Below are 45,388 nucleotides of genomic sequence, written 5' to 3' on the forward strand. Positions count from 1 at the left end.
TCAGGAAGACCATACGATGAAAACTTCATTTCTAAATTAGGCTAAAAAGACTTGTTTTTTAACTCAGTTCTTTGTTAGGCACAGTTTTTATTTGGTTGTTCTTAAATGCTTTATATAATTATTTAAAAGGCCTCTTATTTGCTCAGCGGCAACAGGATTTGCAGAATGAACTTTAAAGTCTAAATTCCGTAAATCAAGACCAGATTCATAAACCAACCATTTCGCAGCCGCCAATCCATCAGGTGCTACTTTTCCGTCTTCTCCAAGACCAAGGTCATTGTCAAAACTTATATAATTGGGTAGACCATTTGTTTTGATGTAATCTATAAAGGCAGAATAGGTTCTTACAATATCGAACTCCGATTCCGTGGATTTATCATAAATCATTTCTATAGTTCTGACATCATCTAAAAAGAGTTTTTTCATTTTGTTATTCCTCTTAATATTTCCAATCTATTATCTGGCGCGTTAGGTGATAAAAAATCAGGAATAGTATTCTTATTCCTTTTTGGTCGAGTTAGAAATTAAACAGGCCATTCAGTTAGCCTTTCTTCTTTCATGTGAATATATTTTCCAGATTCTGGTTCGTCAATGTATTCCTCTTGTAATATCAATGCTATTGGTTCTTCAGCGCCCTTTGTTTTTTTAGAAAACTCTAGAGCGTCGTTATATTCCGCAAACACATAAAAATAGTCATCTCCGTTTTCTAAATCTTCAGCTCCATCTTCAGGATGACACCAAACTCTATATTCCAGAACTTCGTCCCAAACATATCCACCTCCAGCTTTGACAAGAGCAGGATAATTTCCAATTTCATTTATGTCTTTTACTTTTGGGTACATTGTTCCTCAAATTGTGCCTAACGGTTTGTATATGGAAAGTAGCGAATTGATATTCACTAATTTTTCATAAAGCTAAATATAAATAAAAAAGCACAAACCTTTCGGATTGTGCTTAGATAGCTATTTTTTATATACGTTGTTATAGCCTTTTATTTCTTTTTCCAAACTCTACTTTTAAAAGCTTCATCAACAGGTGTGTTAAAAATGTGGTTGAAATAATTACTCATAGTTTTAATTCCTACACCTGCGATTACACCTAAAATATTTTTTTCGGTATAACCTGCATTTATAAAGTTGTCAATATCGACATCTGTTGGTAGTCCTCGTTTTGAAGTTATAGCTCTAGAAAATGTACTTAATGCTTTAAGTTTTTCATTGGGTATTTCTGTATTGTTTCTTATTGCATTAGTAACTTCAATAGGTACGTTAGTCATTTTGTCCCCAACAAAACTATGGGCAGCCATACAGTACTCACAATCGTTTTCAAATGCTATTGATAAAAAAACAACCTCTTGTTCTTGTGGATTAAATCCTGAATTAGCTCTAAAAGAGCTGTATGCCGAAACGTATCCATCTAACAAGGCAGTATTATTGGCCATACCTGTATACATGTTAGGAATTAATCCTAATTTCTTTTGTGTTGTTTCTAAAATTTGACTTGAAATGGCATCTGCATTTTCTGTGGTCTTAGGTTCTAAATTCATTGTTCTTGTAATACTCATAATTATTATTTATTTAGATTAATTAATACTAAGCAATCGCTTAGTTATTTTGCAAAAAAAAAGTTATAAATTTTCGAATGTATTTTCTATAAAATCATCTAATTCTCCTTGGTTAAACATTTTTGAAGCAACAGATAACCCTTGTAACGAGACCATTAAATAATTTGCTTGTTTATTAATTATTTCTGCTGTTTTTAAATTGTCCAATTCTAATTTTTCTATGAATAATGTTTTAACATTTGTAGCAAAATTCACAATTTCTGACATTATTTCTTGGTCAGCTTTTTCTCCTAATTCGTTTACGGTATTTGTAATTAAACATCCTTTATTAAGTCTACTATCTTTAGAGAAGTTTATAAAATCATAGAAATATTGTTTAATTGATTTTACTCCATCAGAAGAATTTTTAAGTTTATCTATTAGTTCTAACTTAGCTTTTCGTTTGTAGCAATCAATACTTCTTAAGAAGACACCTTTTTTATTTCCAAAACTAGAATAGATTGAAAACTGATTGATTCCCATTTCTTTTTCAAGCATTCTGACAGAAGTACTTTCATATCCATTACGCCAAAACAATTCCATTGCTTTTTCTATAACTTCCTCTTCTATATATTCTTTTTTTCTAGCCATAAATTACTATCGTTAAGCAAAACTAATCAATCGCTTAGAAATAAAAAAAATAAAATGTAATATTTATTATAAATATTGGTTTGTAATTGGCTATAACGCCAAATATATGAATCGGAGCAAGGCAAGTACACCTGAACCAATCGATTTATCTGCGCATTTTTATTTCTTGTTTAATTTATAAAAATTTAGCGCCATAGCAAAAAGGAAATGACCTTTCGATCTGGCACTATACTTTGCTCTGATTTCATATATAATGTTGTACATTTTTATTTTATTTTATCAAATATTAATTTTGCATCTATATTATCATTAAGTCCTATTTCATATATTAAAACACCATTTTTTTTCATAAACCTAAGTCCTGTTTTATGATAAAAAGTAAACCAATTAAATGGATTACGTGCCAGATAGTAATCAGACTTAAGATCATAAACTAACTCGACATCGAATGGTCTGGGTATTTTTTTGTTAAAGAGTTTTATGTCAAACAATTTCTTTTGAATTACAAATTGTTCTTTATCAATACTTAGCTGAATTTTACCAAATAGTAACCACATAACATCAAATAAGGTTCCTATTATAAATACTACCAACATAATAATTCCTAGAAGCTCAATTTTTTTGTTATTGGTTATTAAAATGTAGATAAATATTATGAGAAAAATGGAATTATATATAACATATAATGTAAACCTGTTTACATTATAATAAGCAATTTGAGTTCTCATATTTTTATTATAATAAACACTGAATTTGAGTATTCCTTTGATTTAATTATGTACAACGTATAGTATAACAAGCGTAGCCTGCCGATAGGCGGCAATGATTTGTTATACAGTGTTAGGTGTTTTTTTTAATCCAAAAGTTATAATTGCATATAACACTTTTAAGTTCTGAATTAAACAAGAAGTCCCTCGGTTTTAATTTGTCAATTTTTTCATGGAAGTCTTTCTGATCCTTCATTAATTCCTTTAATCGATTCTTAATTTTATTTTTTTTGACCTTGATCACTGCATTATCCTTAGTAATATATAGTTTTGACTTTTTTAAATCTGAAGAAATATTAAAACTTGAAGTTGTTATTAGTTTTTCATCAAGATTGTTATCGATGTCATTAGAGTATGTGCTATTATAACTGTTCGAAGAACCCCTTTTATATTCATAGAGAGAGACTATACCCTCACAAAGGACTTTCATTAGATATTTACTTCCTTTATATTCAATTTTATCATATCGATCTGTTCCCACATTTATATTTTGGATTTCAGATGTTTTAATCTTTAGTATTTTTTTATCGGTTTTATTTAACTTATAACTAACAAAACCAGAGTAACCTTCATCATATATAATATAACAATTAATTGTATCTTTTTCCGTCATGATTTTCCCTTTTGCAAAAACAGAAGTATTAATATTTTGACAAATAGCTGTTGTACTATATATTAAAAGGAAAAAAGACAATACGTTTTTCATTAATTTTTCAAATTTATTATTAATCTATATTATTTTCTATTCAAGATAATCAAATGGTAATTACACCTAACGTCCCTTGTATGGTGCGTCTGCATCCCGAAGGGTGCATATGCATTATACAAATTGTTATAGGTTTTTTTCAATTTGTTTAATTAATTCAGGTAAAATATTTGATATAATAGCTTCTTTCATTTGCTGATCTTCATATTCACTCAGAGTATCATTATTTTTTACTCTGCAAATTTCTATGTTTTTTCCATTTATTTCAATGTGTCCAACAATTTGTTCTCCAACTAATCTAGTTACAACATTGATTGTAGAGTTTGTCATTTTACCAATTGGATAGGCTCTTATCTGATTTCGATTTTCTAAATCTCCCAAATTATATACTTTTCCCATCTCTTCAGTTCTAAAACCTTCTGCTTTGGTATGTATAATCGAATACACACTCCTTTTTATCTGTTTATTTAATTCAATTAAGCTCTCTTTTAATTGATCAAGATTTTTACTTTGAACTTCTCTAGCGTGTAACTCAAGATACTCTTCAATTTTTGAATTATTAGGTTTTTTTTCTTTTTCCATAAAATCGAGTATTTCGATAATTTCATCACTTGAAGACCATCGTTTAGATAAGTCTTGTTGAAAAGCTTTGTCAAAAATGATGTTCCAGGCGATAGAGTGTTCTAAATTTGATAAAAATTCAACAGATTTATCCTTTTGGTGAGGATATTCTCCATTTTGATTCACTAGGTTTCTTGGATATTCGTTGGTTATCAAATATAAAATTATTCCAGAAGCAAGTGTCAAATCACTTCTAATATCTCTTTTACTATTGCTTCCAGCCGAAAATTCTGGCAATCTTAAAAATCTATTTCCAAGTTCATGACCAGTTTTTGTCAATTTATCTAAGTCTTTAAGATTAACGGAAATCCCAAAATCAACTAAATAAAGCTTGTTACTTGAAATTATAATATTTTCTGGTTTGATATCTCTATGAACCACTTCCTGGTTATGAATTTCCTTAAGAATTGTAAATAATTGCCTTGAAATATTTATGACTTGTTTCTCGTCTAGTTTATTGTTCGCAACATATTTATCTAAGCTTTTTCCATTAATATACTCAGCACAATAATATAACTCATTGTCACTTTTAAAATCATTTACATTCGTATCAATGATTTTTGGTATTCCATCAACCTCCAAAGACTTAAAAAGAGTAGTTTCTCTAAAAAATCTAGCTCTTCTTTCGGAGCTATTGTTGGAATCTTTTAATATTTTCAGGAAATAGCTAGATTTTGTTTCTATACTCTCAACAAGAAAGCAATCACCTTGTCCACCTCCTATATTTTTTCCTTTTGTTTTATATTTTTTTGTCCAACTCAATATATTGTTTTTGAATTACCTATAACGTTTAATATATGTGTCGTAGCAGGGCAAAATGTTACCCTATTTTCGACAAAAACTGCGCATTGGTTGCTAACTTTTACTTTCTGCAAGCATTGCGCCTTATTAAAAATACGACAACCATTCGATTCATCACTTTGCTGCTATGATCACATATATGGTGTTACCCAATGTTTTCTTTATTCAGAGTTCCGTAAAAAGATTTGGGTTGCGCCCAGCTATATAACCTCCTTATTGTCAATTTCCAATTATTCTCAAACAAGTCCGTCCAATACTTTTCTTTTGGGTAAATTATCTTGTCATTTTTTCCGTAATGATCGTCATATTCAAATTTTTGCCATTCATTTGAGATAGAATTTAATCCGAAGTGTTTTTCAAAATCCTTTAGACCTTGAGTTCCCATAACGTGATCTGGTATTGGATAAATTTTATTACTCTTATTTATTACTAGAATAAATATTGATTCGTCATCCAAAGCCAATCTTGGACTAATTGCAATTGATTTTATTTCATCTAGTTTAATTTTAAATGATTTGCAGTATTTAGCAAGTCCAATTTCTTTTGCGGAGAATTCGTGAAATTCTAGTTCAGATGCAGTTATGTGAATTCCGGATATCATTTGTCAATATTGGGTAACATGCGAATATAGTTACTAAAGGTAACTATATATCGATTATATCTTTAGTTATAACCGTTTACAAACGTATAATAAACGTTTAATTCTACGGCTACGATTATTTTTTATTAAAGAAACAGATAATTCCATAATTAAAAAAGAATCACATAAAGTGTTTTTTATTATGAACGCAGCACATACATATTCTTTAGTTAAGATCACCTTTTAAAATAGCATACACTAATTCCTTCGACATAGGTTGTCCTGTGGCTTTACTTCTAACCGTTTCGAAAGAACATCTAAAATCACAACCGTTTTTGAATTCACTGCACCCGTAAGCTGTTTTACCTTTCAGTATATATCCATTATTACATTTAGGACAAGGCATTTGATCCGTTGCTGTATCTGAGGTTGGAGTAGGAGCGGCTTTCTTTGGTTCTAAAAGTATTTTAAAATTAGTATCAAAACGCAATAATCCTTCTGCAGAACCAGCATCGGTTTTGAAACCTTTTAGATTAACCGTACATCCCTTTTTAAGTAATCGGATATATTGTTTTTCGGATATTTTCTTACTTAGATAGGTAAAAGGCAACTGAAAATCACAGCCTTCTTTAAATGCGCTACAACCATAGGCAGACTTTCCTTTTAGGATCTTTCCTTTGTTACATTTTGGGCATGATTCTGTAGTGATTCCGGAAGCTTTTTTTATTACTGTTTTTTGTTTTTGCGTGGTAGTGTGAGATATATTGGCTCTTACTTTTTCGGTTCTCACTTCATAAACCAAATGATCTACCATTTGTTTCATGTTCTTTATAAACGCTCCTGCATTAAATGTACCTTTCTCAATCTCCTTGAGTTGTTTTTCCCATCTTCCGGTTAATTCGGCAGAAATCAGTAGCTTATTTTGTATGGTATCGATTAATTGAACACCAGTGCTTGTAGGCAAGATTTGTTTTTTGTTACGTTCTATATACTTGCGTTTAAATAGTGTTTCTATGATATTTGCTCTGGTAGAAGGTCTTCCGATACCATTTTCCTTCATCAGTTCTCGCATCTCATCATCATCAACCTGTTTACCAGCTGTTTCCATGGCTCTAAGTAAGGTAGCTTCTGTAAATTGTTTAGGAGGTTTGGTTTCCTTTTCTAGAAAAGAAGGTTCGTGTGGTCCTTTTTCTCCTTTTACAAAAGCAGGAAGAATTCCGGTTTCTCTTTTACTGGGTGCATTTGGATTTTCGAAAACAACACGCCATCCTTTTTCTAAAATCACCTTACCTGTAGTTTTAAACGTAACGGTATCGGCCTTTCCAATCACTGTCGTATTCGCTACCTTACAATCATCATAGAAAACGGCTATAAAACGTTTTGTAATAATATCATACACCTGTTTTTGGTTGTATTGCAGGTTCATTTGTTCTCCAGTTGGGATAATCGCGTGGTGATCTGTAACTTTTTTATCATTAAAAACTTTGGCAGATTTTTTAATCTTTTTACCTAACAACGGTTTTGTTAGCGTATTATAATCTGTTAGTTTTTCTAGAATTCCTGGAACTTTAGGATATACATCATTTGGCAGAAAAGTGGTATCCACTCTAGGATAGGTAACGACCTTTTGTTCATATAATTTCTGAACAACTTTTAAGGTTTCATCTGCAGAAAACCCAAATTTTGTATTACAATATACTTGCAATCCGGTAAGGTCAAATAATTTGGGAGCATATTCTTTTCCATCTTTTTTAGTAATAGAAATAATCTCAAAATCACTTTCTTTTACCTTATTAGCTAACAGTTCACCATCTTCTTTTTTTAAGAAACGTCCTTCTTCATAACTAAATAATGTATCTCTATATAATGTCTGCAGTTCCCAGTAGGGTTGTGGTTTAAAGTTTAGGATCTCCTTATATCGATTCACTACCATTGCCAAACTAGGAGTTTGCACTCTTCCTATGGATAATACTTGCTTATATCCACCATGTTTCACCGTATATAATCGGGTAGCATTCATTCCTAATAACCAATCACCAATGGCTCGGGAGAAACCTGCATAATATAAATTATCATATTGCTCAGAAGGTTTTAGATTATTAAACCCTTCTTTTATTGCTTCAGTTGTTAATGAAGAAATCCATAAACGTTGTATTTCTCCGGTATATCCAGCCTGATGAATTACCCATCGTTGTATCAATTCTCCTTCTTGTCCTGCATCCCCGCAATTGATGATCAAGCTAGCTTTGTCAAATAACGATTTTACAATGTTAAATTGTTTTTGAATCCCTTGATTATCTACCACCTTGGTTTTAAACTTCTCCGGAAGCATAGGTAGATTATTCAGATCCCAACTTTTCCAATATGGTTTGTAGTCATTAGGTTCATACAAAGTACATAGGTGTCCAAAAGTATAGGTAACGGCATATCCATTTCCTTCATAATAACCATCACGCTTTGTATTGGCTCCCAGAACGGTAGCAATTTCTCGCGCAACACTTGGTTTTTCGGCTATACAGACCTTCATGAATAATACTCTTTATTATGGAGTCGAAAATTAAGGAATTTAAAATAAAAATGATAGTTATACTTATGGAGTATATCACGTTTTAGTTTGCCAAGATCACGATCTTGATAGGAAAACTACTAGATATCAGCCAATTTTGTATAAAACCTTTAGCGATATGGATACATTAGGATTTAATAGAAGAAAATTTTTACAAATTGGTAGCACCGTTGCAGTAGCAAGTGCCGTAACACCTATAACATACGGAGCTTCTTTATTTAAAGATGATATTTTAGAACTTTCTACGGATAATGAGAATCTAAGGTTATTCTCTAATGAAAACCCTTATGGACCTTCTCCAAAAGTATTAGATGCTATTACTAAATATACTAACCGAGTTAACAGATACGCATCTTTTCATACATATGATACTAATAATCTGAAAAAGATGATTGCAGAGCGTAACAATATTAAAGAAGATCAGGTGATTTTAGGACATGGTTCGTTTGAGATACTGTGTATGCTCACCAGAACCTTTGGGAAGGAAGAAAACAGTATTATCGTTCCAGCGACTACATTTAATGTTACAGCAGCTTTTGCGGATAGAATATTTGATCATAAAGTAAAAAGAATAGTACTTAATCAAGCGATGAATATTGACTTAGAAGCTACGAAAAAAGCCGTGACTAAGGATACAAAACTGGTATATATCTGTAATCCTAATAATCCTACCGGAAAAGCATTGCCTGTTGCAGAACTAGTATCTTTTTGTAAAGAAGTTGCTTCATCGACATGTACAGTAGCCATAGATGAAGCCTATATAGAATTAATGAATCCTTCTGATACTCCAGATACCATAAAATTATTAAAAGAGAAACACAATGTTTTAATCATTAGAACTTTTTCTAAAGCATATGGCTTAGCAGGTTTACGTGTGGGATATGCAATGGGATCATCGGAAACTATAGCATTACTTAATCATGAATTTTATAATTTTGGAGGACTAATAAGTAATCCAGGAGTCGTAGCCTCTATAACAGCTCTGGAGGATACTACTTATGTTGATGAATATCGAAAAAAGAACCAAGAAGTAAGAACTTATGTAGAAAAAAGTTTAGATACTTTTGATATAAAATATCTAAAAAGCAATACTAATTTTATACTAGTGGATGTAAAAGATGCCAAACGTTTTAGATCCGAATTAAAACCATTTGGGTTTGCTATTGTTCCTGGTGGAGGAAAACATTATCCTACCTGGGCAAGGATTAGTATTGGTACATTGAAAGAAATGAAAATTTTCTTAAAAGCTGTAGATGGAATGAATTGGTTAAAAGCTTAAACCTGTTTTACGCATTGGAACTTCGTAATGAAGCTTTATGGTAGCTGAAAGTTGTTATAGATTTTCCAATGCATAAAGTAGGTTAAATGAGTTCAAAATAATCATAGTGTAAAAAAAGAGTTTGAAATCTGAAAGAGTTGCAATTTTTAGGAAATAAACGATGGTTTTTCTGTCAAATTACTAGCACGTTTTTAAAGATTAACAAGTACATTTGTTGAAAATTGTTTTTTAATGGCAGGAAATACATTTGGAAACCTATTTAAGGTAACCACTTTTGGAGAATCACATGGAGTAGCAATTGGCGGAATCATTGATGGATGCCCATCTGGTGTACAATTAGATCTTGAAGCGATACAAGCTGAATTAGATCGTCGTAAACCTGGACAATCGGCTATCGTTACGCAACGCAAAGAACCAGATACGGTAGAGTTTTATTCAGGAATTTTTGAAGGAGTAACTACAGGAACTCCTATAGGTTTTGTTATTAAAAATGCCAATCAAAAATCAAAAGACTACTCTCATATAAAAGATTCATATCGACCTTCACATGCTGATTATACCTATGACCAGAAGTATGGTGTTAGGGATTATCGTGGTGGTGGACGTTCATCTGCTAGAGAAACAGCGAGTAGAGTAGTAGCTGGTGCTATTGCAAAACAGGTGCTTTCTGAATTAACATTTAATGCGTATGTGAGTGGTGTAGGGGCTATTAAATTAGAAAAACCGCATACAGAACTTGATTTTTCATTGACAGAAAGTAATATTGTTCGTTGTCCAGATACAGAGAAAGCTGCGGAGATGGAACAATACATCAAACAGATTAGGAAAGAAGGAGATACCGTAGGAGGATTAGTGAGTTGTGCGATTTCTGGAGTTCCGGTTGGATTAGGCGAACCTGTTTTTGATAAACTACATGCAGAATTAGGAAAAGCTATGCTTTCGATCAATGCGGTAAAAGGTTTTGAATATGGAAGTGGTTTTGCTGGAGCTGAGCTAAAAGGTAGTCAGCACAATGATTTATTTAATGCAGATGGTACCACCAAAACGAATCTTTCTGGAGGAATCCAAGGAGGTATTTCTAACGGAATGGATATCTATTTTAATGTAGCCTTTAAACCTGTGGCTACCATTATGCAAGATCAGGAAACAATTGATAAAGATGGAAACATGGTAAACATGCAAGGTAAAGGTAGACATGATCCTTGTGTAGTGCCAAGAGCCGTTCCTATTGTAGAAGCTATGGCCGCCTTGGTTTTAGTGGATTATTGGCTGATGAATCGCACGATTAAGAAGTGATTTAGTAGGTTAGTTTGTGAGTCTCTGAGTGTTTGAATGATTTTTTCATTACAGTGTAGGCTGGAATCCACAAACTAGGAATTTCCATATAGTTACTTTTTCTTCTCATATTACAGAATTGTATAATCACATTTATAGGGAAGTTTCAAAATGGAAATAGATTCCAGCCTACGCTGGAATGACATGCTGTTAACGCATATATTTTGAAATAGAAAAAACGAGGGCATTCGTGCTTATAACCTCGTAAATCGTAATTTATAGAACGTTTTTTTGTTTTTAATTTATATCTTCGACTTTTTGTATTCAGAAAATTAGATAATTCACATGAAGAAACTTGCACTGCATTGGCAGATAATGATCGGAATGATCGCTGGGATATTATTCGGATTTTTAATGACTCAGTTTTCCTGGGGAAAAGGAATTACCGGAGATTGGATTGCGCCATTAGGAACTATTTTTGTGAATCTTCTGAAGCTAATTGCGGTTCCGTTAATTCTAGCTTCTTTAATAAAAGGTATTTCGGATTTAAAGGATATCTCAAAATTTAAAAAGATAGGAGGAAGAACTATCGTAATTTATGTTCTTACTACAGTTATTGCCATTACTATTGGATTATTACTGGTTAATATAATGAAACCAGGAAATGGAATTACTCCAGAGACAATAGAAAAACTAACCACAGAATATGCGGGTAGTGCTAAAATATCAGAACGTATTGCTGAAGCTGGAAGGCAAAAAGAAAGCGGACCGTTACAGTTCGTGGTAGATATGGTACCACAGAATGCCGTAAAGGCAATGAGTGATAATAAAATGATGTTGCAGGTAATATTCTTTGCGATCTTTTTAGGTATAAGTATGTTATTGATTAAAGAGGAACAATCTGATCCTTTAAAAAAGTTTTTTGATAGCTTAAATGAAGTAGTCCTTAAGATGGTCGATTTAATTATGCTTACAGCTCCCTTTGCTGTATTTGCATTATTGGCTAATGTTGTAGTGACATCGGATGACCCCGATATATTGTTAGCATTATTACGATATGCAGGAGTTGTAGTATTAGGATTAGGATTAATGATTGTGTTTTACTGTATTTTAGTTTCTGTGATTACTAAAAAATCTCCTTTATGGTTCTTGAAACAGATTAGTCCGGCGCAATTGTTGGCGTTTTCTACAAGTTCTAGTGCAGCGACTTTACCAGTAACTATGGAAAGAGTAGAAGAACATATTGGAGTAGATAAAGAAGTATCGAGTTTTGTGTTACCAGTTGGAGCAACCATTAATATGGATGGAACTAGTTTATATCAGGCGGTAGCTTCGGTATTTATTATGCAGGTATTATGGCCAGAAGGATTGACTTTTAGTAATCAAATTACTATTGTATTGACAGCCTTATTAGCTTCTATTGGTTCTGCGGCTGTTCCTGGTGCAGGAATGGTAATGTTAGTAATTGTTTTAGAAGCAATTGGTTTTCCATCAGATAAATTACCAATTGGATTGGCGTTAATTTTCGCAGTTGATAGACCACTAGATATGTTACGAACTACTATTAATGTAACTGGAGATGCTACGGTGGCTATGATGGTTGCTAAGTCTGTAGGTAAACTAGGAGATCCTAAAGTAAAAGATTGGGATGATCATTATGAGGGATAGTTTATTCTTTACGAATTAAATTGTTATTGTTTTTCTAAAATTGAGTGCTTTTTGCCTAATATACAATTAGGGTTTCTACCTTTATTGAGAATTGATTAATCAAACTCAATATGAAGGAAGACATGCCTTTGGATAAAACACTAAAAAAATTATATAACCCATCAGATTTTAGAGAAATTGGCCATCAATTGGTTGATATGTTTGCGGATCATTTAGATCAGGTACAAACGCAAAAAGAACAACCAGTTCTTACATATCAAGATCCAGAAAAAGAATTAGCCTATTGGAAAGAAGATATGTCTTCTGATACTGATATGATGGATTTCTACCAAAAAATCCTTGATCGATCTATTCATGTGCATCATCCGCGATATATGGGACATCAGGTAGCAGTACCTTCTGTAATCAGTAGCCTTTCTGGATTAGTAACCGATTTATTGAGTAATGGCACTGGAGTCTATGAAATGGGCATGGCATCTAATGCTTTGGAAAAAATTGTTACTGATTTTGTTGCACAAAAAATTGGATACGGATCAGACGCTTCCGGTTTTCTTACTTCTGGAGGGACTTTAGCAAATTTAACAGCATTATTAGCTGCAAGAAAAGCTAAAGCACCTGGAATGGTATGGGAAGAAGGTCATAAAGAGAAATTAGCGGTTTTAGTTTCTGAAGAAGCACATTATTGTATAGACCGCGCTGCAAGAATACTAGGATTTGGTGCAGAGGGAATTATAAAGGTCCCTTCTAATAAATCTTATAAAATAGATACTTCTTTATTACAAGAATATTTAGAAAATGCACAAAACAAAGGTTTAGCTGTCATCGCAGTTGTCGGATGCGCTTCTTCAACTTCTACAGGATCCTATGATGATTTAGAAACCTTAGCTACTTTTGCTACAAACAATAATTTATGGTTTCATATAGATGGAGCTCATGGAGGTGGCGTTGTTTTCTCAGAAAAATATAAATACCTGGCTAAAGGAATTGACAAAGCAGATTCTGTTGTGATTGATTTTCATAAAATGTTATTAACTCCTGCTTTAAATACCGCTTTAATTTTTAAAAACAGTGAAGATTCTTATAAGACTTTTGAGCAAAAAGCGCAATATCTTTGGGATTCTCAACAATCTAGGGAATGGTATAACTCTGGAAAAAGAACTTTCGAATGTACTAAATTAATGATGTCACTAAAGGTGTATTCAATTATTAAGATGTACGGTGAAGATATTTTCGAAAAGAATATGGATCGATTATATGATCTTGGAAAAGTATTTGCTAAACTCATTGAAGAAAAAGAGGGATTTGAATTACTCATAGATCCAGAAGCTAATATTGTGAATTTTAGATATACAGATGTTCCTTCAGAAGTAATCAACTCATTCAATTCCCGAATACGCGAGGAGTTGATCTTATCAGGAAAATTTTATATCGTACAAACAATGGTAGGAGATAATCGTTACCTAAGGACTTCTATAATGAATCCGTTAACAGAAAAAGAGGATTTTATAGCGCTTTTGGATGAGATACAAAGAATAGCTCATACGCTCATATAATGGTTTTATATGGATATTAGATTAGAGAGAATGTTTTTAATAGTTTATAAGCTTTAAAAAAGTATTCTTATACGTTTTACCTATTGGGATTACTATGTCTCCAATAAAAACTTGGTTTCCTGATACTTTTTCGATCTTATCCATATTGATGATATAGGAACGATGTATTCTAATAAAATTGAAATTCTGTAATTTTTCTTCCCAGTTTCGAAGCGTATCTAAAATCAATATATTCTTATGGTTTGTAACCACTTTTACATAATCTACTTCTCCTTTTAAAAGACATACATCATCAACGTGTATGTTATAAATTGTTTTATCAGCGTATAAGAAAAACTGTTTAATATGCTCCTTTTTTTCTATATTTTTATCTTGTATGCGATTTACAGCTTTAAAAAATCGTTCATAAGAAAATGGTTTTACCAGGTAGTCTATAACAGCTTCTTCAAAAGCTTCAACAGCGTAATCCGGATATGCGGTTGTAATGATAACTTTAGGTGGATTAACTAAAGTTCTTAAAAAAGATAATCCATTCAATTCGGGCAATTGAATATCTAAAAATATGAAATCAATTTCTTCTAATTGCTTTGAATCAATGTCTAATCCGCTTTCATAGATGCCTTTACAATGTAAAAATGGAGTTTTATCTACATAGTTTTCTAAAACTTCTTGTGCTCCATGTTCATCTTCTATAATGATACAATTTATCATAATATAATAGTAAGTGTTACTTTGAAGAGATTATCATTTTCTTCAATTAGTAATTGATGTTGCTTAGGGTATAGCAATTGTAATCTTTTTTTTGTGTTTTTTATCCCAATACCGCTTTCTTTCCAATTTGTTTCGATTTCCGATATTTTGTTTTCGTTATATGAGTTTTCACAATAAAAATAGAATTGCGCTTCATTTAATATGGTTTTTATCTTTATGAGATGTTTTCTGCCTTTTAGAGTACTGGTATACTTAAATGCATTTTCGATAAAAGGTATCAATAATAATGGAGCTATTTCCTTTTGTGGATTATGAATATCTTCTAAAAAACTAACTTTTACTTTAGTTGACAATCGTTCTTCTTGTAAACTAATATAATCTTTTATGTGAGTAATTTCTTTATCCAGTGTTACTTGTTTTTTTTGACCTTCGTGTAATAAGTATCTAAAACTATCTGATAATTTTAAAATTAAATCTGGTGTTTTTTCATCTTTTTTTAAAGCATTTGCATAAATATTATTCAGTGTATTAAATAAAAAATGAGGATTTACTTGTGCTTTAAGTGCGCTAAGTTCTGCTTGTTGTTTTTCTTGTTTTGTGGTCTCTAATTCTAACTGTTTTGCATATAGTTTCTTTACGGAGAATAGTGCAAAAAAACCTAAACTAAAGGAGGTATACGTGACTAAGCTAGAAATCATGGATCTCCATCGATGATCTTTATGATCCTCTTCCATATGAAAAAAAGAATCTGCATAATAATGAAAAAAGGCATTGCCAATAAAGAGAAGTAGTACTAACAGTATATATTTTTGTTTGTTTTTTAAAGGAAAAAACCACAAATACATAATATACGTAGGAATACTATTAAAAAATAAAGCTACTAACTCATGAGGGAAACTCATAGGATAGCCTCCTTCTCGCCCCAGAAACTTTACATACGGAAACAAAAGGACAATTCCCCAAAAGAGCAGATGTAACAGTGGTTCCGTTTTTTTTAATTTAATATATCTCGAATCTTTCTTCATAAATAGTACTAAGGTATTACTTTTATTGATGATGTATTGTCAAATCTTTTATAGACGCTTTCGCAAGAATATTTTTACCTTCTATAGTACCACCACTTATTCTAAAAATTATGTGTCCACCCAAAAGAGGAGATGTGTCCTTATGCTCAAAAACGATATCATCGTTTAGAGAAAACCAAACTTTTCCTTTTTCCTTTCCAATTTCTACAGTAACCCATTGATTAGGTATCATGATGTTATCTTGTTTTCTTAGGTGAAACTCACGTTCTAAAGAAGAAATGTTTTTATAGAAAAATGGAGTGTATCCATGAGATTTATTATTAAAAGTCAGGTTATAATGATTCATTTCTCTTCGCCATTTCCAAATATCTTCATTTTTGCTATTTTCTGGAGGTATTGTTAGTTGCAAAGTTTCACTACTGTCGGAAGCCGAGAATAATACTATTAGTACTGAAGCTTCAGACAAAGCTTTTATTTTGTATTGTAATACCATATCACCTTGATAATTTTTTGGGCTTATTAAAAAAAGACCATCAGAACTATCAATCTCTTCCATAATAAATTCTTGATGTTGAATCGAAGTTTTTCCTTTTCCTAGAGTTTTCCATGTAATAAGTTCTTCTGAAGTGATTTTTTCTTCTATATCTTTATTTGATTCACATCCAGTTAGTATCAAACCAAAAATTATTAATGCTACAAACGAATGAAAACCTACCTTTTTTATATAATATTTCATCATGGCTAATTGTTTAATTATTAGAGTCATTATGTCTATATTCTCTTTCTTTTCTTTTTCTCTCTTTATTTTTGTTTTTAAAGAGGGAGTAATTAATACTAAATAAAAATCCGAGAGTTTGTGATTGGAACTTCCATACAGTACTTTGATCAAATTCTGCGGTACGTATATTTCGTTTCATCAAATTATCATCAAGTACATCTATTACTCTTAAATTGGCTGTCAACTTATTTTTTAGCAATTTTGCTCTTATTGCCCAATCAACTCTATTTCTGGGCTCTATAAAATCGAAAGCATTTTGTCGTTTTGGTGTATACCGATACGTAATATCAGTGCTTATTTTTTTAGATATTTTGAAGGTGTTTTTGAATTGTAGATTGGATGAGTATAAATTATCCCAGGTATTCAGGTTGTTTTTATCCACCTTTGTATAGTAGTAATTTCCTGTAAAAAATGCATCCCAAAACTTGGCCATTTTATAAGATACAGTTGTTTCTATACCCAAAGAATGGTTGATCCCTATATTCTGAAATGAGATTACTTGTATGTTTTCATCCTCAATATCCTGTACCCATAGAATAACATCTTTTCGGTAGCGGTAAAAAGTAGCAACTGACCAATTCAATTTTTTACCATTATTTTGATAATTCAATTCAATATTATCACTGTATTCAGGTTTTAAATTTGGATTACCATCAAATCTAAAAAATGGATTTCCTAGTTGAAATGGATTAATATGGTGTAAGTTAGGCCTTGAAACACGTTTGCTGTATCCTATTCCGAATGTGGTACTTTCATTAAATTTATAAGAAAGATGTATCGATGGGAATAGGTTAGAAAATTTTAAATCTGTGTTTGATGAGTTTAAAGTATTCTCAGATTCTGAGGAAAAGATTTCATACCGTAATCCTATTTGCCAATCCAATTTATAAGCACTGAATTTGGTAAGTCCATAAAAACCCATAAGTTCTTCTTTATAAGCAAATACATTATTTGTTTCGTCCGTTTGGTTTGATCTAAAATATTGATTGTTTTTTGAGTTGCTTTTGTTCCAAGAAACCCCTGTTTCTAAGAGTACTTTCTTTGAAATAGGTAAGGAGTAATCCAAAGACAATGTATGAATCCTATTATCTTCTGTTATAAGTTGATCGAATAAGAATATAGTATCTTCAAAATCGGAAGCTGGATAATCATTTTTATTGTTGTTGAAGTTATAATCTAACTCCAAGAAATGTCCTGCCTTAGAAAATTCACGACGATAATTCGCATTAAGTACAGATGTTAGATGTGTATGTTCGGAATTTCTAGTGTATGTAAAATCCTCTCGATCAGTTAAGTTAAAATATTGAGATCTGTTATAAAAACTATGATAATCATCGGTATAATCAAAGGCGATAGAAAATTCATTATGTTTATCGGTAAAGAAATCTAATCCGATAGCTCCTTTTCTGATCATTCCGTTAAAATCGTAGGGTGTGAATATTCCTTGAGTATCACCATCTATAAATGTTCTATTGATAGTTTGTTTACTGTCCATTTCTCTTCCTGATTGTGAAGCATTAAATCTAACATTCATAAATGATAGGTTATAATTACCTTGGACTCCATATCCATATCGTTTTGTCCCAATAGAAGTATTGAGATTCATGTTTAGTCCTGTATTTAGCTCTCTTTTCAGAATTATATTAATGATACCAGATAGCCCATCTGCTTGGTATTTTGCAGATGGAGAAGTTATAATTTCTACACTTTTTATGGTAGACGAAGGTATTTGTTCTAATAATTCTGTGGCATTTAAGGAGGAAGGTTTGCCATTGATTAATAATCGTACATTATCACTTCCTCTTAAAGATAAACTACCGGTTCCAAGGTCTGTTTGTATATCTGCAATTTGATCAAAAGCTTCTAATGCTGTTGTTCCTGATTGTTGGATGTCAGCTCCTATATTTATGATTTTTCGATCGATTTTAAGCTGTGTAGTTGTGCGATTTCCTTCTATAATCACTTCATCTAACGTACTGACTTTTGATGTTAGTTCGATTATAATGTTTTCAGAAGTATTAAGTTCTGTAAACTGACCTAGTCGGGTTTCATACCCAATAAAACTAACTTCGTACGATGTAAATGCTTCTGTGAGTTTTATTCGAAACAGACCTTTGTCATCTGTAGAAGCACCATCAATCAATTCTCTTTTATCATTATAGATGGCAATAGTTGCAAAGGGAATTATCTCATGGGTAGATATATCTTTCACAATTCCTGTGAAAGTATCAATTTCCTGAGCGGTCGTGATTAGCGACCCTAGGATTGAAAATAATATAAGAGTTACTGTCCGTATCATTTTTTGATTTTGATATTTCAAAAGTGATACTCTTATCTTTTTTATGAAATTTTAATCTGTGAATGTCCCTAATTTCTCTGTTAACAATACTTTTAATAAAATCATAAATATTATATAATTAACATTTTATAGCGCAACTCTGATCAAGATTAGACATCTACATTATTGTATTTATTAACCTTATACACAAAACAATGAGACGTTTATATTTTTTAATGGTTTTTGTTGTATTTATTAGTTGCAGTAATGATGATGACACTAATAATACAGCCATAGGTTTACAAGGGGAGTGGAATCTGGTGAATATTACTGGTGGATTTGCAGGAGTAAATCAAGATTTTGAAAAAGGAACAATTATTTGGGATTTTAATGAGTCCGATACTATGGTAACAGTAACTAATAATAGTACTATTACAGGTGTATATGATGGTTTTCCTTCTGGAACATATACCTATTCTATTGTTGCGCCTGCTGATATTGATGAACTAGTTGTTAATGAAATTAACCTGGGAACATTTAGTACTACATCTGATAGTTTTACCGTTAATCAGCAGTTTAGAGATGGATTCGAGATCAGGTTTGAACGGTAATTAAATTTAGTCACTCATTTTTAGACGCAACCAATATAGAAGTATACCATCTATTAAGAGAATTAACTTTTAAATTATAAAACATGAAACGCTTCTATCTAGTATTACTTTCGATTATCCTTTTCAGTTGTAGTAATGATGATGATAACTCAGAACCTACACTTCAGGGTGCTTGGAATCTCGTTAATGTATCAGGAGGTATCACTGGGTTGGATGAAGATATAGCTAAGGGAGTTGTTGTTTGGGATTTTAATACAACCTCAGGGATGGTTACGATCGTTAACAATAGTACAACAACTACTGCAAATACATTGTTAGCATCAGGAACATATACATATAGTGTTTCGGCTCCAGCGGATGCAGACTTGCTTATTGTTAATGAAGTTGATTATGGCAGATTAAACTTGGAAAATACTGTGTTTACTATAACAGAAGGCGCTATTGATGGGTTTACTTTTCGTTTTGAACGATAATAATACTTAAATATTCTTGCCGCTTTTGTATAAATTAAAAACGGCAAGAGTATTCAGAAACGGAAGGGTTATAAATTAACTCTTTTGTTTTTAGGATATTTCAGTTGATAAGAAAAGTGTTTTTCCAATTGTGCTTTAGGTTTTACTGTTAATTTCCATTTTATGATTCCCGTTTTAGGATCGTAGTTGGCTTCATTAGTTTCGATGTTGTCGACTTTGATTTCTTTATTTTGAGAAATAGGAATTCGATCTTCGAGAATCAAGTGAATCGTATTTTGTTTGTTATTTTTTAATTGTATAGAATACCCAAGATCTACAATTCTATTGCTTCCATAAAAAGATTTGCTTTTAAAGTTTTTTAAAGGCTCTCTTTTTACTACAATATTCGGATCAGTTCCTAATGAGATCATCAAGCTATCGGTTGTTGCTTGTGGATCAATATTTGTTTTACCGGCGTAACTACCTTCAAAATAAATGTTTGCTTCTCCTGCTAATAGATCAAACTGTTCCCAATTTCCTAGTTTGGCAGTTAAAAATACATTTTCATTGAGTTCTGGAGCTACATAATAACTGTAATCAGCATTCATATCAAAATTATCAATTTCTATAGTAGTGATATCACTATTGGATTTGATAGTATATTTCTTTTTGATCACAAATCGGGTATTTGTAATCCCTTCTTCTTTGGCTTCAACAGTAACATTATAGGCTTCTTTTTTTCTTTTTGTTTTCTTCCTGGGTGCTTTTCTATACCCTGATGAAGTTCCATATGCTGTTATAACGACTTCCTCAAGTGCGCTGCTATCTTCTTCAAGGCTTAGGTTGACGACTGAACTTCCTATAGTTATTTCTTCTGTAGTATAACCAAGGTATGAGAATGATAATTGTTTTCCCTGTTGGATGGGAATGGTATACCTACCGTCAAAATCTGTTACAGCGCCATTACTAGATCCTTTTTCTACTACATTAACTCCAGGAAGCGGAAGTCCTTTTTCATCTGTAATAATGCCGCTAACAGTTTTTATATTTGGATTATAGGTAGAGGAATATCTATTTACGGCACTTCTTTTTTTATAATTACCATAACTAAAGTTTAGGTACCTTGTTGTAAGATCTGGCCTTATGTTATTAGTATTAGGATCACCTGTGGATAAGATAACTTTTGTGTTATTCCAATCGCTACCGGTTTTTTGATATACATTGGCTTTGTAGGTTATCTTAAGAGGAGTATCCGTGTTTTTTGATTTGATGTCATACAAAGGAAACCATCCTGCGTCGCTTACATTATACTTTAGTTTTAATGCAAGATTCGTGGCAGTAGACACATTTATTTTCACCTTGATTTCTCCTCTTTCTTCTTTTGTGTGATCACTAAGTCTATCAATTTGATTGGTGATACTTCTAATTTCATTGTGTAATTTATTTTTTTGGAGATTGATATTGTATGTTTCATTCTCTATAGCTACAGATCTTTCTCTATAATAGGTAGATATTTGTTTTACTTTGTCTAATGAAAGCGCAGTTTGACCGCTACCTATTTGTTGATTATTTTCTAATACCTTCTTTTCCTGATTGAGCCCTGAGAGTAGGTTTTCCAAGTTGTTTTTCTGTAATAATAATTGTTCTAGCTGATGTTCTAATGACTCTAGTTCTTTCGAATTCTTTTTCTTTTCTAAATAATTGATTCCATAATTTATGGATAAAATAGAGGCGTTTTTTAAACCTGAAATTTGTATACTGTTTTCATCTATTTTGTTAGAAAGATCATAGAATATAATTTCATTCACTCCAGGCAGTATGTCTGTTAAAGCAGTTCTTTGTATTCTAGCTCCTGATACATAGACGGTTACTTCTTTAATGGTAGAGGATACTCTTTTCTCGTTATTACCAAAAATGATAGTTGGTAGTAGTACTATAAGTAAGGTAAAGATTCTCATAATTATATGATGTTTTTGGATTTTAAACGAAAATATAACTGTGGTACATAAAAATAAACTCATATTGAGTGAAGTATCTTTTTGATTGAGTAAATCCTTATAAGTACTTAGTTTACAGTCTGAAAAAGCTGTGAGTACCTTGTAAATAAAGAAAATAGGGGGAAAACCCCTATATGATTTCTAGCTAAAGTCCCCTTAATTTGTGTGATAGATAAATATACTTTTGTACCACACTTATTAATAAACCTTAAATACACTCATTATGAAACGGCTTTTTCTACCCATAGCTTTAATATCATTTGCAGTTATATGTCTAAGTATAGTACATATAGATAATGTGAATAAGCTAGATGAAGAATACAATCAATTACGAGAGAAGCATAAAATAGAGAACAGCTCTGAGAGTGAAATTACAGCTACTCAGAAGTTGGATACTAAATGAACAGCTGAAAAAGATACGTTACAAACCAATAAACAAAAGGGAACATTGGAAGAATAAAAAAGGAAAACAAAAAAAGTAACGGATAACCGCCAAATGACTGTCTTACTAATTGTAGTAAGGCAGTTTTTTGTTTATTAAACAATTGATATATGAATATTTAATAGGATAATATAAAGGGTTTTTTATGGGTGTTAGAATAGTAATCTAACGAATTCTAATTAAGTGCCTACGAATTCTAAAAGTACTGCTGTGGTAGAACACAATCATGATTACTTTTAAACCGTAATTAAAGAATGGTCTTTTTTTGCTCCCAAGTTATTTTAAACCCAAAATAAAATAGAATGAAGCAATTGTTATTACCGGTAGTTCTGATATGTTTTACAATATTCTGTTTAGGATTTGTACATATGGACAATATGAATGAACTGGAGAAAGAGAGAAATAGTATTGAAAAAACGGATACTCAAGAAATATCTTGATGTCGAAAATATATTTTAACCGATTTAATCAATAAATAGAGCTTTTAGCTCCGGAGTTGGAATCACACAATTATCTCTTTTGCCAAACCATTTGTATCTGTTTTTAGCAATAATGTCATAGATCCAATCTCTTAAGATTTTAGGAAAAAGAAGAAAGACAGAAAGTAACGGATAACCACCAGACAGCTGCTTTGCTATATGTAAAGCAGCTGTTGATTTATGATAATATGCCACAGAAGGTTCTATTAGTAGAATGGTATCTAGTTTTGAAGTGTCAATACCAATTTCTGAAGCTAATTTTTTACCTATTTCACTTTGTAAAGATGCATATCTGAATACATCATTCTTATCTCTTTTAATAATGAAATTAACAGCACCATTACAGAGATTACAGACTCCATCGAATAATATGATTTTTTTTCCTTCGATATTCATAGTACAAAGATAAGTACGAATTAGGAATTCTTGATAGGCATTATCATTTCATTAAGAATCATTTCAGAATAATAGAATCAATAACTTGTTTTGTTGTAGTTTGTAGATTCTTTGGTAATAAATTATCCTTAGGTAGAACAGCCAGATAACGATCGTTATTAGAATCAAAAACTTGTTTAAAAATCGGATCCTCTAGCTTTAGAGTATTACATATCTCGGTTATAAGATCCAGATGATAAATAAGGTCTGTGCTTCCGAGGTGAAAGATACCTTTCTTACTTCGGTTAATGATGTAGTGCAGTTGCTGTGTAAGTTTAGAAATAGAGGTGGCATTGATAATCACATTAGGAAAAACTTCTATGGGAGCCTTAAGGTCGTGCAAAGTTTTAAGTTCTTGTACGCGAGGAGTATTGGCTCCAAAAACCATAGGTATTCTTGCGATGACATATTTATGTGCAGGTAATCGCATTAATGCATTTTCTATTTTAATTTTCAATCTTCCAAAAACACTATCGCTAAGTGTTTTATCATGTTCATAAGAAGGATAGTTACTAAATGTATCAAATACATTGGCACTGGATAGAAATATCAATTTGGATCGATTTTTCTTTAGCCATTGTATAATTCTTTGATGTGCATCTAATTGAGAATTAAAATTGCCTCTGATAGCAGAAACAATTATTGTAGGTTTTAGATTATCTAATAGTATGGAAATATCTTCCAGTTCCATATCGTATTGGAAGAATTTCTGGTTTTGTTCATAAAAATCGTTGTCCGTATGGTACGTACCATACGTATCAAAATAAGAATTAAGCTCTTTATAAAGAGCTTTTCCTATAAAACCACTGGCTCCTATGATTAAAATTTTTTTCAATACTACTATATGCTAAAAAAAGTTAAGTTTCAAAGATCACTATACTTTGTAACCTTTGAAACTTAACTTATCCTTTATTATTGTTATAAATAATTATCCTTTGTAAAAAGGTAACTTTACTACCGTTGCCGGAATTGCTTTTTTACGAACCTGAATATTGATTTTACTTCCTGGAGTAGCAAAAACTTTAGGCACATATCCTAAACCAATTCCTTTTCCTAAAGAAGGAGACATCGTACCAGAGGTTACTATTCCAATTTTATTACCATTACCATCCACAATATCGTAATCATGTCTAGGAATTCCTCTTTCATCCAATTCAAAACCTACAAGCTTTCGTTCAATTCCTCGTTCTTTTTCTTTTGCTAAAGCTTCAGAATTTATAAAATCCTTTGAGAACTTAGTGATCCAACCCAATCCAGCTTCAAGAGGAGAGGTTTCATCATTAATATCGTTCCCATAAAGACAATAACCCATTTCTAATCGCAATGTATCTCTAGCCGCCAGACCAATAGGTTTGATTCCAAAATCTGCACCTGCTTCTAATACTTTATTCCAAATTTGTTGTACTTCAGTGTTTTTACAATAAATTTCAAAACCACCACTACCAGTATACCCAGTTGCAGAGATGATCACATGCTCTATACCTGCAAAATCAGACACTTCGAATGTATAAAATTTCATAGCTTCCAGATCCACTGATGTTAAGGATTGCATAGCTTCAGCAGCTTTCGGACCTTGAATTGCTAATAGAGAATAATCTTCAGATAGATCACGCATATCAGCATTCATGGTATTATGGCTTTTAATCCAATCCCAGTCCTTTTGTATGTTAGAGGCATTGACTACCAACAAATATTTTTCATCAGCGATCTTATATACAATCAGGTCATCCACCACACCACCTTTATCATTTGGTAAACAGCTATACTGAGCTTTACCGTCTATAAGCTTGGCAGCATCATTAGAAGTCACTTTTTGGATTAAATCCAAAGCATTAGGACCTGTAATTAAAAATTCACCCATATGGGATACATCAAAAACACCAACTCCGTTACGAACTGTTTCGTGTTCTATATTTACTCCTTCGTAGGATACTGGCATATTATATCCTGCAAACGGAACTATTTTGGCACCTAAAGCAGCATGAGTTTCTGTTAATGCTGTGTTTTTCATAATGAATTGATTTGTAGAATTAAGAATCAAATTGAGGCCGAAAGTAAAAAACTTTACGCTTGTAAACAATGCTTTTTTATGATAAATTGTTAACTTTTTCCTAATCCAAAAGCTAATAATTAAGGATATGATAATATACAATTAGTTTTTCAGTGTTTTTTAATAACTTTATAAAGAATTACTATTAATCATTATACTATGCCAGCAGGTTATTCCGGAACTCCACTTTCCAAAAAACTAGGGATAAAAGTAGGATATACGTTATTGTTCTATAATCGTCCGGATTATTATTGGAATCTGTTTTCGGATGTACCAGAGGGTATAAAAGAGTTAGATAAGATTAAACCTGAAGAAGCAGATTTTATTCATATATTTTGTACTACTTCGGATGAACTGCATAAGCAGATTCCACTATATAAAACTGCTTTAAAAAAAACAGGAATGTTATGGGTAAGCTGGCCTAAGGGAAGTTCTAAAATATCCACTGATCTTAAAAGAGAACCGATAAGAGAATATATATTAAAGATTGGGTTAGTAGATATTAAAGTAGCAGCTATTGATGAAGACTGGAGTGGCTTAAAATTTGTCTATCGCGTTTCGGATAGAAATTAGTTTATTTATTATAATCGTTTTTAAGCAACCCAATTGTACAAATTGCATCTACATCATAAACAATGTAGTTATGAAAAAATATGTGTTTCTTTTTTTAATTCCATTTTTATGTATTTTCTCTTGTAATAGTGATGACGATACGATATCCAATCCTGATTTATTAGGTACATGGAAATTAATAGAACAACTAGTTGATCCTGGAGATGGTAGTGGTACATTTCAACCGGTAACTAGTGATCTGGAATTAACGTTTTTGGCTGCAGGTGTACTTCAGGTGTCTAATGGTACTTTGTGTTCATTAGCAATAGGTACAGAAGGGAATAGTACAGAAAGTTATTCTATCGATGAGAATACTATAAGTGTTAACTGTGATAACCTCACCGCTGTTAGTTTTGAGATTAAAGAAGGAAGGTTGTTTCTGTATTTCCCTTGTATTGAAGGGTGTGCGCAGAAATATCAAAAAACTTCTTAAAAGTATTTCTATGTATAAAGTATTAGAATATTTTAGCTAATACACTTTTATCCTGGTAATAGCAAATCCTGTCCTAAGTTAGAACAGGATTTGCAAAATAACCCTCATCAATTATGATAACTAAACTGATAATTACTGCATTAACTTTTTAGAAAGCTCTTGTAATTCAGTTGACTTGGCCATCATATAATCATTTAATTTTTTTACATCATCACCAGAAAGGTTCCCCATTACTTCTTGAGCTTTAGTACCTAATTCTTGTCCTTTTGTACCTAAAGCAGCAAAAGCAGTCATATCCTTACTTTCTACTACTTTCTTATATTCTTCGATATAAGCTTCGTAAGAATTTACATAATCTTGTACTTTTTCGTCACTAAAACTTGGTACACCTTCTGATACTACAGTTTCAGTTTTTTCATCACTTTTTTCTTCTGATTTTTCAACTTCCTCAGTTTTGTCAGCACTATCAGAAGCTTCAGACTTAGTTTCATTTTTACAAGAAGTTGCAAAAACAACAGCGATGATTAATGCGAAATTTAAAATTGCTTTTTTCATGGTTTTAATATAAATGTTAATTAATTAGTTACTATTTCTAATAGTACAAATATATGTCGATTTATCCCCTGATCAAACACTTTTTTCAGTGAAAAAAACACCCTGTTTTCAGGGTGTTACTTCATTAGTATTTAACTGAATTGAAGTATTAATTGCTGAACTCTAGTGTTTTATGAAATGTGTAAGATAAAATATGTAAGAGGAACAAGTTTATAAAAGAAAATTTTAGATGTCTATGTTCTAATTTTTTGGTTGCTATAATTCAATTAATCAAGTGTTAGTGCCATGTGCTTGTTATTATAGATTCACCATAGTTAATAAGGGATAAATCCCTGTTTTTAAAAGGTGTAAAACCTGTTGATCCTACGCTTTTACGGATGTAAGTTTATCATATCAACTTAAAATATAGTACATATGAATTCAAAAACAACAATTGTGTGGTGTCTAATAGTATTGGTCACAACCTTATCATGGGCACAGAAAACAAAAACAATCAATCAACAACAATTTTTGGAAGAAAAGGATGGTTGGAAAATGGTTGACGAACAAACTGGGCAGAAATTTGAGCTTAGTGATGAAATTACGATTCAATTTAAAGCTCCTCCCAGTCAAAAAGAGATTCGAAGATTAGAAAGAACCTATGGAATGACATTTATGCGTAGTAATAGACTTGGGTTCTATGATTTTAAGATTACAACGAAGAGTAAGGTTCTTGACTCTTATGAAAAAATGAGTAAAGAGGTAGATGCCCAGCAAGTTTTTACAAATACGATGGGTACTTATATTCTAACTCCTAATGATCCTCAATTTGGGCTACAATGGGGATTAGAACAAGCGAGCGATGCAGATATTGATGCAGAAGATGCTTGGGATATTAGTACTGGTAATAGCTCGGTTATTGTAGCTATACTGGATAGTGGAACAGATTGGACTCATGAGGATTTAGGATTAGGAACGGATGGATATCAGAATGTCTACCTCAATCCAGGAGAAGACGCTTGGTCAAATCCTAATAATCCCAATACTGGAAATGGAATCGATGATGATGGTAATGGATTTATAGATGACTGGAAAGGTTGGGATTTTCATAACGGTGATAATGATTCTAGAGGACCTTTTTGGCATGGTACCCACGTAGCTGGTATTGTTGGAGCCAAAACCAATAATAATACAGGTATATCTGGTATTGCTGGCGGTAATAATGGTGTAGGATGTAGATTGATGTTAGAAGGAGTAGGAGATAACGCTCCTAATGGTGCAATCATCGATGATGCTATTATATATGCCATGGATAATGGAGCAGATGTAATTCAATTTAGTTTAACAGTAGGTAATTCCGTCGCGATCAATACTGCATTACAAAATGCGTATAATGCAGGGATTTTTATCGTTGGTGCAACAGGTAATTCTGGAGCTGGTACCATATCGTATCCTGCATCAAACGTGAATGTATTTTCCGTAGGAGCAACTACATCAGCAGATACAAAAGCTGGATTCTCTCAGTTTGGAACTAACTTAGATTTGGCAGCACCTGGTGTTGGAATTCGTAGTACGCAAATAGGAAATACGTATGCTAATAGTGATGGAACTTCTTTTGCAGCTCCAGCGGTTTCTGCTACTGCAGCTTTAATGCTCTCTGTAGATCCTACACTTAGCAATCAGGAAATTGAGGATATTCTGAAATGTACAGCGGAGAAAGTAGGAGGATATAATTACAATTGGAGCGCTGCTCAACCAGGACATTCTCAGGAGCTAGGATATGGTAGATTAAATGCCCATCAAGCTGTATTGGCAGCAAATACTTCGGATGTGTATATAAGAGATACTGTAGCAGATGATGGAACAGAACCATCTTCGGGTACTATGTATCTTAGTCCGGATATTTGGGTGCGTAATGATGATGATGGGATATTAACCCATGAAAATCCAGAGTATAAATTGTTAAGTCCTAATTGGGTATATATAAGAATCAACAGAAAAAATTGTTCTAATATAGATGATGGAGTATTAAAACTATATTTCAGTAAAGCTTCTACAGGATTATCTTGGCCGATTCACTGGAATAACTACTACCAGATGGTGAGTGGTAATAATATATTACACGGAGATTTTATTGGTGATATACCGATTCCAACATCTCCAGATGATGAAATTATTGTAAAAATTCCTTGGTATCCACCTAATCCAGCCGATTTCACAAATGATGTTCACCATTTCTGTCTATTAGCACGAATAGAATCTGCTACAGACCCAATAGGTGTAGAAGTAGCCTCTGTATGGAACAATACCAGAAATAATAACAATATTGCCTGGAAAAATGTGAGTGTATACGATATTAATGCATTTAACAATGTGGCTCCTTATGTGTTTATTAGAAATGTAGATAAACGAGTTAGAGCTATTAATTTATCATTAGATGTTACTGAGAATAAAACCGGTATTCCGTTTGAGAAAATAGGAGCTTTTTATATTATTCCTGATGAGAAATTAAATGAAATTCTAGGAGAAGCTAAAATGGAAGGTATCAAGCAAGTAGATAGGAATGTATATCGAGTATACTCACCTAAGGCACGTATATTCGAAATAAGAGCTGAACCTTATGAAACTTTTAGTCTACAGTTACTAGTAAAACCAGAGAGGGAACTAAAAGAAGGAACGTATCTGAATTATAATATATTACAGACAGATGAAGAATTCCAACCTATGGGAGGAGAGCAGTTTACGATTGGTAATTTTGGAGGTAAAGGAAATGAACGTGAAAAGATCGCGCAACAACAGGAGAAAAAGGAGATAAACTTTAGTGCTTATCCTAACCCTACTCAAGGCGAAGTTTCTATTCAATTAAATGACACCTATACTAATGTGGGTATTGTGGTTCGCAATATGGCAGGAGATGTTATTTATGCCGATCATCATAAGGAAACTGATCATTTTAATCTAGAATTAAAAGGATATAAAGGATTGTATTTCGTTAAAATTATAACGGAAGATGGGCACACAAAAACCCTGAAACTGATTAAGAATTAATTGTATAAATTAAATACCCCAAGCCTTTTCAAAAACCGCTCGAATATCGAGCGGTTTTTATCTATTTTACGATCTATCCATATAAAAGTATTATTCCTGGAGTTTTACACGTTGAGAAACAGCATCTAGCCAAATATAACTAAGATCTGCTCCGGCATTACCGTGACAGCTCATACAACTGCGATTACTATATTGTTTGGGTGTACCATTAGCAGTATTACAATAGGTAGACATATATGATTCGATAACCGTATTTCTTAAGAAACGAGGAACCATCGTAAAACACTCATTTCCCATACCATTATCTTTACAATTGAGCGTACTAATATTTCCATTTTGTTGTCTACCATTTAAAGGCCATTGTGTATTTACTAATATATAATTAGCAAAGGGAGAATCTATTTTCTTGAGCTCTGATTGAAATAGAGCATTTAGTTTTTGTGCATTAGCATCAATCGGAACAAGGCGAGTTAGTTGATTAGGTTGATTTGCAAGTTCTTTTACAAACCGATTTAAATCTACATTAGGGCATCCCGCAACTTCTGGATTTTTATATAAGAAAGGAAGTTGATAACAGTTGTCAGGCTCCTTAAGATTCGGATTGTAAAAAGTACCAGTAGGATTCGATTGTCCGGCATCAGGAGCATTATCTTTATGTTCAAAGGTGATCCAGATCCATTGAGGAGCAAAATATGTTTTACGCGCTATATGAAGTCCTACTAACGCCATAGGCGCAATGCGGCAAGATGATACAGAATCTGTTATAGAACCTGCTTCATAAATTAGCGCATTACGTACTAGGAATTTCTTTTTTGCAGCTTCCAGGTTTTCTGCATCACGTTGATTACAATCAGCGGTGAGACACAATTCTTTCCAGGCAGATTTGATTTCCATAGATCCTTGTTTATATAGCGTGTCTTTATGGGTATCTGGAAAATTTACTTTATTAATCTCTCCTTTGGGACCTCCTGGAGTTAGATTCTTAGTTGCTGCTCTGTTATTACTGATAAGATATTCGAACTCTGTTCTGTTAAAAAGCACTTCATAACGTACTTTGCTGCTATCCTGATCTATTAAATTACCAAAAGTACCCGCAAATGCCTGTCCAGTTTCATTTACTACATCTCTAGTTTTGGATGTCATGGTAATCACAAAAGCATAATCTTCATTCTCGCAATTTTTCCCTTTGGGAGTTCTAGGTTTTTGATTCCAAGGTTGATCTTTTGGATTCCAGTTAACATCATTTGGTTGAAATACTTCGAATGTTGGTTTATACGTTTCCCATACGGTAGCAGTATTCTTATTAGCGGTAAAAGGTAACTTAGTGTTTGGTTCTCCTCGTTGCGGTTTATTGGTTGTAGGATTAGTTCCCTTGTTTGGCCAGTTCAGCGCGATAAAAGATTTCCAGGCATAAGCATCAAACATCTGTTGCGTAGCTTCGGCGCCAAAATATTTAAATACTAATGTAGGATCTATTGGAACATCTACTGGTAGATCAGAACCGATAGCTATAGTATTGATATAATCTTCTAACTCCTTAGAAAGTTGTTCTGGATTGTCTGGTTTAACAACATTAAAAACGGATGCTTTTGTTGTTGGGTTTTCATCAAAACGATCACAATATGGGGTGTCGCTAGCCACCGCAAATGGGTTCACTATATCATCCAATGTTCTTACATAATCGGTAGCATACGCAGGAGCATGACAATTCACACAGAAAGTGTTTACGTTTGTCTGAACTGTTTGTGATGGCTTACTAATGGCATTTTTATCCATATCATCTTGAAAGAAAAAACCATAAAACCAATCACCTCCAAGGCAATCTGTACCATTATAGGAATCTATATGATCGGTAACACAATAATTGTATTTAGGATCAGGCTTATACAAAACTGTTATGGCGCCTAATGTTCGATGCTCTTTACTGATAGTCTTTTGATTGCTGTCAAAATCAGATCTATAATTTTGCTTTACAATAAAAGAACCTACCGGAAAATCAAATGGTTGAGAGACAGAAGAGTCAATTACTTTAGTAAGATATTTAAAAGCTATCGCATTAGTATATGTACGTACCCAACGTCCGTGAACAGGTAACCCCAATCTTTTTAGTGTATCAGAAGCGGGAGACACATCTGTACCAGGAAACAAGTGCCAGGACGGGTTATTTGCGTAATCTTGCGTTTTAAGGAATTTCATCACCCGTGCTAGATCCGGAGGAACATTACCGTCAGTAATGGTAGTATAAGAGTCGGGCTTACACGAGATAAAAAACATAAAAACAGCAATGACTGCTAGTATCTTTCGGAGGTTTTTAAGAGGATTCATAATAATGGACAGATTGATTAGTATATATGTTGTAAATTTTAAAATACACAGTAAAACGTATCAATGCGCAAAACAGATAACCAGTCTATGAGTAATTTGCAGAAAAAATTCCCCATTCAGGTGATCCATATGTACATAACACATAGAAATACTTGAATGGGGAATTTATTATTTAAATATAATGAATTATTTATTGCTGTGAAAGTAACTTTCTCAATAGTTGTTTTAATTGTTGATAAATTAAAGATCATTTAATCAGAACTTTATGTTGCTTATCGATTTATAGTGAAATTTTAAGGGATTGTTATTTTTTAACTAAGTGAATTGTAATATTTTTGCGGTATGCAATATGTAAAGGATTCTCAATTTTATCAAGATGCTATACAGGAACTAAAATACTCTTTTGGAGATTTTTACCTGTTTGAAGGATTTGTGATTGGAGAGTTTAAAGAAGATATGGTGGTTACCTGGGATGATCATGCAAAAATCTTGGTAGAAGATTTAGCAAATCTATATGATCATAACGGAGAGAATGTAGTATATATAACCAATCGTGTACATTCATATGCGGTAAAACCGAGTGATTGGATAAAGTTTTATAATAGTGATTATAAGATGAGAGGCTATGCTATTGTAAGTTATACTCCCAGAGGTATTTTGAATTCGTTAATAGAAAAGTTATTTATAAAAAGTAGATTCAGAAGTTTCGAGTCTTTAGAAGAAGCTATCAATTGGGCTAAAAGCCTTACCGAGTCTGCCGTTTCTAATTAACATAGATGTTATAGCTGTTTTTTTATGCTATTCCAGAGCCTATTATTTCTTACAGTTCAGAAACTCACCTAGTAAACCAACATTTCATCACGGGAAAATATACCTACATCGAAATTATAGTCTTGTTAGCGTTTGTGAACGTTATTTTTGATATTTTCATCTCCCGAATACCAAATCACCGCGCCTATGGCCTTTCAGGCAAAACTATTTGTTAATGACGAAGAACGAAATGTACTGAATAGTACATTTTTGTATCAACAACTGATCGATAGCAACGGTCGTCCTAAAACCATGATACATGGTGGAGGAATCAATTTATTGGTAGAGTCTACCAAGAACGATGAATTGTTTTATGACTGGATGTTTTCTACACATACAACGTATCAGGGATATATTCGTTTTTATAAACGAGATGGATATAGTAAGTTTTTTGATTTTGAATTTGCCAATTGTCATTGTATTCATTTAGAAGAAAAGTTTAATGCAGAAGGCAATTCTCCATTAAAAATGGAGTTAGTGCTGTCACCGGGAATACAAAAGGTACGTGGTCAGATTTTCGAAAAAAACTGGAATCCCAGCAATCCTTTTGAGAATGCTGCTCCGATTACGGAAAGGGAGGAGCGGGAGCCAGAGTTTTTAGGATATCATTTTGAAGATAAAGAAGGAGAAGTTTTAGAGAAAGATGAGATTAACGTGGATGATGAAATTTATTTGGTAATCGAAACGCAGGATGCGGTAGGAGAAAGTATTACTATAGATTTGGACGATAAATCTATGGATTATGAATATCAGGGTACAAGGCTGGAAAATGATGTTATTAGAAATGTAAGTATTACTGGTGATCAAACTAGACTAAAATTAAAAGCTGTAAAACAAGAAGATTAAATTATGGGAAGAGCAACTTTTGATAATTTTCAAGATAAGTTTTTAAGTATAGAATTTCCAAGTGTTGTAGAACCTTTTCCTTGGGAAGTTACTAGAGAAGGAGAAGATATTACATTTACGTTGGGTTCTGGGGAAGATGAAAAATCTGAAATCCATAAAACAACGGATGTACGTAAATTTTTATTAAAGAATTTTAATTGGAATGGTATCGTACATTTTATGCATCTGTTATCTGATAAGAACGATAGTTTTACATACACTCGACCAACGGATCTAAAAGGTATACCAGATGATGATGACATTTTAATAATACCTGATGAAGCTACAGAAGCAATTGTTTATGAGCAGGCGAAGTATGCTATAGAAACTAAATACGCCGATGCTCCGGAGGACAATATTGATAAAATTTTAAAATATGTAGATGGCAAAGCAAAAACTGGATTTTCAACGGACACCTTAGAAACTACTTATGAAGATTTAATTAAAGAATCAGATAATTCAGAAATGTCTTATAATGGAACTTCTTTTGCTATGCCTGATTTAGATACTGTTAGTGAAGCTGATTTATATGATTTTTTAAAGAACTTATCATTATCTCGGAATAGTCTATGGATTGACGAAGATAAAACGACAAATTTTATATCGATACGCCGAGTACTCGAAACATCAAGTACTAAATATAACGATACTTTGTTTCTTGCTTGGAAAGAAGGAGAAACAAAAAAAGCATTACAATACATTGGTTCTACAGAACCAGGTAATCTAAGCGATGGTCAGTTATTACCTCAAACTACCAATATGATTTTAGGACTGCATATCACATCAAAAGCAACACCTGCTGGAAGAACTCAAAATGCATACAGAAAAGGAGATGGAAATACTAATCATTATTTTCAGAGTGGTGATACTACAATGAATATTCATTACGGTAGCCATGGTATCGAGGGACTCCCTACCGCGGGATATGGTACTCTAAAAAATAACAAATATAATCCAGGGTACAATCAAACTGAATTAGAAGCATATTTAATAATAGTTAAGTTTTATCGAATTTTAACGCAATGGGGAGCTGGAAGATATTCAGAAATCAGTTCTTATCAAAATCTTGAAAACCATACTAGAACATTATCAGTAAGTAATGTTATAGGAAATAGCCAGACCGATAAGAAAGTAAATATATTGCGAGATACTGACGATGTTGTTAAGACCATTATGTATAGTACTTATGTATCTTATATAACTAATAATTATAAAACTACAGGTAAAAAAACTATTGATACTGTTAGAAAAAATAATGCTAACAGGTTATTAATGAATTACCATAAAAGACAAAATGATGGTGTACCTGATGATTGTTATTCAGGATACGAATTAAAAGATTTACTAGAAGAACTTAAACAAGATAAGGTTTTTAAAAGTATTATTTTGACACAACTGGAATATGAGTTAAATCTTAAAAAAGTAGATGCACAACCCGGCGGAGGTACTATCAAAAAGATTGAATGGTCCGAGTCTCAAAAAAATCAGGCTAATAAAAAGTTTAATGATCAAAAAAACAAAGCAAAAGCTGATTGGGATTTGATTTCCAAAGTAATACAAGATTGGGAAAACAATCAAATTTTAAAAGATGCTAAACAAAAGGTTGGTGATATTGAATTCAATCTTATTGAATATCTTAAAGATAATTTTAAGTTAAACAGCAAAGATTATGATGAAAACTCCACTAATGAGGTTGATAATAAGGGTGGAGATGAGATTAGCATAAATGTTGATGGTTGGTCTGAAGGTTGTCAGATAATCTATGGTGGCCAGCATTTTTATGAGTTTTTATATAAACTAACTCAGTTTGTAAAAGATTCTAATCAAGAACGTTGGTATTATACACTGGTGGATATTGATACTATAGATGGTGTTACAATAGACGATTAATACTTAAATGTTTTTTTAAATAAAATTCATACACTAAATTTTAAATATTTGATATTATGAAGAAAATATTCTTACTGACTATTGTAGCAATTTATTTCATTTCTTGTAAGAATAATAGTGTTATATCACAGGATAAGAGTTTGAATAATAGCCCTTTGGTTAAAAATGTTTGTGAAAAAGATTTAAAAATAGCATTTAAAAAACTTTCTTCCCAAGTCATTCCTATTCAGATAAATGAACAAAATTTTTTACAGAGTTATCTTATGAATTATGAAAATAAGATTTCTAAATTATCAAATAAAACTAGGGAAAGTATAATATCTAGATTAAGCTTATTAAATAATTTATCATTTGAAAAATTAAAAATAATACGACCAAAGAATACTTGTGTTGTAGCACAAAATTTTTTAATTGATAATCAAAATAAAAATTCTGGGACTTATGTGCCTTTCGGTTTTGATATAATTAAGGATAGCATACATAACGAAAATAATATTAGGAAAAAGAATCTAATAGATATCGAGAATGAGGATGATGGATTAACAAACTACTATAGAGGTTCTTTTTTTAGTGATGAAAAAAATAATATAATTTATATATATTATGAAGGTAGACCATTTGAACCAGGAAATCAATGGGAGTTAATAAGGTATACATATTTTTTAGACTTTAATGATAATGGATGGCTTGATAGTTTTATTTCGAAAAAAGAAATTATTGATTCCAATGCGTTTGAAAAAATTAAAGTTAAACAAATTGGTATTGGATACAATAAAATTTCTAAAGATACTTTAACCGATCAACTACCTAAAAACTATAATTCTTGGTCTTTTAATTTTTCGAAATCTGATGGAAATGATAAAGAGGGGTCTATAGAAGTTTTTAATTATCTAAGGGAATTAATAATTAATTAGTAAAATTTAATGCAGAAATAGTAGAAACATTTTCCAAGAAGTTGATATTTGGAGTATAAACCTGGTTTTTCTTAAAACAAAAAAAAACTATAAAAAACACAGGCTTTTTACATTCTTATTCTGTAATCTTGCGATGTAGGTTATATATTTTTGGGATATGATATAATGTATATAGATTGAATGAAATAAGAATGGACAAAATAAAAAAAAGCATACTTTCAATATGTTTGTTGTTACTTTTTTTAGGATGTAGTGATAGAAATAATTCTTCTATTTCTAATAAAAGTAAAGTATTGAACTCTGATTCAGAAATAGAAAGTTCAATTGTAGAAAATAAAATTCCTGCAAAAAAGAAGACCCAAAAACAGACATCAGTTAGTGATTTACAGGGAATATGGAAGGGAAAAAAAGATTTGAATCAAAGTATTCCGTATAGGATTCAAAACAATAAAAAAATTCTAGATATACTTTGTATAGAAGGAATATGTGATGAAAGTGGTAATGATAACTCAGTCTTAGAATTAAGTTATTTAGGTTTTTTAGATAAGGATATAGAAGAAATATTAAAAAACAAGAAATCATATGATTCTAATTCTTTACTAAACGAAGGAAAAGTAATGGTTAGGTTACGTAAAAATGACATTATTGTTGATGAAAACTATAGTTTTGATAGTTTATTCTATACAACAAAGCTTACTTCTAGTTACATGTATGATGAAGAGCTTTATAATCGGTCAAGTTTTTTGAGAATAGATGCACTTCCAAAAGAAATTTTCACCAAGCTTAAAAATAGATCTAAAGTTGATAATGTTAATTATATAAAACAGTTTAATATTCAAGAACAATCTAAAAAAGTCAAGGTTACAGCTAATAAAACATTTTTTTATACGGAAATGTCGGAAGCATCAAAAAGAAAAGCTTTTTTGGTAAAAAATGATATAGCCTATTTAGAAGATATAAATGATGATTGGGTGAAAGTGTATTATGATGGTAAAATAGTTTCTGGTGGATATATAAAACGATCTAATGTTGAGGTTTTAGAATGAAATGAAAAACTGTGAAACGAAAAATTAACTACATATTTATTTTAAGTATTTCTGTGCTCCTTATCGGATGTAGGGATAGTAATACTTCTTTTTTATCTTGTATGAATCTCAATATGATTAAGTACTTGTGATATGTCACTTCGAGTTAAATTCTGGAAGAATTTTGTATCGAGAAGTGATTTCTAACGATGAACTTTCTTGTTTCCGATACACCAAATCACACACTTGGCATTCAAATTGATAAAAATTTGGTGTCCATTATTCATGGTATATTAATATATTATACCATTAGATATCTGTTTATGAAAAAGATCTTATATACTCTTATTATTTTAGTAGCTAGTATCAGTTATGCCCAAAACAAAAAATATACTTCTACTTTAGAAGAAATAAACAAAGAAAGAGTAGAGATCAAATACTCATATACTTCTGCAAACACTTCATCAGAAAGAGATTCGATTATTATAGCAACCAGAGCATATCTTTTTAAAACATTAGTTGTTGATATTTTTCCTCTGTGGTACGGAACACCTTGGGATTTTAACGGACATACCAAAACACCAGGAGAAGGTAAAATCGCCTGTGGTTATTTTGTAACTACCACATTACAAGATGTTGGTTTTGATATACCAAGATATAAGTGGGCTCAATCCGCCTCTGAAGTATTTATCAAGAAGTTAGCTACGGATCAAGTAAAACGTTTTACCAATAAACCGTTAAATACTATAGAGGATTTTCTATTAGATAGTGGTAATGGTTTATATCTGGTAGGATTAGATGATCATACAGGTTTCATTTCAGTAGAAAATAAAAAGATACGATTTATTCATGCCAGTTATTATAAACCAGAAATAGGAGTAATGGCGGAAGCGCTGGATTCAGAAAATCCTTTAAAGTATTCTAAGTACAGAGTGATCGGTAAACTATTATCCGATACTATGGTCCGTAACTGGATTAAAGGCGTTCGGTATGATTGAGACTTCGAGAGCCTCAGTCTCCAGCGCTATTTTATTCCGAAGGGTGAGACTTCGAGAACCTCAGTCTGCAGTGTTATTTTATTCCAAAGGGTGAGACTTCGAGAGCCTCAGTCTCCAATACAAATCCGAAGGGTTGACTAAAAGGTAACAATTACTTCATTTTTTACACTTAATAATACGAATACATTAATAGCACAATGATGATAGGTTATATGTACATATTAGAATGTAGTGATGGTAGTTACTATACATGAAGCACAAAAGATTTGGATAAGAGATTGAAGCAACACCAAAATGGAGAAGGAGCGAATCATACTCAAAAGCGATTACCAGTAAAGCTATTATATTACGAACAATACAATCGGATCGACACAGCCTTTTATCGAGAGAAACAAGTACAAGGATGGAGTAGAGCTAAAAAAGAAGCACTAATGAATGGAAATTTGGAGGAGTTACATGATTTAGCTGAATGCACGAATGGAACTCATTTTTCTGTTTTTAAAGTACCGGACTTCGGCTCCGCTCAGTCCTCGGATGAAGAATTTCTCGAACCCTGAGCGAAGTCGAAGGGTGATTCCTGATGAGTTGGGTTTCGACTATATGGATGCTGAGTTTACCGGACTTCGGCTCCACGACTGCTGAGCCTGCCGAAGTACAGTCCTCGGATGAAGAATTTCTCGAACCCTGAGCGAAGTCGAAGGGTGATTCCTGATGAGTTGGGTTTCGACTATATGGATGCTGAGTTTACCGGACTTCGGCTCCACGACTGCTGAGCCTGCCGAAGTACAGTCCTCGGATGAAGAATTTCTCGAACCCTGATGCCGTCGAACCCTATAACCCATACACCCTCAATAGTTATATAACTATTGAGGGTGTTCTTTATGCTGTCTAGCACTAGTTCTGTGTGTTTAAGAAAGGCAAACAGTTTTTCGTATTTTACTACTCCTGCCAGTCCAAGCACTATTCCAAATAGTTTTCTCAATTGCCGTAAGACTAATAGAACCACAGTTTTTGTCATCATCTGCTTTAATCTTGAATTCACCATAGCCAGAGACAGTTCCGCTTTGATCTAAAGTACCGCCAGTTTTTTCGTAATCACCTAAATCGGTGGTTATAGCGTATTTATGAAGATAGTCTTCAGCTACTGTGAAATTCCCAATAATAGTACCACCTTTTGGGTAATGAGAACAATTTCCATTATCATTTATGTCCAGAGTTAATTGAGGTACTGTGTTGTCCAGTTGGATAACTTGATAATCTTTATCCTCAGTACTAGTAAGGTGTTCAATGGTTACCTTTAGCAAGTCGTTCGTGCCTGGAGTAAATCTTGCAAGAATACTATTTATATTATCTTCATATTTCCTGTACTCATAGGCATTATTTACAGGAGTTTCTTTTTTATGAGTTACTTTCCCTGTTACTGGATCATAACCTAATAAAGTCAATTCATTATTAAGATAGTAGCTTTCTTTTGTTTTCTCATTAGTAATCTTCACTTTATATTTTTGACCTTCTAAAGGTGCTGATATTCCCTGAACCACTATGGTTCCTCCAAAAGGACTTCCCATTAAAGTAGGTTTTTGATTGAATTCTATCGTAGCTCCAGAAGTTGTTAATCCAGTAGAATTATCTATTTGATCTCTTGAAACACCACCAAGGGTTATGAGTTTTGGACTCTTTTTATCCCAAATAATGCTTGGACTCAATTGAATATAAGACTCTACTACATTTCCCCATCCACTGCAATCCATTCCTTCTGGTGGTTGATTCCATGATAGGATAGCGCGTACTTTTAATACTTGTGGATTACTACATGGTTCTTTCAAGTTAGAAAAATCATAAGGAAGTATTACGGAATACGACAATCCGTTATCCGGAATTTCCTTTATATCCTGAACATTTACGAAGGTAGTTCCAGCATGTACCCAATTACAGTTTTCTTCTTCTTGAATCCAAAAAGAAACATATTCTTTACTTCCATCGGTACAAGAATCTCCATTATACCCTAAAGGGCGTTTAATTTTAAATGTTCCTATAAGAGCTTCTCTATGGTAATCTGCGCCTACACAATGAAGTTCTTCATAGTCCGTATTACATTTTAGCTGCTCAAGTTTGGCAAAACTATCCGCAAAAGGGATTTTATTTATTTCAAAAAGGGAATTGATATTTTTAATAACCTCTAGATTATTGCTGAATTCTGCCTCTTTTAGTAATTTGAATCCAAATCGATGCGACTCGACTTTTTCATTTTGATATGTTCCAGCTAATTCGCTAAAATCTATTTTAGAGTTCTTAAGCTGTTCTTTTGCTTTTTTAAGAATTGTAGCACTTTCTGGATAGTTATCAGAAAGGTTATTAAAAGAGATGTTAGGATTTAGAACAGCAATTTCCAGTAAATTTACCAGATTTGGTATTTCTGGCAATTGCAACTTGATAGGTTTGATTTGTATATTTTCTTCTTTTACATCGCTCCATAGATACGTGCCCAGCGTTAAGTTCGGATCATCTTCTGCTGGGATCGAGTTCCAGGACAATACAGCTTTTACCTTAGGTAGATTGGGTTGAGTACATAAAGGAGTCTTAGGATTGATTGATAATCGCACTACATAATCAATAGGCTTTTGGTTTTTTTCATTACAGTCTTTTTTAGTAGGGATATTGTGAACATTTAATGCGACATACCCCTCATCATTCCATCCATTACCGTCTTGATAATCTACGTAGAACCGAACGTATTCATTAGATCCATTAGTACATAGACTTCCAGAATAGCCTGTTGCTTTTTTAATTCTCACTGTGGCTGTCAATTCTTTGAATTCTGGATTATACCCTATACACGCCAAAGATTCGAATTCAGTGTTCATTTTTCCTTTAAAAAAACTAATAGGAGTTTTTAGATTTAGTTTCCCCAGGTTTTTTCCGTCTACCGCTAAGAACTTATTAAACTCTTTTCTAGCGGTTAAAAGTTGTTTTTCATTTAGTGTTTCCATGATTTGTTGATCATCTTGATATACCTACTCTGTTTACAGTTTTCGGTTTCCCTGTATTAAAACACTGTAAAATTCATAAACAACTGATAATCAGTAGTTGATGAAATCACGTTAAAAACGGGGAATGTTACACGGTTTTTAATCAGGTGGAATCACCCTAGTAAACTGGGTGTCAGAATTTTGAATAGATAAGATTAAGGTGTTTTCTTTGTGTTAAAGGAAATTAACTCTAAATTTAATATTATGAAAAACAGATATTTAATACTATTAATCCTAACACTTGTAGCCTTTGCTATATATGTTTGGAATTACCCTCCTTATGAATTTGAAAATTCTATAGATCCAAATGTAAAGAATGGAAGTACAACTCCAGAAACTGTAGTTAATCCACCACAACAGAATGAAGCGGTTTGCATGGATTATTTATCAGTTGAACCTCCAACAATGCATGTAAAGTTGATTGATGAAATGACAAAACTTTATAAAAATCAAATAGGTAGAGGAATCAAACCAAATGATGCACAAGCTATTTGGTTTGATTTTGAAACACTTAAACGGTTTCTGTATTACATTGAATATTATTCAGAAAAACATGATATCCCATTGACAGATTTGGGAGTTAGAGCCTATTATGCCAATTATCCATCAATGAGAAAATGGGATACATATAGAAGAGATTTAAATATGGTACCAAAAAACTATGAAAAAAAACATACTTTAATTCTGATACCTACTATCAAGAGGAATAATATAGACTATGATTTTAACCCAAAAGATCGCCAAAGTTATTACACTCCCTTGAATAGAATATATAGTTTTATGAATGAAGCTATGATTATTCCTAACCCTTTTTCTCAACCATCATCATTAAGAGTATTAGGTTTATCTAATGACAGGACTACTTCTAGAAATCATGGAAGCCTTTTTCCACCAGACCCAAGTACAGACAAAGGTGTTAGTTTTCCATTAAGATAACATGGTACTTTAAAAAGAATAAAGAAAAAATTATGCACGAACACCCAATATTAGATGGACTTAGACTTGGGCTGGAAATTCTTTCAGCCCTGGTTGGTCTTGTCTATCTACCTAAGCTAAGAAATAGCTACTGGAGATGGTTTTCGGTTTATCTGATATTTATAGTATTTCAAGAAATGATCTGGTTAGGAAAAAGATCTTTTTTAGGTATACTCGATCGTGATTATTATGCGTATATAGGAATTCCTATCCAATACATTTTTCTTTATTGGTTGTATGCCTATAAGTCTCTTAGAAACAAAAAGTTATTCTGGATATGTAGTCTTATTTATTTAAGCAATCTTCCTCTAAGGTTCTTTCTAGAGGATAGTGATCAACTATACTCAATTAACATTGGTATAGGAACTATTTTGCTCTTTATTCTTGTCATTATTGAATTTCTTAAACAAATAAAAAATGAAAATATACTTCAGTTTTGGAACAATAAAATGTTTTATATCAATATTGGAGTGATCCTTTTTTATGTAGGCACATTTCCGTTTATGGTATTTTTTGATTATTTCAAAAGTAACCATGAAGTAATTATGGATGGATATTATGTGTATTTTTTGATTGCCAGTTGTCTAATGTATTTATTATTTACAGCATCATTTATATGGGGGAGCCAGAAATCATAATCATAACCATATTGTTCTACATTATTCTCGGTTTATTTATCGCGGGTATCATAGTATTTATCCGGCAATACCTTAAAAGAAAAAAGGTCTATTTGTCCCAAATAAAACAAATGGACGAAGAACATAAACGGGAGTTATTAGAAACCCAGGTAGAAATCCAGTCGCAAACCATGAAACATATAGGAAGAGAAATTCATGATAGCGTAGGGCAGAAGCTAACCTTAGCAAGTTTATATGCCCAACAATTGATATTAGAACAACGAGTGCCTAAGGCTTTTACAGAAGTGAATGAAATTGGTGAGATCATTAATGAATCGCTTTCAGAATTAAGGCAACTATCCAAATCTCTTACAAGCGATACCTTAGAAAACCATTCGCTTGTAGAACTGATACAAAGAGAGTGTGAACTGATCAATCAATTAAAAGAATGCGAGGTTCATTTTAAGCATACGTTAAAAACAAAACTAGAGCCGTATCATATCAAAAGTGTTTTGTTTCGGATAACACAAGAGTTTTTACAAAACAGCATCAAACATTCCCGCTGTGAAAATATATTTATTGCACTTTCAAAAGATGCAGAAAAAATACAATTAAAGTTAAAAGATGATGGAAAAGGTTTTGATGTTACTACGCTAAAAACAAGAGGTATCGGGCTAAGAAACATGGAAAAGAGAACGCAGATGTTAGGTGGGGATTTTCTTTTAGAAAGTCAAAATGATACAGGAACAAAACTAACCGTAGAAATTCCAATATAAATGAAACATACAATAGCTATAGTCGATGACCATATTTTAATAGCAAATGCGTTAAGCGGTATTATTTCTAATTTTGATGATTTCGAGGTGCTGTATGTTTGTGAAAGTGGTGAAGATCTTCAGGAAAAACTAAAACTAAAATCAAAACCGGATATCGTACTATTAGATGTTAATATGCCTGTTATGGATGGGTTCGAAACGGCAAAATGGCTTAGGGATACGCATCCGGATATTCTGATTTTGGCATTAAGCATGAAAGAAGATGATCATAGCCTGATTAACATGATCAGAAATGGTGCTAAAGGATATATCCTGAAAAATATTTACCCAAAGGAACTATTAAAGGCATTGAAAAACATTTTGGAAAATGGGTATTATTTTCCGGATTGGGCTGCCAAAAAGGTGTATGCAAGTATAGAGGGAAATAGTGTAGATGCTACACTCAAATCGGGTTTATCCAAGCGTGAAGAAGAGTTTTTGAGATATACAGTTACAGAAATGACGTACAAAGAAATCTCTGATAAAATGTGTTGCAGTCCACGAACTATTGATAATTATAGAGATAGTCTTTTCGACAAGTTAAATATAAAAACAAGGGTTGGACTGGCAGTATATGCTATTAGAAATGGATATGCTGATTAAACCTTCAGATGAGAATACTTTCGAACCCTGAGGCACTCGAAGGGTGAGACTTCGAGTGCCTCAGTCTCCAATACAAATCCGAAGGGTGAGGCTTCGAGAGCCTCAGTCTCCAAATTAAATACGAAGGGTTGACTAAAAGGTAACAATTACTTTATTTTTTACACTTAATAATACGAATACATTAATAGCACAATGATGACGGGTTATATGTACATATTAGAATGTAGTGATGGTAGTTACTATACAGGAAGCACAAAAGATTTGGATAAGAGATTGAAGCAACACCAAAATGGAGAAGGAGCAAATCATACTCAAAAGCGATTACCAGTAAAGCTATTATACTACGAACAATACAATCGGATCGACACAGCCTTTTATCGAGAGAAACAAGTACAAGGATGGAGTAGAGCTAAAAAAGAAGCACTAATGAATGGAGATTTGGAGGAGTTACATGATTTAGCTGAATGCACGAATGGAACTCATTTTTCTGTTTTTAAAGCATCAGACTTCGGTTCCGCGAATGCTGAGCATGTCGAAGTACAGTCCTCGGATGAAGAATTTCTCGAACCCTGAGCGAAGCCGAAGGATGATTCTAGTTGAACCGGAC

Annotated in this window: 43 protein-coding genes; 23 read left to right on the forward strand and 20 right to left on the reverse strand. The window is 32.4% G+C overall.

Features of this window, described 5'->3' with window-relative positions:
• Positions 1 to 87: 87 nt before the first annotated feature.
• The 9 genes from Q0975_RS27215 to Q0975_RS27255 form a co-directional block, all read right to left on the reverse strand.
• A complete protein-coding gene (locus Q0975_RS27215) occupies positions 88 to 426 on the reverse strand; it encodes a cyclic-phosphate processing receiver domain-containing protein (RefSeq protein ID WP_299443750.1) in 339 nt (112 codons plus the stop codon).
• Between the two features lie 98 nt (positions 427 to 524).
• Complete coding sequence (locus tag Q0975_RS27220; protein ID WP_299443753.1) at positions 525 to 842, reverse strand: hypothetical protein; 318 nt, start codon at positions 840 to 842, stop codon at positions 525 to 527.
• A gap of 149 nt (positions 843 to 991) precedes the next feature.
• Positions 992 to 1,564, reverse strand: a complete 573-nt coding sequence (locus Q0975_RS27225; RefSeq protein WP_299443756.1) for a carboxymuconolactone decarboxylase family protein — start codon at positions 1,562 to 1,564, stop codon at positions 992 to 994.
• Between the two features lie 63 nt (positions 1,565 to 1,627).
• Positions 1,628 to 2,194: a TetR/AcrR family transcriptional regulator gene (locus Q0975_RS27230; RefSeq protein WP_299443759.1), complete on the reverse strand. Its 567-nt coding sequence runs from the start codon at positions 2,192 to 2,194 to the stop codon at positions 1,628 to 1,630.
• A gap of 266 nt (positions 2,195 to 2,460) precedes the next feature.
• On the reverse strand, positions 2,461 to 2,922 hold the full coding sequence (locus Q0975_RS27235) for a hypothetical protein (RefSeq protein WP_299443762.1): 462 nt from the start codon (positions 2,920 to 2,922) through the stop codon (positions 2,461 to 2,463).
• Positions 2,923 to 3,034: 112 nt separating this feature from the next.
• Positions 3,035 to 3,574 carry a hypothetical protein gene (locus Q0975_RS27240; protein WP_299443764.1) on the reverse strand — a complete coding sequence of 180 codons (540 nt, stop codon included), beginning with the start codon at positions 3,572 to 3,574 and terminating at the stop codon, positions 3,035 to 3,037.
• A 219-nt stretch (positions 3,575 to 3,793) separates the two neighbouring features.
• Entirely contained in the window at positions 3,794 to 5,050 is a 1,257-nt protein-coding gene (locus Q0975_RS27245; RefSeq protein ID WP_299443767.1) for a protein kinase, read from the reverse strand.
• A gap of 184 nt (positions 5,051 to 5,234) precedes the next feature.
• Positions 5,235 to 5,690 (reverse strand): hypothetical protein, encoded by a 456-nt coding sequence (locus Q0975_RS27250; RefSeq protein ID WP_299443770.1) that lies wholly within the window; start codon positions 5,688 to 5,690, stop codon positions 5,235 to 5,237.
• 205 nt (positions 5,691 to 5,895) lie between these two features.
• The gene (locus tag Q0975_RS27255) at positions 5,896 to 8,196 is read right to left on the reverse strand and encodes a type IA DNA topoisomerase (RefSeq protein WP_299443773.1); all 2,301 of its coding nucleotides are present in this window, start codon (positions 8,194 to 8,196) and stop codon (positions 5,896 to 5,898) included.
• A 157-nt stretch (positions 8,197 to 8,353) separates the two neighbouring features.
• Between Q0975_RS27255 and Q0975_RS27260 the strand changes: the two genes are divergently transcribed.
• The 4 genes from Q0975_RS27260 (at position 8,354) to Q0975_RS27275 (ending at position 14,010) form a co-directional block, all read left to right on the forward strand.
• Positions 8,354 to 9,514 (forward strand): histidinol-phosphate transaminase, encoded by a 1,161-nt coding sequence (locus Q0975_RS27260; protein ID WP_299443775.1) that lies wholly within the window; start codon positions 8,354 to 8,356, stop codon positions 9,512 to 9,514.
• Positions 9,515 to 9,745: 231 nt separating this feature from the next.
• A complete protein-coding gene (gene aroC, locus Q0975_RS27265; RefSeq protein WP_299443778.1) occupies positions 9,746 to 10,810 on the forward strand; it encodes a chorismate synthase in 1,065 nt (354 codons plus the stop codon).
• 324 nt (positions 10,811 to 11,134) lie between these two features.
• Entirely contained in the window at positions 11,135 to 12,457 is a 1,323-nt protein-coding gene (locus tag Q0975_RS27270; protein WP_299443781.1) for a dicarboxylate/amino acid:cation symporter, read from the forward strand.
• 110 nt (positions 12,458 to 12,567) lie between these two features.
• Positions 12,568 to 14,010 (forward strand): aminotransferase class I/II-fold pyridoxal phosphate-dependent enzyme, encoded by a 1,443-nt coding sequence (locus tag Q0975_RS27275; protein ID WP_299443784.1) that lies wholly within the window; start codon positions 12,568 to 12,570, stop codon positions 14,008 to 14,010.
• Positions 14,011 to 14,046: 36 nt separating this feature from the next.
• Here the strand turns inward: Q0975_RS27275 and Q0975_RS27280 are convergent, their stop codons facing one another.
• Genes Q0975_RS27280 through Q0975_RS27295 form a run of 4 tightly spaced genes read right to left on the reverse strand, consistent with a single transcriptional unit; the run spans position 14,047 to position 18,823 of the window.
• Entirely contained in the window at positions 14,047 to 14,721 is a 675-nt protein-coding gene (locus tag Q0975_RS27280; protein ID WP_299443787.1) for a LytTR family DNA-binding domain-containing protein, read from the reverse strand.
• A complete protein-coding gene (locus Q0975_RS27285) occupies positions 14,718 to 15,746 on the reverse strand; it encodes a histidine kinase (protein ID WP_299443790.1) in 1,029 nt (342 codons plus the stop codon). The genes Q0975_RS27280 and Q0975_RS27285 overlap by 4 nt, the downstream gene beginning before the upstream one ends.
• Positions 15,747 to 15,768: 22 nt before the next feature.
• The gene (locus Q0975_RS27290; protein ID WP_299443793.1) at positions 15,769 to 16,485 is read right to left on the reverse strand and encodes a hypothetical protein; all 717 of its coding nucleotides are present in this window, start codon (positions 16,483 to 16,485) and stop codon (positions 15,769 to 15,771) included.
• 10 nt (positions 16,486 to 16,495) lie between these two features.
• Positions 16,496 to 18,823, reverse strand: a complete 2,328-nt coding sequence (locus Q0975_RS27295) for an outer membrane beta-barrel family protein (protein WP_299443796.1) — start codon at positions 18,821 to 18,823, stop codon at positions 16,496 to 16,498.
• A 194-nt stretch (positions 18,824 to 19,017) separates the two neighbouring features.
• Here Q0975_RS27295 and Q0975_RS27300 point away from each other — a divergent pair, with 194 nt between their 5' ends.
• Together Q0975_RS27300 and Q0975_RS27305 are read left to right on the forward strand one after the other, a co-directional pair.
• Positions 19,018 to 19,413, forward strand: coding sequence for a hypothetical protein (locus Q0975_RS27300; protein WP_299443799.1), 396 nt, complete (start codon positions 19,018 to 19,020; stop codon positions 19,411 to 19,413).
• Positions 19,414 to 19,496: 83 nt separating this feature from the next.
• Positions 19,497 to 19,886 carry a hypothetical protein gene (locus Q0975_RS27305; RefSeq protein ID WP_299443802.1) on the forward strand — a complete coding sequence of 130 codons (390 nt, stop codon included), beginning with the start codon at positions 19,497 to 19,499 and terminating at the stop codon, positions 19,884 to 19,886.
• Between the two features lie 68 nt (positions 19,887 to 19,954).
• On the opposite strand, the gene Q0975_RS27310 is transcribed toward Q0975_RS27305, so the two are convergent.
• The gene (locus Q0975_RS27310; protein WP_299443805.1) at positions 19,955 to 21,823 is read right to left on the reverse strand and encodes a mucoidy inhibitor MuiA family protein; all 1,869 of its coding nucleotides are present in this window, start codon (positions 21,821 to 21,823) and stop codon (positions 19,955 to 19,957) included.
• A 262-nt stretch (positions 21,824 to 22,085) separates the two neighbouring features.
• Here Q0975_RS27310 and Q0975_RS27315 point away from each other — a divergent pair, with 262 nt between their 5' ends.
• Complete coding sequence (locus tag Q0975_RS27315; protein ID WP_299443808.1) at positions 22,086 to 22,265, forward strand: hypothetical protein; 180 nt, start codon at positions 22,086 to 22,088, stop codon at positions 22,263 to 22,265.
• Positions 22,266 to 22,606: 341 nt separating this feature from the next.
• Entirely contained in the window at positions 22,607 to 22,744 is a 138-nt protein-coding gene (locus Q0975_RS27320) for a hypothetical protein (protein WP_299443811.1), read from the forward strand.
• Between the two features lie 24 nt (positions 22,745 to 22,768).
• Here Q0975_RS27320 and Q0975_RS27325 read toward each other — a convergent pair whose 3' ends face one another.
• From Q0975_RS27325 to gcvT, 3 genes are all read right to left on the reverse strand, one after another.
• The gene (locus Q0975_RS27325; protein ID WP_299443814.1) at positions 22,769 to 23,179 is read right to left on the reverse strand and encodes a thiol-disulfide oxidoreductase DCC family protein; all 411 of its coding nucleotides are present in this window, start codon (positions 23,177 to 23,179) and stop codon (positions 22,769 to 22,771) included.
• A gap of 58 nt (positions 23,180 to 23,237) precedes the next feature.
• Positions 23,238 to 24,053 (reverse strand): sugar nucleotide-binding protein, encoded by an 816-nt coding sequence (locus tag Q0975_RS27330; protein WP_299443817.1) that lies wholly within the window; start codon positions 24,051 to 24,053, stop codon positions 23,238 to 23,240.
• Between the two features lie 93 nt (positions 24,054 to 24,146).
• On the reverse strand, positions 24,147 to 25,229 hold the full coding sequence (gene gcvT, locus Q0975_RS27335; protein WP_299443820.1) for a glycine cleavage system aminomethyltransferase GcvT: 1,083 nt from the start codon (positions 25,227 to 25,229) through the stop codon (positions 24,147 to 24,149).
• A gap of 198 nt (positions 25,230 to 25,427) precedes the next feature.
• Here gcvT and Q0975_RS27340 point away from each other — a divergent pair, with 198 nt between their 5' ends.
• Positions 25,428 to 25,841, forward strand: coding sequence for a DUF3052 domain-containing protein (locus Q0975_RS27340; protein ID WP_299443823.1), 414 nt, complete (start codon positions 25,428 to 25,430; stop codon positions 25,839 to 25,841).
• A 70-nt stretch (positions 25,842 to 25,911) separates the two neighbouring features.
• On the forward strand, positions 25,912 to 26,313 hold the full coding sequence (locus tag Q0975_RS27345) for a hypothetical protein (protein WP_299443826.1): 402 nt from the start codon (positions 25,912 to 25,914) through the stop codon (positions 26,311 to 26,313).
• A 132-nt stretch (positions 26,314 to 26,445) separates the two neighbouring features.
• Here Q0975_RS27345 and Q0975_RS27350 read toward each other — a convergent pair whose 3' ends face one another.
• Positions 26,446 to 26,868, reverse strand: coding sequence for a hypothetical protein (locus Q0975_RS27350; RefSeq protein WP_299443828.1), 423 nt, complete (start codon positions 26,866 to 26,868; stop codon positions 26,446 to 26,448).
• A 414-nt stretch (positions 26,869 to 27,282) separates the two neighbouring features.
• On the opposite strand from Q0975_RS27350, the gene Q0975_RS27355 reads away from it, so the two are divergent.
• Positions 27,283 to 29,895, forward strand: coding sequence for a S8 family peptidase (locus Q0975_RS27355; RefSeq protein ID WP_299443830.1), 2,613 nt, complete (start codon positions 27,283 to 27,285; stop codon positions 29,893 to 29,895).
• Between the two features lie 90 nt (positions 29,896 to 29,985).
• Here the strand turns inward: Q0975_RS27355 and Q0975_RS27360 are convergent, their stop codons facing one another.
• Positions 29,986 to 32,220 (reverse strand): cytochrome P460 family protein, encoded by a 2,235-nt coding sequence (locus Q0975_RS27360; protein WP_299443832.1) that lies wholly within the window; start codon positions 32,218 to 32,220, stop codon positions 29,986 to 29,988.
• Between the two features lie 342 nt (positions 32,221 to 32,562).
• On the opposite strand from Q0975_RS27360, the gene Q0975_RS27365 reads away from it, so the two are divergent.
• From Q0975_RS27365 to Q0975_RS27395, 7 genes are all read left to right on the forward strand, one after another.
• Positions 32,563 to 32,991: a hypothetical protein gene (locus Q0975_RS27365; RefSeq protein WP_299443834.1), complete on the forward strand. Its 429-nt coding sequence runs from the start codon at positions 32,563 to 32,565 to the stop codon at positions 32,989 to 32,991.
• 186 nt (positions 32,992 to 33,177) lie between these two features.
• The gene (gene tssD / locus Q0975_RS27370; RefSeq protein ID WP_299443837.1) at positions 33,178 to 33,876 is read left to right on the forward strand and encodes a type VI secretion system tube protein TssD; all 699 of its coding nucleotides are present in this window, start codon (positions 33,178 to 33,180) and stop codon (positions 33,874 to 33,876) included.
• 3 nt (positions 33,877 to 33,879) lie between these two features.
• On the forward strand, positions 33,880 to 35,805 hold the full coding sequence (locus Q0975_RS27375; protein ID WP_299443840.1) for a hypothetical protein: 1,926 nt from the start codon (positions 33,880 to 33,882) through the stop codon (positions 35,803 to 35,805).
• Positions 35,806 to 35,861: 56 nt separating this feature from the next.
• Positions 35,862 to 36,719, forward strand: a complete 858-nt coding sequence (locus Q0975_RS27380; protein WP_299443843.1) for a hypothetical protein — start codon at positions 35,862 to 35,864, stop codon at positions 36,717 to 36,719.
• A gap of 191 nt (positions 36,720 to 36,910) precedes the next feature.
• Complete coding sequence (locus Q0975_RS27385) at positions 36,911 to 37,765, forward strand: hypothetical protein (RefSeq protein WP_299443846.1); 855 nt, start codon at positions 36,911 to 36,913, stop codon at positions 37,763 to 37,765.
• A gap of 302 nt (positions 37,766 to 38,067) precedes the next feature.
• Positions 38,068 to 38,742, forward strand: coding sequence for a hypothetical protein (locus Q0975_RS27390; RefSeq protein WP_299443849.1), 675 nt, complete (start codon positions 38,068 to 38,070; stop codon positions 38,740 to 38,742).
• A 266-nt stretch (positions 38,743 to 39,008) separates the two neighbouring features.
• Positions 39,009 to 39,299, forward strand: coding sequence for a GIY-YIG nuclease family protein (locus tag Q0975_RS27395; protein ID WP_299443852.1), 291 nt, complete (start codon positions 39,009 to 39,011; stop codon positions 39,297 to 39,299).
• Positions 39,300 to 39,650: 351 nt separating this feature from the next.
• Here the strand turns inward: Q0975_RS27395 and Q0975_RS27400 are convergent, their stop codons facing one another.
• A complete protein-coding gene (locus tag Q0975_RS27400) occupies positions 39,651 to 41,732 on the reverse strand; it encodes a hypothetical protein (protein ID WP_299443855.1) in 2,082 nt (693 codons plus the stop codon).
• Between the two features lie 243 nt (positions 41,733 to 41,975).
• Between Q0975_RS27400 and Q0975_RS27405 the strand changes: the two genes are divergently transcribed.
• The 5 genes from Q0975_RS27405 to Q0975_RS27425 all read left to right on the forward strand — a co-directional run bounded on the left by Q0975_RS27405 (position 41,976) and on the right by Q0975_RS27425 (position 45,354).
• The gene (locus tag Q0975_RS27405; protein ID WP_299443858.1) at positions 41,976 to 42,707 is read left to right on the forward strand and encodes a hypothetical protein; all 732 of its coding nucleotides are present in this window, start codon (positions 41,976 to 41,978) and stop codon (positions 42,705 to 42,707) included.
• Positions 42,708 to 42,739: 32 nt separating this feature from the next.
• The gene (locus tag Q0975_RS27410; protein WP_299443861.1) at positions 42,740 to 43,384 is read left to right on the forward strand and encodes a hypothetical protein; all 645 of its coding nucleotides are present in this window, start codon (positions 42,740 to 42,742) and stop codon (positions 43,382 to 43,384) included.
• Positions 43,385 to 43,494: 110 nt separating this feature from the next.
• Entirely contained in the window at positions 43,495 to 44,139 is a 645-nt protein-coding gene (locus Q0975_RS27415; RefSeq protein ID WP_299443863.1) for a sensor histidine kinase, read from the forward strand.
• Positions 44,140 to 44,781 carry a response regulator transcription factor gene (locus Q0975_RS27420; protein ID WP_299443866.1) on the forward strand — a complete coding sequence of 214 codons (642 nt, stop codon included), beginning with the start codon at positions 44,140 to 44,142 and terminating at the stop codon, positions 44,779 to 44,781.
• Positions 44,782 to 44,988: 207 nt separating this feature from the next.
• On the forward strand, positions 44,989 to 45,354 hold the full coding sequence (locus Q0975_RS27425) for a GIY-YIG nuclease family protein (RefSeq protein ID WP_299443869.1): 366 nt from the start codon (positions 44,989 to 44,991) through the stop codon (positions 45,352 to 45,354).
• The last annotated feature ends 34 nt before the right edge of the window (positions 45,355 to 45,388 follow it).

Origin of the sequence: uncultured Aquimarina sp., from assembly GCF_947500065.1 — a bacterium.
Taxonomy (GTDB): Bacteria; Bacteroidota; Bacteroidia; order Flavobacteriales; family Flavobacteriaceae; genus Aquimarina.

Bases quoted from the DNA above. Each gene is read 5' to 3' on its own strand.
- Q0975_RS27215 (WP_299443750.1), bottom strand. From the start codon at position 426: ATGAAAAAACTCTTTTTAGATGATGTCAGAACTATAGAAATGATTTAT.
- Q0975_RS27220 (WP_299443753.1), bottom strand. From the start codon at position 842: ATGTACCCAAAAGTAAAAGACATAAATGAAATTGGAAATTATCCTGCT.
- Q0975_RS27225 (WP_299443756.1), bottom strand. From the start codon at position 1,564: ATGAGTATTACAAGAACAATGAATTTAGAACCTAAGACCACAGAAAAT.
- Q0975_RS27230 (WP_299443759.1), bottom strand. From the start codon at position 2,194: ATGGCTAGAAAAAAAGAATATATAGAAGAGGAAGTTATAGAAAAAGCA.
- Q0975_RS27235 (WP_299443762.1), bottom strand. From the start codon at position 2,922: ATGAGAACTCAAATTGCTTATTATAATGTAAACAGGTTTACATTATAT.
- Q0975_RS27240 (WP_299443764.1), bottom strand. From the start codon at position 3,574: ATGACGGAAAAAGATACAATTAATTGTTATATTATATATGATGAAGGT.
- Q0975_RS27250 (WP_299443770.1), bottom strand. From the start codon at position 5,690: ATGATATCCGGAATTCACATAACTGCATCTGAACTAGAATTTCACGAA.
- Q0975_RS27255 (WP_299443773.1), bottom strand. From the start codon at position 8,196: ATGAAGGTCTGTATAGCCGAAAAACCAAGTGTTGCGCGAGAAATTGCT.
- Q0975_RS27260 (WP_299443775.1), top strand. From the start codon at position 8,354: ATGGATACATTAGGATTTAATAGAAGAAAATTTTTACAAATTGGTAGC.
- aroC (WP_299443778.1), top strand. From the start codon at position 9,746: ATGGCAGGAAATACATTTGGAAACCTATTTAAGGTAACCACTTTTGGA.
- Q0975_RS27270 (WP_299443781.1), top strand. From the start codon at position 11,135: ATGAAGAAACTTGCACTGCATTGGCAGATAATGATCGGAATGATCGCT.
- Q0975_RS27275 (WP_299443784.1), top strand. From the start codon at position 12,568: ATGAAGGAAGACATGCCTTTGGATAAAACACTAAAAAAATTATATAAC.
- Q0975_RS27280 (WP_299443787.1), bottom strand. From the start codon at position 14,721: ATGATAAATTGTATCATTATAGAAGATGAACATGGAGCACAAGAAGTT.
- Q0975_RS27285 (WP_299443790.1), bottom strand. From the start codon at position 15,746: ATGAAGAAAGATTCGAGATATATTAAATTAAAAAAAACGGAACCACTG.
- Q0975_RS27290 (WP_299443793.1), bottom strand. From the start codon at position 16,485: ATGATGAAATATTATATAAAAAAGGTAGGTTTTCATTCGTTTGTAGCA.
- Q0975_RS27295 (WP_299443796.1), bottom strand. From the start codon at position 18,823: ATGATACGGACAGTAACTCTTATATTATTTTCAATCCTAGGGTCGCTA.
- Q0975_RS27300 (WP_299443799.1), top strand. From the start codon at position 19,018: ATGAGACGTTTATATTTTTTAATGGTTTTTGTTGTATTTATTAGTTGC.
- Q0975_RS27305 (WP_299443802.1), top strand. From the start codon at position 19,497: ATGAAACGCTTCTATCTAGTATTACTTTCGATTATCCTTTTCAGTTGT.
- Q0975_RS27310 (WP_299443805.1), bottom strand. From the start codon at position 21,823: ATGAGAATCTTTACCTTACTTATAGTACTACTACCAACTATCATTTTT.
- Q0975_RS27315 (WP_299443808.1), top strand. From the start codon at position 22,086: ATGAAACGGCTTTTTCTACCCATAGCTTTAATATCATTTGCAGTTATA.
- Q0975_RS27320 (WP_299443811.1), top strand. From the start codon at position 22,607: ATGAAGCAATTGTTATTACCGGTAGTTCTGATATGTTTTACAATATTC.
- Q0975_RS27325 (WP_299443814.1), bottom strand. From the start codon at position 23,179: ATGAATATCGAAGGAAAAAAAATCATATTATTCGATGGAGTCTGTAAT.
- gcvT (WP_299443820.1), bottom strand. From the start codon at position 25,229: ATGAAAAACACAGCATTAACAGAAACTCATGCTGCTTTAGGTGCCAAA.
- Q0975_RS27340 (WP_299443823.1), top strand. From the start codon at position 25,428: ATGCCAGCAGGTTATTCCGGAACTCCACTTTCCAAAAAACTAGGGATA.
- Q0975_RS27345 (WP_299443826.1), top strand. From the start codon at position 25,912: ATGAAAAAATATGTGTTTCTTTTTTTAATTCCATTTTTATGTATTTTC.
- Q0975_RS27350 (WP_299443828.1), bottom strand. From the start codon at position 26,868: ATGAAAAAAGCAATTTTAAATTTCGCATTAATCATCGCTGTTGTTTTT.
- Q0975_RS27355 (WP_299443830.1), top strand. From the start codon at position 27,283: ATGAATTCAAAAACAACAATTGTGTGGTGTCTAATAGTATTGGTCACA.
- Q0975_RS27360 (WP_299443832.1), bottom strand. From the start codon at position 32,220: ATGAATCCTCTTAAAAACCTCCGAAAGATACTAGCAGTCATTGCTGTT.
- Q0975_RS27365 (WP_299443834.1), top strand. From the start codon at position 32,563: ATGCAATATGTAAAGGATTCTCAATTTTATCAAGATGCTATACAGGAA.
- tssD (WP_299443837.1), top strand. From the start codon at position 33,178: ATGGCCTTTCAGGCAAAACTATTTGTTAATGACGAAGAACGAAATGTA.
- Q0975_RS27375 (WP_299443840.1), top strand. From the start codon at position 33,880: ATGGGAAGAGCAACTTTTGATAATTTTCAAGATAAGTTTTTAAGTATA.
- Q0975_RS27380 (WP_299443843.1), top strand. From the start codon at position 35,862: ATGAAGAAAATATTCTTACTGACTATTGTAGCAATTTATTTCATTTCT.
- Q0975_RS27385 (WP_299443846.1), top strand. From the start codon at position 36,911: ATGGACAAAATAAAAAAAAGCATACTTTCAATATGTTTGTTGTTACTT.
- Q0975_RS27390 (WP_299443849.1), top strand. From the start codon at position 38,068: ATGAAAAAGATCTTATATACTCTTATTATTTTAGTAGCTAGTATCAGT.
- Q0975_RS27400 (WP_299443855.1), bottom strand. From the start codon at position 41,732: ATGGAAACACTAAATGAAAAACAACTTTTAACCGCTAGAAAAGAGTTT.
- Q0975_RS27405 (WP_299443858.1), top strand. From the start codon at position 41,976: ATGAAAAACAGATATTTAATACTATTAATCCTAACACTTGTAGCCTTT.
- Q0975_RS27410 (WP_299443861.1), top strand. From the start codon at position 42,740: ATGCACGAACACCCAATATTAGATGGACTTAGACTTGGGCTGGAAATT.
- Q0975_RS27415 (WP_299443863.1), top strand. From the start codon at position 43,495: ATGGACGAAGAACATAAACGGGAGTTATTAGAAACCCAGGTAGAAATC.
- Q0975_RS27420 (WP_299443866.1), top strand. From the start codon at position 44,140: ATGAAACATACAATAGCTATAGTCGATGACCATATTTTAATAGCAAAT.
- Q0975_RS27425 (WP_299443869.1), top strand. From the start codon at position 44,989: ATGTACATATTAGAATGTAGTGATGGTAGTTACTATACAGGAAGCACA.